A 41,083-nucleotide genomic window follows, 5' to 3' on the forward strand; every position below is an offset into this window, starting at 1 on the left:
TGGTCAGGGCGCACCGAGTTGAGCCACCCGGTACGGGTGCCGCTGATACCGAATTTGGCTTTGTAGAAGTTCACCTATACCGGGTTTATGGTCAAGACATCCCGGTAGGCGGGTGTCAGCAGAGACGACCATATTGGTTTTACCGCAGAAGGTTTCACCGATCATGGCGCCACGTTTCCTTGCAGGGGAGGGCATCATGCCCGATTCTTCGCATGTCACTTGGGACTATGCCGTCGGACCCAATCCCGCTGACCATCATCTAAAACTCGACCTGGCCGCCGCCGGAATCTCGGTGGGGGTCGGCGTGGTCTCCTCGGTGTTGGCGAGCACCTTGATTCTCGTCATTTCCTCTGTCCTGGAATCTCACTCGAGGCCAGCACGTAGGGCTGGCACTTCATGACCACTACTGCGGTACGGGTGCCCGTGGCAGAGCTGCGGGCCGGTGACGTCGTCGAGGTCGTAGAGAACACGGACTGCAAAGTCGCGGTCCGATTCGTCACATCGAAGCCGGAGACCTGCCAGGTGCGGATCGCCGGAACCATCTTGACCGGCGAACGCAAAGGTGAGGCCGTCTGTTTCACGTGCATGGATCAGGAGACAGCCTTGACGGAGCGCAACGGGCTCCCGCTGACGCGCGGTTGGGCAGAACGAATGCGGAAGCACAACAACAACGCTCGGGGGAGACTTTCATGAGCCAGTGGGTCCACGCGGTGGAGCTTACGCAGATGCGTTTTGCTGAGGCGGCGCTGGAAGCTGCGATCGGTAGCGCTGCACAAGAACATGCCTATTTCAACGAAGTTGTCGCAGTGGCACTTAGAGCCACCGAGAACATCGCCCAACCGGAGGCCGAAGCGGCGGTCCTTGATCCGCGAGCGGTGCTGCTTAGCAGGATTCAGCGGGCCCGGCAGGCCAAGGAGATCGAACCGAACGGTGGCCAGATCATTCAGGCGGTCGCCGCCTGGTTGGTGCTACGGCGAGTGCGGCGCGAAGCGGCGGCAATGAGTCGGCGGCCTGTTCCGCCCAGCCCGGAAGGCTTCGTCACCGAGCTGCGCACAAGAACCCATCAGGGTCCGCTGACGGCGCTACTGCGCTCGACGAGCCGATAGATCACACGCTCCACAAATGATCAGAGAGGAAATATCCATGCACATCACTGTCACCCCGAACGAGGTGTACGCCCTTGTGACGGCAGTCGGGCTCATCGCCGCGATTGCGTTGGTCCTGTTCGACGTCTTTCGGCAGATCAAGCGCACGGTGCGTGAAAGCTACTTATTGGCAACAACATCGGAACCCAGATCACATTGGATTCTGGTGCGGGTCATGGCGCGGCTGGCCGCGCCGGCGGTGCTGATCAACGTAGCCGTGGGTGAACGGTGGCTGTGGCGCGCGGTGGCGCCGAGCCCCGAAGGCCTCTGGTTCGACAAGCCGATCGCCACTGTGCGTGACGTCGTCGACACGATCTTGGTGGGTACGCGTGGCGTCCTTTGGTCTGCGGCTCAACTGGAGGTCGTTGTGTCGGTCGGAGCAATTCTCATGGCTGCGGTGTTCCTGGTGGTGCACACAGACCTGCCCACCACTGCCGCCGAAGCTTTCGGCCGCGCACGCGATTCGGTACGACGTGCCCTCGCATCACTGCGCGACCCAGCTCCGGTGAGCGTGGCCGCCATGGACTCTGGCTCGCGGCCGGAGTGATTGTGGCGGGAATTCAGGTTGTTAGAGGAACGCCGCTGACGGCCGCCGCACAGCAGGCTGTCAATCGGCATCCGCTCGGGGTGGCAGCGCGCGTGTTGCGGGCCAAAGGATTAGCGCTGATGTGGGCGGGACTACTGGTCTTCGGCGCGGGGGCTGCACTGTATATGTTGGCCGCTCCGATTCCTTTTGTGGTGGTCCTCGTGGCCTATGGCGCGGCGATGGGTGGGGCGATCCTCGTGCAGCAGGCCACAAACCTCGGGTTCGCGGCTGTTAAAGCCGCCGATGAGCGGTTGAGTTCGCCCGATTCGCGGCGGTACCTGCTGGCCTATGAGTGGTATGCGCAGTATGTCGATCGCGACGATTTCATCGCTGGTCTGCAGCAGATCACTGCTAGTCGGCGGTTTCTGAACCAGCCGCAGGGGCAGCTGCCGACGGTATGGGCCAGTACCGAAGGTGGCGGGTTTGTGAAGTTGTCTCTTTCATGCGAGTCGCATTGCGATGCAACGGGAACAACGGACGCGTGGACGCTGACCGACACCATCACGAATGAAGTCGTAGAGCAGTTAAGCACCGAAGAGCCGACCAACAAAGCACCTGCACAACAGTTTTGAGCAGGATCGCCAAAGGCGGCGTGATCGCATACCGGACACAGAAAAGGAACGGAACATGGCTACAGGCAACAAGATTCTGGCGATCATAACGGCATGCGTGGTCGCAGCAGGATGCTCAGCCAATGACCATCGCGAACCGGAGATCTCAGGTGGTGATCCGCCGATGCCGTCGCGACCCGACCCAATCGCCAAGACCGAGTCGCCTCCACCGCTTCCAGCGGATGTCGCTCAAGAGCGGGCCTGCGGGGCCTTCATAGTCGTCGAGAGAGTGTCTGCGGAAGTGGCCTCGCCGACACCGGTTCCGGTCAGTCAGGCGAACCCGGGGAGAGGTGCCCTCATCGGGCTGGCCAATGCACTCAATCAGGTCGATCGCCGCGGGCTTTCCCGGCAGATGAATGCGGCCTTGAACGCGCATTCGGTGGCGCTGACCAATCTTGGCGCTCTGATCAATCACGGCGCATCGCGCGATGACATCGCCTCGATGGCGGCGGTGACCAAGGCGACAGGCGGCACGGTGACCGTGCTGTGCGACCCGTAGCGCCAGCGGGGTTCAGGCATGTCTGAGACGGCGTTCGAGGAGTTCATGACGGCGGGGGGGTACCCGGAGCCGTCGGTGCAGTCAGGGGAGAGGAAGATATGGTCCGCAAGCACGAGAACGATCCTGATCAGCAGGATTTGTTCAGCCTCTTTGACGGGGAAGGCGGCCACGGGGGTGACCAGTCCGGAGATCCGGCAGATCGTAGAGAAGTACCTCGAGTACCTCGGTCTGCCAGCGGACTCGACGAAACAGCAGCAGGAGGCGTTCCTGGAGGACCAGGCCTCCCGGATCAGCCGCCAGGTGGCGGAGCTGGCCGACCAGTTGGGTCAGAGCGCGGTGACCGACTGGGTGAGCAGGAACGGTCAGCCGCCCGATTACGAGACGCACCGCGGGCTGCTGAACAGCGCGCGGGCCTCGGCGATGGAGATCGTGCTCAGCCAGGAGCTTTACGAACAGATACCGGAGCCGGAGAACTCCGCGCCGACGGAATCGACGACGGAACAGCTCGACCGCGGGCTGGTGCCGTGGGAGCAGCGCTGGATTCACAGCGAGCTGCGCAGCGAGCCGTCCGAGACGTTGGAGGACCTGGCCGAGACGGTGTGGCCGGATCCGGAGTTCTCGGTGATGTTCCGCATCAAGGCCGGGTACCTGCTGGCGGTCCTGGCCGAGGAAGGCCTGCCGCTGCCGCACCAGGTGGGCGATCAGCGCGCGATACAGCTGGCGCTGTTGGTGTACGACGATCTGGAGCGCGACGGTCTGCCCCGCCGGTAGACCAACAACCCTCACTGTTTGACGCTGAACCGGAGCCCACTGATCCTCGGGTGATTGATCCCGGCGGTGCGCCGCTGCCTGCGCCGGTCAAGTCTGCGGCGGTGGTGCCGCATGTGGACGTAGAGCAGCCCACAGCGGCCCTTGAGGTTCCTCAGGCGGCATTCACGTCGGTCAGTGAGGTATTCGGGTCGCCGACCGATTTCCCGGCTTCTACCGATGTTCTCGTTCCGTCCGGTGCGAAGTCGCGGGCCCGAGCGAACATCGCTGCGCTCGAGGCGTTGGCGGTGCTGCGGGAGGCGCGGCGGCCGGCGACGTTGGCCGAGCAGAGGATCCTGGCGGCGTGGTCAGGTTGGGGAGCGATCCCTGGGGTGTTCGACACCCGGGACGACTCGTTTAGGGCGGAGCGTACGCGCCTGCAAGAGCTGCTCACCGATACCGAGTACCGGCGTGCTGAGGCATCGATCTTGAACGCGCACTACACCGATCCGGCGTTGGCGGCAGTGATCTGGCAGGCCGTCCAAAATGCTGGGTTCAGTGGCGGCCGGGTTCTGGAACCGGGTTGTGGCAGTGGAACATTCATCGCGCACGCCCCGCAGTCAGCGGTGATGGTGGGGGTGGAGAACGACCCCATGACAGCGGCTATCGCGGCCGCGTTGTACCCGTCGGCGCAGATCCGCAGCGAGGGTTTCGAGGCCACTCGTGTTCCGCAGGATTCGTTCTCAGCGGTGATCGGCAATGTGCCGTTCGGTGATTTCGCGGTCTACGACCCCGCGCACAACCCCGACCGGCACTCGATTCACAACCACTTCATCATCAAGTCGCTGGCATTGACCGCCCCGGGCGGCTATGTCGCGGTCTTGACCAGCCGCTACACGCTGGATGCGGGGTCACCGAAGGCCCGCAGCGCGATGCGCGAGCTGGGCGATCTGGTCGGCGCGGTGCGGTTGCCCAGCCGCGCGTTCTCGCGGGTCGCCGGTACGGAGGTAGTCACCGATCTGCTGGTGCTGCGCCGCCGCGAGGAGGGCCAGGCCCCGAGATCATCGGGGTGGCTGGTCACCGATGATCTGGAGTTCATGGACTCCGAGAGCGGAGACCTGCACAAGCTGCCGATCAACAAGTACTTCCTTGATCACCCCGAGAACGTGCTGGGCACGATGCGCCTGGGTCACGGAATTCATGGATCGCAGACGCTGCAGGTCGACGGCGCCAGCGGCACCGAGCTTGCCGGGCAGCTCGCGACGGCGCTGACCGCGATCGTGGATGCGGCCAAGACGAACGGTCTGGGTTTGGCCGCCCAGGCGCAGGATCTGACGGTTATCGACGAGTCGGCTTTCGATGCCGGGTTGGTCACCGAGCTGGATCGTCGGGACGAAATCCCGCCGTACACACTGCGTTACAACCCGCAGACCAAGAGCATCGACTATTGGGACCGCAAGCGGGGCTGGCTGCCGAATAAGACGCCGAAGTCTCGGATCGTGGAGACTCGCCAGCTCATCGAGCTGCGAGATGTCGCTGATTCGTTGATGAAGGCGCAGCGCGACGGCCGTACCCCGGCTGAACGCGAGCAGCTGCGCGGACATTTGAACCACCTGTACGACACCTATGTCGCCAAGTACGGCCCGGTGAACCGATTCACCTGGGTTTACCCCAAGGAGCCCGATCAGGTCGCCCACGATAAGAAGGTCGCGGCCGCCGAGGCGCGGTGGCGCAAATCCGTGGGGACAGCCGAGCTGCCGTACCGCGGTCCGGTGCCTGAGGAGCTGGCCGAGCAGTGGGACCACGACGGCTGGGAGGCCGCCGCCCCGCACAAGCGGCGCAGCCACCTCGACGGCGGTATGCGCTCAGATCCGGGCTGGACCACCATCGCGGCGTTGGAGTACTTCGACGAAGACGCCGGCACAGCCACCAAAGCCACGATCTTCTCTACCGATCAGATACTTACCCGCACAGAGCAATTGAGTGCCGACACGCCCGAAGAGGCCCTGGCGATCAGCATGGACCGGGTCCAGCGCGTCGACATGGACGTGATCGCCCAACTGCTCAACGTCCCCGCAGATGATGCGCGGGAGCTGCTCGAGGGTCTGGTGTATCCGAGCCTAGAAGATCCGGACATGTTGATCCCGGCGGTGACCGCGCTGTCAGGCAATGTGCGCGAAAAGTACGAAGCCGCAGTGCGAGCGGCAGACGACAACGAGATCTACCGGCCCTACGCGGCCGCGCTGCGCGGAGTCATCCCCTCCGATCGCACAGCCGGGGAGATCAAGGTACGTCCGGGCGCAGCCTGGGTGAGCCCACAGATCCACGCCCAATTCGCGAGAGAGACCTTCGGGATCGACCGGATGACCGTCGAGCATGTGGCTGGCCGCTGGGTCGTCGATCTCCCCAAGTTCCAACGGGACAACGCGTTGTTGACTGAGACGTGGGGCTTGGCACGCGAGGGCGCTGACGGCGCGAGTCTGTTTGAGGATGCCTGCAATTCGCGCAGCACCGTCTTCTATGACGACAAAGGTGAGCTGCAAACCGAAGCAACTTTCGCCGCGCAAGGCAAGACGGACAAGATCGTCGCGGAGTTCGCGCGCTGGGTGTTCGCCGATGAGAACCGGCAAGCCGAGCTGGTCGCGGAGTACAACCGTCGCTTCAACTCTCATGTGGCGCCGACCTACGACGGCAGCCATCTGCCGCTGCCAGGGCTATCAAATCATTACGTTCCGCACTACTATCAACGTAACGCTGTAGCCCGCATCGTCAACGAGCCAACTACTTTGCTAGATCATGTGGTCGGGGCTGGTAAGAGTGGCTCAATGTTCATGGCGGCCATGGAATTACGGCGTTTAGGGCTTGTTCGGCAGCCCTGGCTGGTGGTTCCTGGACATATCTTAGACCAAGTTGGGATTGAAGCCAAGCAGTGGTATCCGGCAGCTAACATTCTGCTGGGTTCGGCCGCGACCAACGCCGAAGGCCGGCGCAGGTTGATTGCGCAGTCGGCCGCCTCGGACTGGGATTTAGTCATCATCTCGCAGTCGGCGTTCACGAGCATTTCGGTGGACCCGTCGGTGCGGCAGGCCCATATCGAAAGCCAGCTCGACAATTTGAAGGAGCAGCTGGAAACCTGCGAATCGGTGCGCTCCAAGAAAGCCATTGAGCGGGCCCTCAAGCGGGCCAATGAGCAGCTGGACAAGCTCTCCGACCAAACCGGCAAAGATGTGGGCCTGCGCTTCGAGGACACCGGTTGTGACTACTTGCTGATGGACGAGGCCCACTCATACAAGAACAAGCACCGCATCTGCAATATTGACGAATTATCTTGCACCACAGCGGCAGAACGTGCCGAAGATCTTTCGATGAAGATGTCTGTTTTGCGGCGGATGCGCCGCGACGAGGCCCGCGCCGCAGGTATCCCCGAACACAAGATTGTGGAGCGTGTAGCAACGTTCGCGACTGGGACGCCGATCGCCAACTCCCTGGGGGAGCTGTGGGTGATGCAAACCTACATGCGCGAGTCGCTGCTGCGGGCGGCCGGAGTGGCCGATCTGTCGGACTGGGGTGCCACGTTCACCGATACCCACAGCACGATCGAAGTGAACGCCACCGGAACCAAGCTGCGGTCGGTGACGCGGGTGGGCAAGTACACCAACCTGCTTGAACTGCTGGCGTTGACCAACGCCTACACCGATGTCGTCACCCGCGATCAGGTACCGGTGCCACTGCCGAAGCTGATCGGTGGGCGCCGGCGGGTCATCAGCATCAAGCCCAGCACCGAAACTGTGGACTTCATTGCCGATTTGGGCTGGCGTGCAGATCATCTGGACCCCAAAGCGCCCGAGATGGACAACGTCCTCAAGATTGCCAACGACGGGCGCAATGTATCCCTTGATCCTCGTCTGGCCGGGCTCGGTGAACCGGAAGTCACCCGGGCTGCGGTGGTCGCCGACGAGGTAATGCGGATCCACGTCGCGCACGAGGACCGCCAGTACCGCGACCCGAACACTGGGGCGCCGACCGCGCGAACCGGGGCATTGCAGATCGTGTTCTGCGACCGGGGTACGCCGTCGAAGAACCCGCGCCAATTCACCATCTATCAGGCGATCAAGGATGAGCTGATCGCGCGCGGTATGGCGCCTGAGCAGGTCCGTTTCATTCACGAAGCTCGCAACCCTGCCGAAGTGACTCAGCTGCGCAACCAGTGCAACCGGGGCGAAATCTCGGTCCTGTTGGGCAGCACCGAGAAAATGGGAACCGGCACCAACGTTCAATTCCGTTGCGCTGCCCTACATCACGTAGATGTTCCGTGGCGACCCGCCGACTTGGAGCAGCGCGAAGGCAGGATCATTCGGCAAGGCAACCAGAACGAGAACGTCGAAATACTCTGCTACGTCACAGAATCGAGCTATGACACGGTTATGTGGCAGAAGGTGGAGGCCAAAGCACTGTTCATCGACCAGATGCGCCGTAACGTTGTGCGCGACACCGAAATCGAGGATCTTTCCGGCGGCGATATTGGCGCGGCGGCGGCCGAAACGAAGGCCATCGCTACCGGTGATCCGCGTTATCTGCGGCAAGTGCAGCTCGACGACGAAGTCAGACGCCTGGCTGCCCTAGAACGCGCCTTTTACGACGCCGCCCGCAACCGCGACATCAAAGTGCGCTCACTGGAAACTCGGATACCTCAGTGGCTCAGCGCCATGGAGCAGCTCGCGCCCGTGGCCCAGCGGGCCGCCGACATGCAGGCAGCCGAGAAGGCACCTGAGGTCCGTGTCGGCGGTGCCCGCCACGAGAGCGCCGTCGACACCGCGGTGGCCGTGGTCACCGAACTCGACCGCATCTACCACGCGGCGCGCGATGAGATGTCGACCAAGTACAAACCGACACAGATCACCATCGCCGGGCAGACGGTGATGGCCGCCCGCAGTTTCGGCGACGGGTCGCTGCAGGTGAAGCTGGACGTGGCATCCGAGGTCAAAGACATCGAGTACTCCAAACTGATGGCGGCCCGCTACGAGAAGGAAGCAGGGAACCCGAAATCGCGGGGTATTGCACGTCAGTTGGAGAACATCTTCACCGGCCTGCCCGAGCATGCCCGCACGATGCAGGCGACGCACGAACACTCGCAGCGCGAATTGGACGACATGCTCAACAACCCGCCCGGCGTGTTCGAGCACGCCGAAGAACTCGCCGAGAAGCAGGCCGAGCTTTCAGCGCTCACACTCGATCTGCGGTTGGCCGCCGAGAGCGCCGAAGCCAAAGCCAAGGCAGCCGCCGCTGAGGAACGCTTGGCCGCCCGGGGCCGCCAACCCGGCTGGACCCTGCTACTGAACCCGTCACCAGCTGTTGTGCGCGAGCACGGATTCGAGTCGGCCGACGAAATGAGGAAGGCGGTGCGCGCGATGGAACACTCAGCGGCGCTGGAATACCAGGTGGCACAAACCCAAGCGGAAGAAGAATCAGCGCAGGCGGCGGCCACGGAGAGCTTTGATCCGGTGACGCGGTTGCGCCTGGAGTACACGCTTCTGGAGGACGCGGCCGCACGGCCGGCGGGCACTCCCCGGCTCAACATCGGTCGAGCAGGCCTCGACGACGCACAAGCCGGTGCAGCAGCCGTGGTGGGACGCTCCCCGTACACGCTGAACGTGGTAACCGGCCAGACGAGCACCACGTGGCCAGTGCTGCGGGCGATCAATGCCGCTGCACGGGACGGAAAGCAAGCACCTGGGGTGTTCGTCGTGTGCCGTGACAGCGAACGTCTCAGCGAAGCCCTCAAGGCGGGTGTATCAGATCGGGGTTACGTCTTCGACGAACTCCAGGGGGTCACGGACGGGGCGTGGATTCTTGTCCCGGACGCCGAACGCTGGCCGCTGCTGCAGACGCATGAACTCGCTGATACCGCCCGAGTCCTTAACGCCAAGCTGGTGCTGGCCGGCGACCGCGATCATCGAGTACCTGGGGTGTTCCACGCCCTGGCCGCTGAGCTGCCCTGGGCCCAGGAAGTGAGCCCGCCCCGCGACCATGAGGCGGCCGCTGGTGCGGCGCTGTTCCTCGATGAGCACCTGAGCGTGGTCAACGACAAGCTCGAGCGTGGTGAAGAACTCGACACCACCGACGAACTCGTACGCAGGCTCGACGTCAAACGCGGCGAACTACGCCAAGCCCGCGCCGGCGAGTACGAACGCTGGCGAGCCATGGAACGGCGTATCGCCGAGGTCCGTGAACGCCGCAGCACCGACCGCGGCAACGATGGACCCGACATGTCGATGTAACTCGATTTCGGGGCATGTGGAATATCGGCAAATCCAGGCTTACGTTCGGTACAGCCACCGGGCGCCACACCGTCGTCGCAGGTGATTGAAACCGGAACCATCGCAGGGAGATACGGATGCCTGAGTCGGACAAGAACATCGGCCTCTACTCGAAGTACCGCGTGGAGCGCGTAGATGGCAAGGACAAAGGACCGTACTTCGTCCTCGGTTACACCACCGACCCCCATGCCCGGACAGCCCTGGCGGCGTACGCGGCATCGTGCCGCGAAGAATGCCCGGCGCTCGCTGCTGATCTACGCGAGGCACTGATGAAATCTGAGCCACCAGAGGGCACGACCGGCGCCGCGGCGGCCGCGCGGACTGCCGACGAGAAGGAACGGCAGTTCGTGCAGGGGCTGGATTTGCGATTGGAGAGCTTCTTCGATTACCTGGCCGCCGGGTACGGCTTCCCGCTCAGCACCGAAGCGAAGCTGTCGATATACCACTTTTTCGTCGATGAGTTGAACAACAACCCCTCATCGAGGTATCTGATCGCAGGAGCTCTCGCGGCGGCCACGATCCGTCTGACAGCCGACAAAACCGACGGGTAGCGGTGGACGCGATGACAGCTGCCAGGCCGACGTCCAGCTTCGTAGAACGACGACTGCGCGGAGATGCCGGAGTCATAACTCGCCGGAATACACCGGCCGGTGTCTGTGAACGCGACATGCTGGATCTTCTCCTTGCCCGGTACACGAGCATCAGGCGGGGCACTATCGCGGATCGGTGGACCCGCGCCGAGCATGTCGCATCCGATCTCGGCCACCGCCGTAAAGGCATCACGAAGGTCGCCGATTTTATCGCCGCCGACAAGTACCCCGGATTCCCTTACGGCTCCGCGCTGGCGCTTCACGGCCACGAGGTGAAAGTCTCTCGCTCTGACTGGCTTTCAGAGCTACGCGATCTCACCAAAGCGCAAGCTTGCAAGCGATACATGCACTACTGGTGGCTGGTAGTGCCGTCATCCGACATCGTGAAATCCGAAGAACTGCCAGCTGATTGGGGCCTGCTGGTGAGATCCAGCGACAAGCTGCGGGCAAAGATCAGTGCTCCTCGGCTGACCCCTGAGCCGATGCCTATGGATTTCGCAATCTCGCTGATGGCGGCGGCCGCGAGAACGGCCTACCGCGACCCATTACGTCGCGATGCCCCGACGGTGTTCGACATGGGCCAGGATCCACCTCGTTGCGCATTCTGCGGCGGGGCGAGCCCATGCCAGCTACATCAACCCCGAAGAAGCAGCAGAGACGAACATCGGCACCACGAATGGCGATAGGAGACAAGGAATTATGAAACGGATCCAGTGGAGCGCAGCAATTGTTGGTGCCGCCGCAACCGGCCTGCTGGCTGCGGCCAGCGGTCAGAGCTGCATCGCGTGGGCCGACCAGGACGAGAGCGCGGGCGTGATCACCTCATCGGCCACCGTCTACGAGGCGCTACCACCTGGACATCCAACAGCCATCTCGGAAGGGACACCGGTCACGGTCCTGTGCCTGACCGGATGGGACGGGCCCAACGACGGGCGGCCGGCGTCGTCCTCCAGTGATAGCCCGTTCGGCGCGTATCTGAAAGTGAACTATGCGCAAGGTTCCGGGTACATCAGAAGCGACAAAGTCGCCATCCGGCGAGGCGCGGGCGATGACGGTCTGCGGTCTTGCCCTGGCCGCGATTGAACTGATATCGAAGGGAGACAGCGAATATGCAGACCATGATCAGACCTCGCCTCATTGAATTCGCCACCGAGTGCGAGCTACAGGACCATGCCGAGCGGCTGAATCAAATCGGTGTCGACCCTGATGTTCCGATCATCGACGTCAACGGTCACGCCGTTCTGGCCTGCCGGACGGCACCTGGTGGTGACGGGTGGGGTTTCGAGTACTACTCACCCGGCGAGGACGGATTCATGCCGTGCATCCACCCTGCCGGAGCGGACTGCTGCGGCGGCGGCAGCGACCGAACCGGCATGTGGAAGCCAACATTTCCAGTGACCGGGCTGGTCTGCTATGACCTGTCCGGTACCGAAGGGCTGCGGGGAGAATAGCGATGGCCACCACGCACAGTTGCCCCGGCGGGTGTGGCCGGATAGTTCCAAACCGGCTATTCGCGTGCCGACAATGCTGGGGCATCCTTCCACGCGACCTGCAACGGCCGATCGTGGCAACCGCCCGGCTCTCGTTACTAACTCAGGCACGGGCGGCGGCGGTCTCAGACGCCAAGCGGTTCTACAGCGAGTTGGCTTAGGTGCACTGGTCAGATGACCTTGGGAGACAACGTGAGCGAAGTTCACGAGCACGCCAGCGGTGCCACGATCACCGCGCCCGACATACGGCGCGCAATCGAGGATCAGTGCACCGTACAGGACGGCTCGGTCGCTGGCTACGTCTCCATCGAGGGCGTGCTGGACCTCGTCGAACTGGCCAACTCGCTCAACTACGCAATCAGGAAGCCACAGAACCTGCCGCTTGATATTACGTCCCTACATACCAAGGAGATTCCCGCATGGCGCGATTGATGAGCGTCGCACTCACCACCGATCAGGTCCGCCGACGAGAGAAGACGGTCACACGCCGGGTCGGGTGGACAATGATCAAGCCGGGCGACCAACTGACCCTGTGCCCGAAGGTGCGTGGTCGACGCCGCGGCGAACCCCTGGAGCGGATCGTCACAGTCGAAGTGGTTTCCGTGCGCCGCGAACCACTCGCCGCCATCACGGTCGAGGACACCGAAGCTGAGGGCTTCCCACACATGACCCCGGGCGAATTCGTGGACTTCTTCTGCGCCACACATAAGGGCGTGTTTGCCGACACGGAAGTGGCCCGCATCGAATGGGCATACCCCTCCACAACCGCTGGCACCCAACCGCAGGCACATCCGGCATAGCCAGAAGTGTTCCACCAAGGCAAGGAGACTCGTTGTGGCGAAAGGCATGTGGGAAAGCCCCTTGGCCGTTCAGATCGACTCTGATGGGCTGCGGTGGATGTTCGGCCCCTTCCCGGGGATGCCCTCGGCCATGGGTTTCGTCTCTGATCATGTGTGGAACACGGACAGGTACCAGCACAGGTACGTGTGTCTGATCGAGCCGGAGGAAGCCACCGAGCGGTTGAACCGCAGATACGAAACCAGCGGTGGTGATGCCCCCACCCTTTTCGAGGCGGCCTGCCGCGAACGACGTGAGCCGCTGGAGGCGGCATTACGGGACGCCATTGAACGCGAGCACGGAGCGGTAGGCGACGGCCCGCACGGAGACGGTCTGTATGCCCATCTCGACGTTCACCGGCCGTGGCGAGTGCGTCTGAAATCGCGGGACTGCTGGGAGGGAGATTGCGAGCACGACCGCGACGAGGATGGGGGCTGCATGGCCCCAGTTCGGTTCGCGGTGTGGTGCAGGTCCTGCACACCGGTCTATGTCTCTGGCGGCGAGTTTGACGGCGAGCCGTACGACGAATGCCAAGTTGATTGGCCGTGCAGCCCGGTACTGGCCCTGTGCGCTTCGTTCGGTGTTGGCATCACCGGCAAGGCGTTACCAACCGACCGCCCGTAGTGGTGAAACCCTTGGGAGATAACGTGAACAGCGCTCGGGTAATAGAGCAGCGTACCGCCGAAGCGCTGCGAATCGGCGGCGAGCTCGAGGCGCGCGGCTGGCAGTTTATGGGCTGGAGCAGTGGTGGGCTGTACGCCAGTTGGCAGTTTGGCGATGCGCTGAGCGACCGCTTCACAATACCCGCAGTTTCAATCGTGGTGCTGAGAACGCCAGATACCGATGGCAGCTACGTCGCTGAGATCTGTTGGGACATACCGTATACCGACACCGACGACTGCCAGGTACTGGAGGGATACGTGACGAACTGGGAAGAGTTCGTGAGGCGGTTGCCGCAGATCGAGTCACAGCAAGGAACCGACCCGCATCCGTTCCCGGACATCCCTCACTACAGCTTCACACCAGCAGGCCATAGCAACTGAGGGTGCCGGATTGGGGCATGTGGAAGTTCGGTAGAACCGGGCTTACGTTCAAGGTGACCCTCCTGTGATGGCACCGAAAGGAACGTTTCATGGCCAATCTGATCGATGAGGTAGCTACCGTTCGCGCAGGTCTGAACTTGCTTGAAGCCGATGTACCCCGCATTGATGACGTCGGAGCTCAAGGCGATGTCCTGGTGTCGAAGGCAAGTTCTCGACGCGCGAGGACTCCTTTGCTTGCGCCGGTCGCGGTGGTCGACGGCGAGTACGGCGGCCATGCCCACACGCTGCATCCGGCGGGCGATTGCTTCTGGGAACAGCACGACCTTGGCGAGGCGGGGCTGAAGTTGGGTGTCCTCACTGTCTCGCGTGGAGCGCGGGCATTCCTTTTCCATGAGGAGCATGGCGGATTGGAGATCCTGCCAGGCACGTATCGTATTGGGCGGCAACGTGAATATGAGCGCGGCGGCTGGCGTCAGGTTGCCGACTGATGACTGAAACGGCCGCTTACCCCTTAAGCCCGGCGCTGCGCGCAACCATCGAGAGTCGTCTCGTCGCGTGGGACCGTCGCTTGCGTTCCACGAGCCGGGCTGATCGTCGCGAAGTAGAGGCGGCCGTGTGCCGCATGTACGAACGCTGCGGGATGCTGGCCCCTAAGAATTTCGTGTGGATGGGCTCCCCGATTGGCGCACAGTTCGCCGCCGATCTGCTGAGCGGCGACCCGGTGGCCGCACGCATGTTTCAGCACATGAGCGATGAGCAGTCCTGTACCTACCGTCGTGAGATAGAGGCGCAGATTGACCCGGAATACTGGTCGAAGCCAAGGCTTAACGACCCCAAGCTTACCGATCGGACTACCGGGCCGTCGCGCGCTGCCGATGCGCACGGCGACAGCCACCCCTACATTGACGGCCTCATAAAGCTGTGGACGTTCTATATTGCCCCTTTCGGGGGTGATGACGCTCTCTCGTCCCCGGGTCTGGTTGAGGTTTCCCGTATCTACGCATCACAGGGTCAGGAACAAACCCTCAGCGTTTGGATCTCGCTGCTCGCGCAGCGCCGCGTGGCACAAAGCGGACGGCGATTCTTCAATTCCAACCTTTGCAGTCGGTTCGGCAGGAACCTCGCCGCGAGGAGAGATCCCCGGTTTGAAAGACGCCACCACGACCACGGAGACGCGGATCTACGGCGCTGGACGACATACGAGTTGTTCGGTACCGCCGCAACGATCGCGCACGCTGCCGACATCGCCACCGTCGTCGAGTACACGAGCTACATTGAGGCGCTGCCGGGGGTTGCTGTCCTGGCTGAGAACCCGGTTCTGTACACGACCGACAAAGACGGCATGCTGCACAACGCCGCCGGGCCGGCCGTGCGATTCTCTGATGGCGTCGAGGTCTATTCATGGCGGGGCCGGTGGGTAGATCGCGATGTGATCGAGCAGCCGGTATCGCTGGAAGCGATTGTGACGGAACGTAATGCCGAGGTGAGGCGCTGTCTGATCGAGCGATGGGGGTGGGATACCTTCGTCCGTAAAGCCCACCTGCAACCGGTTGGTACCGAAGTCGAAGACCCCGGAAACGCACCACACACATTGCAGCTCTACGACATTCCAGGGCGGTTACAGCTCTCGCGCCGGAATCCCGCTCGCCTGTTGATGTGCACAAACGGATCCAGTGAGCGTGATGGCACCAGACGTCGCTACGGCCTTCTCGTTCGCGCGGCTCACACGGACCCTGTGGATGCGGCCGCTGAGCTATACGGGGTATCGCCGAAGACATACCGCCGAATGCAGGTGAGAACCTAGATGATTAGCGAACTGAGTTCAGACCACGAATTAGTCCGGGGCAGAGTGGAATTAGAGATCCGTGATGTGGCCGAGCTTGAGCGAATCGTGTTGTGCGGCGACGAGTTGGTTTCGTGGAGCGGCGGTAGGCATCGCCCTGAGTGCCCGCCGGCATACGTCGAGCCGGGAATCGTTGACGAGGACGAGAGCACAGGAAGACTTCACCTGCGTGTCTGTGATCAACGGGATGGACCGGAAAGCTCCATTGACCTCGATCTCAGAAGCCAAGTCTTTCCGCTGACGATCCGACGATCGGCCGATACGCATCAGCGGCAGCAAGAGACTGACAAGCCTTGGGCGCCTGTCCAGTTAGCCGATGAAAAAGGAGACGTTGTGATGAAACCACCTGGTGATGTCAGCCGATACCATTTTCTCGTTGATGATGAGGTGCAATTCGGCTACGACGCCGCTAGTCCGACCGCGGCAGTTCTTGTTGCGCAGCCTGATTCCGACAACTGCCTACGATTGGCGGACATTTCGGGGAGTTTCGGCGGCGGCGAGTACCGAACCCGTGTGAGCAGTCTGCTTCATGTGAGCGGTTGCACTGAGTGTGCGGCATTCAAGGCTGATTGGGAAGCGAAGGAGCAGGCAGCTTGGGATGCGGAGCGGGCGGCGTTCACACCGGAGGCGCTCGCGGTGGCAGATCACCTAGTTTGTTGCGGTTTGACGCTGACCACATCGAGTGGTCTGGCGTGCGGTCATGGCAACACGTACGTTCTGGCAGCCGATGCGCCCGTGGCGCTGTGGCTTCGTGAAGCGTTGGAAGGCGCCGTTTTTAGCGGCCCTGAGGGCCCGTGGCCGAATTGGGGTCGCACATGTCACGCGGTGGACTGGCCAGGTTTGATCGAGCAGCGGCCAGATGCGCTGGTTCCCGATCATGACATGTTGGCCAACAACTTCGGGGCGACGTGGGAGTCCATCGCCGAAGCATTCACCCTGCTGCGAACGGTTGATCCGGACGCGCATATGGATGTGAGTCTGTGGGTTGCCGAGGACGGCCGTATCACGGTCGATCCGTTCGGGTTCTACGCGACGCGCGAGGTGGACCGCGAGCTTGCGCAGCGCATCGACTCACTGCTGATCGCCGGCGGCCGGATGGCCGAGAACATCCATGACGATGGATACGCGCCAGGCCTTTCGGGGTGGCAGGTCGAGTGCTAGACCGCACAAACCGGCCAGCGCGGCGACCTAGCGGCTTGTCTCTATTGAAAGCCTTAATCCTGTTGTTGAAGAGAGGATTACATGATAGTGGGCGGGTGGGATTTGGCCACGTATGTCATCGCAGGCATCGCCTTCGCAGTGATCGGGGTGTTGTGGACCGCAGTGCGAACGCAAGGTTGGCGCTGGTGGACTCGCTTGGTCGCAGGGGTTTTGGTCGCAGCAGTGCTGGCGACGGTCGGCGTAGGCGCTGCGGTGCTGGTGCGTAACACTCCGGGTCAGTGTGCGTGTGCCATCAACCCGAGGCACGTATACGGCCAGTAGCAGTGTTACTGCTTGGGGTTGTCCCAGATGTCTTCGACGGCATGCGCCATGGCCGCGCCGTTTCTTGCCGCGGCGGCGGATGCCGCCAGGGATTCGGCAGTGGGCGGGTTTTGTTCCATGTGGTCGGCGAGTTTGTCCCTGATTGCTTTGAAGCGGTCGGCCGGGGATAGGTTGGGGTCGATGTCGTTGATGAGTTCGGCGACGGGGTCATGGCCGAGTTTCTTGATCTGGTCATCGACGCGTGCACGAAGGCCAGCAGCGGCGCCCAGTGCGCCGATCACGTCGGGCCGCTCTGTGTTGCTCATGCCTCGATGGTAGATCGGCGGGGGGTGATTGGGGCGGCTGTGCAGCCGATACCGTGTCGCCGCCGTTTTTCCGCTCTCCGACTTACTGTCGGGGTATGCAGATGGGTACGGCCCGTGATCCGGGCATTATCGAGCTCGATCGGTGGGTCACCGGCAAGTTTGGCGACGGTGCTCACCAGTTGGCTTTCAGCCGGAGTAATCCGTTTGATCCGCGCATGTCTGCGGCGGAGCGGCAAGTCTTGGTCGCCTTGATCGTGGAGCACGGCGGAGCCGAACAGTTGCGCGGAGAAGAGGGCGTTGAGGCAGCCGTCGAGGTCTTGATGGCCGATCGGGCTGCGGCGCTGCGAAGTCATCTCTGTTGGCAGATGAATCCTGCTGCACCTCGGCCGGACAGCCACATCTCGTTGAAGTATCAGAGCTGCTATTCCGGTTTGCGCGTGAGGATCACGGCGCCGATGGGTGTGAGGATTCCGGCCAACACCTTGTCGATGAAGCTTGAGGCGCTGCGCTTGCCGGATTGCCCTGAACGCCCGCTGTTTCCGAATGATCCGCCGGTCTGGCGGTACGCCGATCTGGGTATCGGTATGGAGCTGTATCGGGCGGCGATGGCCCGTTTGGACAGCGTCACAGGCGGTGATTGCCGCTGTTTGGACCACAGCACTAACGCACGTATCCATGCGGCGCGGTGGAAGCTGCATTGCGTGGATCCGTTCAAATGGCAGTCCAAGCGGTGCTGGGTGTGTCGTGATCACGGGATTGACTGGGGGAGCGCACGGCGCACCGATTTTGACGGTGTGCATCATGATCGGCGCCGCGATGAACCTGATGTGAGTGACGGCGCGATCGAGCCGTATCGGCGGTAGGTGGTAGCGCTTAACGGGAGAGGTCGGGGCCGCTGTTGTCGCGGTCGCGGCTGGTGGCGCGCTGACGGGCGGCGGCCAGGCGTTGTTGTTGGCGTAGCCAGTCTTGGTGGTCGACGGTGCGGGCGCGGCGCAGTTCGTCGCGTTTGTCGGCCAGTCGCAGCGCGAGTTGGTCGAGGTCGGTGACGGGCTGCTCGCGGGCGATGTTGTGTTGTGCGGCGGCCAGGTTGGTGTCCAGTCCGAATGCGGGCCGGGGGTCGTGTTCGGCGGCCTCGCTGATGGCGTCCTGGGCGGCCCGTGTATCAGGGGCGATGACATATAGGTGCGCCTGGCTGCGGGTCGCGGGTGCCAGTTGGGTTCGCTCGGTGGGGGTTTCGGCGAGTAGGTGGATGCGTTCTGCGCGCGGGTTGTCGCTGTATTGGTCTGTGGATTGGGCGTATCCGAGTTCGATCTGGGTGTGGGCGTCGATGGTGATGGTGATCGACGGGTCATCCAGGAGGGTGGCCGCTGCGGTGTGTGCGCTGTCGTCGAGTGCGGTGATGCGCCAACGTCCGCCGGAGGCGATGGGGGAGCCGTCGGCGGCGGCGATGGGCGCGGTGGTGGTGATGATGTCGCCGACGCCGAGCTGATGCCAGCCGACGGGGTGGCGCTGGCCCCCGCGTTGGTCGTGGATGCGGGTGTTGAGTTCTGCGGCCAGGGCGGGGGTGGTGACGATGACGGTGTCGAGCCCTTCGGCGAGATCGCGTTGGTGGGCGTCGATGGCCGCGCGCTGGGCGGTGGGCATGTCGGCGGCGGCGGTGAGGTTGCCGCGTTCGGCGAGCTGGCGGGCGGCGTCGCGGCGCAGTTGCGGGTCGGCGGCCAGCAGTCCGCTGGTGTCGGCTTCGGCGGTCTGGGTCCAGGGCAGCTCGGCAGCCAGGGTCTGGAATTGGGGTGTGGCGGCGGCTGTTTCGATGTCGCCGGCAAGGACGAGTTTGGCGTGTTCGCCGCGGGCGTCGGCGGCCAGGGCGTGAAGTTGGGGCAGGTCCCAGGTTGCGGCGTCGGGGACCAGGACGGTGGCGGCATCGAGGGTGCCCTGCGGGATCTGGTCGGCTCGGTATCCGGTGGGTGCCAGGCCGGCGGCCAGCGCGTCGGCGACGGCGGTGTCGGTGGCGGCCACCACGACCAGGGGCCGCTGCTGCTGTTGGGCGGCGGCCGACAGTGCCCGCAGCACTGGCTGGGTGGCGGCGCGGTCACCGGTCAGGACGTTGACGGTGTAGGGGGAGCGGCCGAGCATCGCGGCGGCCTCGGCGTGTGTTTCGGTGATGCCTTGGGCGGCCACCGAGAGCCGTGGTGTGCGGGCGGGGCGCGCGGCGGCGTCTTCCAGGAGCGTGTATTCGAGCCGGGTTCGGGTCAGTTCGTTGACGATGTGTTGTTCGTCGGCGGCACGCTGTGTCTGGGCGAAGGCCAGCGCGGCGGTGTGTTCGGCGGCCCGGATTTGGCTGCTGGTGCGCGCCAGCTTGTCGCGAGTGTCGGTGATCAGTTGGGTGTCGTCATCGGCGGCTTGCTGCACGAGTTGGTTGAGCAGATCGTCGGTGACGGGGCGCGCGCCATCCAGGAAGGTCTCTAGGTCGGCGCGCGCTTCGTCGAGCAGTTGACGGGTGCGCTGCTCGGTGGTGATGGCTGTCTGCAGCTCGCGTTGGGCGGGATGGTCAGCGTCGAGCTCGCCGCCTGCCGGGGTGGCGCGGGCGGCGTCATCGAGGCGGGCCTGTGCGGCGTGCAGGTCGCGGTCGGCGCCCAGCCAGTCTTGGTAGGCGGCGGTGATCGCCTCGTGGTGGGGGGCCTGGCGGCGCAGTTCGGCCAGCAGTGCCGCGTATTCGTCGCGCAGGGCCGCCAGGTGCGGTGTAGCCCAATGGCTGGGGTCGTTGTTGGCGGCGGTGAGTTCGTCGAGCTGCTGGTGCAGGGCGCGTTCGGATTCCCAGAGCGCCACCAGATCCGGTGCTGCAGGCTCGGGGCGGCGCGGGGACAGGTCGGCGAAGTCCAAGGATTCGTATTCGTCATCAGTCAGGTACGGCTCGGCCTGGTGCAGTTCGTCCTCGGGCGGGGCCAGGTCTTCGAGGCTGGACAGGTAGTCGTCGTCGGCGCTGTGGTGATGCGTCGGCTCGGGGGCGGCAGTGGGTGCGGCCTGCGGGTCGGGGAAGTGCGCGGCGGCTTGCTCGTGTTGTTCGGGTGTCAGCGGCGGCTCGATATCGCCGTGGTGCAGATCGACATCGGGGATCGGGCTCAGCAGCAGTTCCACACGCCAGGTCAAAGCTTGTGCCCATTCGTTGGGCCGCACATGGTTGCCGTTGGCGCCGGAGACGAGCAGATCGTGTGCGGCGTCGAGCAGTTCGGTGGGCCGCCACTGTTTGGGGTCGGCCGAGTCGACGGCGGCGACCAGGGCGGGCCATGCGGGGTCGGCGAGGGTGTATTCGGCGACGGCGGGGCCCAGGAGCCTATATAGGTGTGAGGTCCAGGCGGGGCGTTGATACGAGTGCGCGCTGGCCGCCGAGGCGGGGGCCAGTTCACGCGAGAGGCGCCACCACAGGGCGGCTGCGGGCATCTCGTCGGGCAGGGGCCGGTCGGCGACGGCGGCCAGAAGTTGGGGCACGTTCAGGCCTGCCCGGTCGGCGGCATCGAGGTGCTCGGCCAGGTCGGGCCAGTACGGATCGGTGAGGATGCGTGGCTCGATCCGTTTGATGGCATCGCGCCAGCCGTGCTCGTCGGTGACGACTTCGTGCAGTCTGCTTTCGACCGCGGCCTCAAGTCTTTGTTGGTAGCGGCGGGTGGCCACGGCGTACTGCTTGGGTCCGGTGATGCGCCGGTCGCTGTCTTCGACGCCGAGCGCGGCGCGCCAGACCGCGACGCGTGCGGTCAGCTCTGGGGCGACGGCGTGCAAGGCGCGTGCCCAGACCGGGACAGTGGCCGCCGTCCAGTTCATGGCCTGCTCTTGGACCTCTGCGGCCAGTTCGCGCACGCGGGCGTGCCGGGCGCCGAGGTAGTCGCGGATCGGCGCGGGCAGCTGCCTGGGGATGGTGATCATCCAGGGCAGCGGGCCGCCATCGAGGTTGCCTCGGATGCGCCAGTGCAGCACGGCCGCGACGTCGTCGGCGCTGTCGAGTTCGCGTTCGTCGATCGCGTCTTTGAGCTCGCGCAGGGTTTCGGCGGCCGATCCGTTCTCGATCGCGATGAGTGCGAGCTGCTTGCGCAGTGCGGGCCAGGCTTCCCATTGGGTCAGTCCGGGCAGCAGTTTTTCTGAGCCGCTGTCGATCTGGGCCATCACTTCGGGGCCGACGTGGTGCTCGGCGCTGGAGCCGACAGCATCGCTGTAGGCCGGTGCGGCGTGGGCCAGGCGCAGGAACGGGTTGCGGGCTTCGCGGGCGGCGGTGGTGGCGGACTGCTGGGCGCCGTCGTGCGCCAGGATCGACGACAGCACGTCCACGGCGGTGTCGGGGACGACGGCCTTGCGGCTGACGATTTTGTGCGGGTCGTGTTCGGCGGTGGAGAAGTAGATGTGGTTGTTGAGGCGGCCGCGGGTCATGGCCACGTACAGCAGTTGGCGTGTCAGGGTGGAGGCTCCGACGAGGTGGCAGCTCATCACGGTCATGCCTTGGGCGGCATGGACGGTGGCCGCGTAGCCGAGGCTGACGTGGGCGGCGGCGTAGTCGGCGGGCAGGTGCACGGTGCGGCCGGGTTTGTCGTCGTTGCCGAGCAGCTGCACGGTCAGGGCGCCGTCTTTGTGGACCTCGCGCACCAGCCAGCGGTACCGGTTGCGGACGTGGTCGGTGCGCGAGAGCGGCAGCCAGCGCGCGTTCTTGCGGGTGAACACGATGTCGCCGGCGTAGGCGGTGCTGCCGTCGCGCAGCGCGGCGGCGCGGCCGGTGATGCCATCACGGGCGATGCGGTCGGCTTGGGCGCGGTCGTTGAGTTCGGCGACAGTTTCGGTGGTGGGGGCGAGCATGATCGTGTTGATCCCGGCGGCCCGGTCGGCATGCCAAGCCTTGTAGGCCATGTCGGCGGCGGCCGCATCGGAGCCGATGTGTACCCGGTCGTGGTCGATGTAGAAGCCGATGCCCGCGGTGTCACCGTCGCGCAGCGCGAGGCCGGCGGCGCCTTCGGCTTGGTCTTTGAACCGCACGAGGGTGGTCAACGTGATGGCGCCGGTTTCGTGCGCGATGTCGCGCAGCACACCTCCGGCGCTGATGGAGGCGAGCTGCTGATCATCGCCAATGAGGACGACGGTGGCGCCGCGCGATTGCGCGTGGGCGACAAGCACATCGAGGTCCAAGGTTCCGGCCATGCCTGCTTCGTCGACCACGATGAGGGTGTCCCGGCCGACTTCGTCGAACCATTTGGGTGTGGGCTTGTCCGGGTTCTGCACGCAGAACACGTATTTGGCGAGGGTGTCGGCGACGGAGTGAATGTCGTCGCTGAGGACTTTGGCCGCCGAGGCGGTGGGCGCCAAACCGAGGACGGTACCGCCGCTGTCGGTCCAGGCGCGGCCGAGCACGTTCATGCTGGCGGTCTTGCCGGTGCCCGCCGGGGCCAGGCACAGCCGCACGCGGGCGTGTGAGGAGCCCAGCTGGCGGACCATGGCGGCCTGGCCCGCGTTGAGCGCGAAATCGTTGTTGGCGGCGTGTTCGAGCAAAGCCATCTCGATGGTGCGGTGATCGAGGCTGCGCGCTCCGCTGGATTTGGAGGCGGCCACGATGCGTTTTTCGGCGGCCATGATCTCGGCGGAGGTGTACATGTCGGTGCCGTGCGTGGTGTACACCGATTCGCCGTTGCGCCGGCGCAGGTAGTCCGGTTCGTTGAGGTCGCCGTCCAGCGAGCTGGAGGCGACACGCTCGGATTGGTTTAGGGCCGCGGTGGTGAGGCGTTCGGCGATGTCGCTTTGGTGGGCAACGCCTTCGGCGCGGGCGATGCGCCAGGCTTCGGCGTGCACGTGCGCCCACTGCCATTTGGCGCGGGTTTGGGCCAAGGTGTCCAGGATCGCGGCGCTATGTTCGGTGACCCATTCGTCGCTGACGCGCTCCAACAGCTGCTCGTGTTGGCGATCGAGGGTATTGGTCAGCATTTCGGCCAGCGCGTGTTCGGAGCCCAAGATGCGGACGGCTTCTTCATGCCAGGTGTGGCGCTGCTCGGCGAAGGAGCGCGGTGACTTCTTGGCTTGCCGTGTTTCCAGGGTGGCGCGCTGGGACAGGTCGTAGGCCTCGGCGGCGGTGGGTTCGCGTCCTACTTCTTGCTGGAATTTGACGGTCAGTTGGGCGAGGCGGTCGTCGATCATTTTGGCGCGTTTGGACCAGAACTCGATCAATTCGCGTGAGATACCGACGATCTCGCGGATGGGCCGCTTGCCGGGCTCGGTGGGCATCTCGGCGAACTCCACGCCCAGGAATTCGATCATGTAGGCCTCGAACCGCGAGTTGTACGTTTCGGACATCGCGACGATGGATTTGTAGAAGGGCCGCCCGTCCATGGCGAGCCATCGCGGGATGCCATCGGTGCCGGTTGCCAACACTTTGTTGCTCAGGGCGACGTGGGTGTGCAGGTTGGGATCCCCGGCGCGGGAGTCACGGTGAACGAACGCGGTGCCGATGAATCCATGGGTGTCGACCTGTTGGATTCCGCCTGACCCCATGCGCGAGAACAGGGCGTTTTCCTCCCCGGATCGCAGCGCGTCGCGCCAGGCCATCTCGTGGGCGAGTTCGATCTGTTCGCGCACCGGGGTGGGCGCCACTGCCCACAAACTGGCCGCCGATTTGACCGGGGTGAATGTGACATCGTTGCCCGCGACGGCGGTGGTGGCGGGCCGGGATTGCTTGGCGATGAATCCGGCGAGCTCGCGCTGATCGGGGGCGCGGCCGTACTGCTTGGTGAACATGTCGGTGGCCACATCGGTGCGGATGAGTGCACGCATGTCGGGTTCGACTGCGGCATCACGGGGTTGGCCGATGCTCTCGTTGTAGGTGCTGAACGCCTCGGCGCATGCCTTGCGGTATTCGGAGGATCCGGTGTAGATCGGGAACGGTCGGCCAAGGTTCCCGATAGTTTTCGCGACATCTGGATGTATGCCTGCGCCAACAGCTTTGGTGGCGATCTTCTCGGCATTGGGATGCTGTCCGAGGCCGAACAGTGCCTTCATTTGGTCGGCGGTGACTTCCGAGCCTTCTTCGACAATCCAGTCTTCGAGCTGCTCGTCGGTCAGTTCGCGCCCTACTGGTTGGTGCAGTGCGGCAAGCCCTGAGCCGATCCACTGGCCGGGCGATTCGCCTTTGGCGTGGTAGTAGTCCGCTAAGGCCATGCGGCCTTTCTCCGTGCTGTCGTGCACGGCGACTTGCCGGGTCAGGTATTCGTACCCGTCCCCGGCTGTCAGTTTGTGACAAGTCGCGGTCACAGAACGCATCGTAGCAGGCGTTATCATTTCGTGACCTAAGTGCAAGAGGTCTGTGGGTCTTGGTCTGGCTGGGGAGGGGTCGTCGGGGTCGGGGTTTGTAGAAGTTGGGGGTAGGCGATGTTGCGATGAATGGGAGAGGCCGTGGGGTCTGTCGAGGAGCAACGGTTAGGTCTGATGAGGAGGGCTAGGGAAATGGCAGGTGCAGAGATTTCGGCTCGCCGGCGCGCGAGCGACCGCGTGCTGGCCAAGACCGCGGAGCGTAGGAAGAAACAAGAGCGGATCGAATCGGCGATGCAGTCGTTTTTCCTTCTGGAAGACGAGGCGGCGTCCGATCGCGCCGAGTTGAAGGACGCGTTGGAGAAGCTTGCGGGGCTAGAGAAGCTGCGCGAGCGGGTCAGCGAGCTGCAAGAGCGCGAGTCGGGCCGGGTGCTTGAGCAGGCCGGTCAGGTGAAAGTGCTTCTGGAGGAAGGACAGACACAGGGCGACATGATCGAGCTGCTGGAGATCAGTCGCGGCGAGCTGCGCAAGCTGCTCGACGCGCTGCCACAGCAGGCGCCGGAGAGGAAGACCGAAGCACCACCGGCCCCGGCGCCAGCGCCGGTGGAACCGGAGGTAGTTGAGGTCGCGACGGAAGCGGCGCCGGTCGCGTCGTGACCGACCGCGCCGAGTTTGTCGTCGATCCCGTCGCGCATCGCCGGGAGATCGCTCGGTTTCGGGCCAAGGTAGTTCAAGGCCCGACACCGAGCGATTGCGATATCTGGACAGGGGCTATCGCTGATAGTGGTTACGGCCGGTTCTGGGTGAACCGGCCGAGCGGTCCTGTCGTTATCAGCGCGCACCGGTACGCGCTGGCGTTAGAGCTTGGCGTGATTCGGGCGGGCGACTGCGCCCGTCATGTCACGTGCGATAACCCGGTGTGTGTGCGGTCGCGGCGCAATGATGGCGCGCCTCACATTGTGATCGGCACCCAGTTGGACAACATGCTCGACATGGCCCGCAAGGGCCGGGGCGGTCGGCACCTTTTCATGTCGATGCAGGCGCGGGCGGCACGAGCACGCGCGCTACGCGCGGCCGTGTCGGGCGGCTGGAACGACGCCGCGGTGCGGGCCGCGTTGTTGGAGACCGGGGAGCCGACACTTTTCGATTGACCGAGCCTGGGTTAGGCGCTGGGCCACTTCTCGAGTAGCGATTCGAAGGGTGGCCCAGACTCGTTGGGGCTGCATGAAATGTGACAACGCCGAGAGCGGGCGGCCCAGGTCTCCGGGTGGAGGTGGGCCGCCCGCTGTGGGCTGATGGCTAGGCGGGGCTGGCGGTGATCCGGGCCATGATGGCGTCGTGCTCGGCTCGGGCCTGGGCGCGCTGGATCTCGTAGTTCTCCATGAGCTCGGCGTGCTCCTCGGCCCGTTGGATTACCCAGCCGCCGTGCTCGCCGTCGGCCTTGGCCAGATCGTTTCTGGCTGTGGCGAGTGCGTAGGCCAGGCTAGCTGTGAGTGCGCTGGCTGCGGTTGTGACGGCGATGTCGCGGATCTTGGCGAGGTTGGTCATGGTGGGGTCCTTTCGTTTTGGGCGCTGTCGGTCAGCGCTGGGTGCGGTGGACTCGGGCGAGGGTGGCCCGTCAACCCCGAAGAGTCCGGGTGCGGGCGTCGGCGGATTTGTGGCCCGCGAGCGGCAGCGAGTTGGTAGGGCCACAAATGTCCTCCGCCGCCGACACCGCACCCGGATGTGGGTTGACGGGCCGGGGTCCCCGGTCGAGTACGCTGCGCCACCCTGCTGACTGAATAAAGGTGAGCGGCTACGGATTGGGCGACGCGTCAGCGGCGACCGTGTCGGTCGCGCGGGGCGCGCCGACTCCCTCAGCGAACTGAGGTCACGTGCAGCGCAGTTCGGGATCGTGCACGCCCTAGTGACCGAACTGCTACTGGGCCGCGGGCCCGGTGTCTGAATCCAGCACGGCGCGAATGTCCTGGGACGAGACGGTGTCGTTCTCGGCGGCCATCGTGGTCAGGCGGGCAAGGGCGGCCAGGGCCATGTCGCGCTCTGACTCGGCCTTCTGGCGCAACTGGTGTGGAGTTTGGCCGGCGCGGTGCGCCACGGTGATCACGTACTCGCGCGAATCACGCTTGTCGTAGACGGCGTACTCGACGTAATTGGGGGCGTCGGGGTTCTCGGCGAATGAGGCGCGGGCTCCGGCCAGCAGCGTGTCAGCCATATACAGGGGTAGGTCAGCGCTCATCTGGTTGCCGGGCCCGAAGCTGCGCATCAGCACTTCGTGCTCGTCTTCCAGATAAGCCTTGGCGGCACGGATCTTGGCGGCCGCCGTCTTGGACCGGCAACGCGAATCATGGGGGATGTGCATCATGATTTGGTGCGGACGGGCTCCGGTGGCATCCATCATCGCCTCGGGATATAAGACGCCGATGGCGCTGGTGAGCGTCACGACAACATCCATAGGTAGCGGCAAATTGAATGCGATCGTCGTGGGCGCAACGGCAGGATCGGGTATCGGTGGCGTGCTCATGCAGCCACCTGCTCGGCGGCCGGTTCGGTTGGAGTGCTCAGGCCTGCGCGCTGGAGGATTCGGCGTAGCGCCTTGGGTGTGACGCCAAGTCGTGCGGCCATCTGGGGTGCGGTGAGTCCTTGGCGGTGCATGCGGCGGGCGGCTTCGGCGCGTTCGGGCTCGATGAGGTGCAGGTCTGCGCCGTCCTCGGTGACGTGGTCGACGGCCAGCCAGTCGACGGTGTCGGTATGCAGGTCACTGGTCCGCATGATGGGGTTCCTCAGGGCTGGAATCGGTTTCGGAGAGAAGGTCGAAGGCGTCTTCTTGGCCTTCGGGTGGTGACGGGATCTCGGGTAGGGGTTCGCCGCGTGTGATGCGGAGCAGCTCCAGTAGGTAGGGCTCGCTGTTTTCGACGCGCTCGACTGACCAGCCGCACTTGGTGAGGTAGTAGCGGCGTTTCGTGTCAGGCATGAATGAGCGGTAGGCGGCATCGGCGTTGGACCAGTGCTCGTCGGCGCGGTCGAGCCAGTGCCAGCCGCGCAGCCTGTGATCGGTGTCGCGCAGGACCCAGCCGGGCGTGCGCGGCCGGCTGTAGCGCAGTTGCACGACGCGTTCGTACTCGGGCGCGCTCAAGGGTGCGGTGAACATGCTCAGGCCTCCTGATTCCAGATCGGCTTGTACGGGTCGAGCATTTTGAGCACCCAGTCGGGTACCTGGTCGGCGCGGTTGGCCGTGCCGTCGATGGGCCGCCCGGGGACACCGGTCTTGAGGATTCGTGGTCCCCAGAACTGATAGACAGGTTCGGCTTTGCCCTGCGTCCATTCGCATTCGACGCGTACGGGCAGCAGCTCGACCTCGGGCCGGTAGGCCGTGGAGGACACGCGTTGCGTGTTCTCAGGGCAGTGCACGGTCACTTTCCATTTGTGCTCGATGACAACGTGAGTGGGCATCGGTCAGTCCTCCTTCGTGGTCGCGTGGTTGGTGTCGGCTTCCTCGACGACGACTACGCCGATGGGCTTCTTGTCGATGAGTCCGCCGGTTGTGGCGTAGACGTGGTAGACGGCGTTCGGGAGGGTCTCGGTGAAGACGGCACGCGGTTCGGCGTTCTGGATCTCGACCAGCGCGGCGGCCAAGACGTTGCGTAGCGTCGCTGGTCGCAGCCATTCCCATGCGGGTTCACTGTCGGGGCGGCCGGGGTCGTAGATGGCGGCGGTGTAACGCTTCTCGTCGGGATCTTCGACAAGGACCTCGGCATCCGGGTCGTAGTCGGCCGCGGTAACTGTTACGTCGCTGCGGTCGATGACACGTCGGGTGCCGTGGTCGTCAAGCTCGTCTACTTGCTCGTGGACCTTCCACGCCGGGGCGGGCTGGTAGTTGTCCGGGACGAGTACACGCTTGGTTCGTTCGGCGAGCTCGGTCCATTTGAATTCGAGAGTCTTCATGAGGCGGCCTGCTCTTTGGGCGCGGCGGTGACGGCGGCGAGGACTTGGGCGGCGCGGTCGCGGCCAACGAAATGCGTCCAGGCTCCGGCGGCGTTGGCCGCCGCTGTCGGCACGAGCACGGCGTGGGTGACGCGGCCGCTAGGAGAGTAGGTGATTACCAGGCGCTGCCCGGGACGTTCGTAGATCGTCGTCGTTTCGCGCTGACCGCTGCGGTAGTGCCGCCAATGATGTTCTTGCGACACCTCGTTGATCCGCGCCCAGTCGCTGGTGTCGGGGTCGACTTCGTGATCGGTGGTGCATTGGAAGGCCGTCAGGTTCACGGCAGCTGTTGATTCGTCGTCTTCTTCTACGACGATGTCGGCGCCTTCGGTGCCGTTAATTCCGATGACGAGGCGGCCGGTTCCGTCCTCGTACATCTGCACGATGACACGTTCACCGTCGCTGCGTTCGTATTCGATGGCAGGGAAGTGGCCATACATGTCGTCGATGAGGTTGTCGAGCTTCGGCGCGGGCCAATGGGCTTGGAAATCGTCGGTGGCAGTCACAGCTGGTGCTCCTTCTGTAGCGGGGTTGTCGGTCACAGACCGGGGCGGTTGATCGCTTCTAGAACTTCGTTGGCGGCGTTGGTGACGTCGGTCAGGTAGCGCATCGCTTGGTCGAAGACACCGGCTTCGAGGTCCGCGAATTCGAAGGCGGTCCACACGCCGATGAGCCCGAACCTCTGTGCGGGGCACTGCCGGTTGAGGATCCGCACGTGGTATCCGAGGCCGTCGATGGAGTCGGCGACGAACATGTCGAGCGTGAGGCGCGGATCGGCGATGAGCACGCGCTCGGCATACGCATCCGCGATGAACTCAGCGAGTTCGGCGGTCGGGGTTGTGCTGTGCGGAAGCAGCGGGTGTCCGTAGACGGGCAGCTTGTCCATGACGGTGTCGGCACCGATGGCGAAGATCCATTGCCGGAGAGCTTCGGCGTCGATGTCGAAGGGTTGGATGTTGCAGGCCCGTGCGGCGAATGCTGCTCCCGCGGGCACGAGATCGGTCAGGCTGGCGGTGGTGCCGAGGTAGGAGCGGACGGTGTCGCGCTCCCTGCGTAGTTGCGCCAGCTCGCGATCGGCGGTGACGACGATCGTTTGTACAGATGCGCCGACGGTGGCCAGGACTCGGAGCAGCTCGTCTATGTGGACTGTGTCGGTTTCGAGGATGTCCTGGATGTCAGCCCACTGCGCGTGGCTGCCAGGAATGCTGCGCAGGATTTCCCTCAACAGGTAGCGCGCGTTGGCAGACAGTGTGGTGGTCTGGGGAGCGCTCATCGTGCACGGCCTTTCGTGGCTCGGTAGGTGTCGATGGAGTAGCCAATTGACCAGCGCAGACCTCGGTAGGCCCAGCGCTTGCCTGGGTGCTTGCGCAGCTCGCGCAGGCTGTGACGCAGGTTGTCGCGGGCCTCCGCGCGGCGCAGCGGGTCATGGAAGGCGCGTACGACGTCCCGGTTCGGTGGTGCATCGTCTGCCCAGATGGCCAGGTTGACAGGGCAGTTATCGATGTCTGGGCAGTTGCACCAGTCGGGGCTGTCGTCGGGGTAGTGCGGGCTTTCGGGGCACTCTCCGCCGCCGTTGGCGCCCTGGCAGTTGTACTCGCGGCAGTATCCGCATGGGGCGCCGAGGTATTCGAGGTCGTCGTAGTAGCGGTCGCCGGTGTATCCGTCGTTGGTGGTGCTCATCGGGCGCCTGCTTTCGTGTCGAGCAGGTGCGGGTTGCAGCGCCAGCACTGCTCGCTGGTTTGCCTTGGTGCGGGCAGGGCGTCGGAACCGAAGTAGTGATAGGTCAGGTGCCACAGCTCGGTGGCGGTGGTGATGCCCTCGATGTAGCGGGCCACGTCGGCGTAGGCCACGGCTTGCTTCTCGCATTCGGCGGCCTGCTCCTGGTGGTCGTCGGCGGCCGCGGCGTGGTCGGCGGCCAGGCGGTCGCGGTGACGCTCACGTGCTTCGTCGGCGCGGCGGCGCCAGTAGTTGGCGCTGGAGGTATGTTGTTCGGCCTCTTGGTTTTTCCTGGCTTCGGTGGTGCGATAGTGCAGGGCTAGCTCGTCGGCGCTGGCGGCGAGTTGCTGGTAGTCGTGGCGGCTGCTGCGTTCTTCGGTGGTGAGGGTCAGGGTGATCACTGGTTGGTCTCCTTGGTGGTGTGGCGGTGTTTGATGAGTTGGTTGCGGCGGGTCCAGATGTCGCGCAGGTTGCCGCGGAAGTAGCCGGTGGCGTAGTCGGTGAGGTCTTCGACATCGGCCATGGCTTCGGCCATCTGCTGCATGCGGATGCCGTGCTCGAGGAAGGCGCGGCGGTAGGAGTCGTCGAGTACTTCGCCGGCGTGGAAGCAGGCGGTGGTGCCGTAGCCAACGACGTTGGTGTAGGCGTTGGCGACGTGCAGGGTCAGCCGGTGGTAGCGGCTGCCTTGGCCGCCGACTGTCCATTCGCGGGGCATGCCGGGGAAGCTCTCTCCTGCTGGGGGCTGCTTCTTGGCGGCCGCGGCGATGATGGTGGGGTTGGGGTCTTGTCCGTCGGCGGTGACGGCGCGGATGATCTCGATGGCCCAACGGGTTTGGGGGTTCCAGATGTCGTCGTCGTGGACGTAGGTGAGGATCTGTTGAACCTCGGCGGCGGTCAGCCACATGAGCGCTCCGAGCAGCTGCATTTCGGAGTTCCAGCGGTTGGTGATGATTTCAGCTTCGATGTCCTCGGGCAGGGAGGCGTCGGGGTTCCAGTCGTCAGCGGGGTTGGCGGCCGCGGCGGCGTTGATCGGGACCACGTTGTCGCGGGCGTGTGCGGCGCTCATGCGCGGCTCCTTTCGTCTCGGGCGGCCAGTTCGGCTTGGTGGTGCAGTTCGTAGATGGGCTGGTATCTCTTGAGCGGCTTGTAGATTCCGAAGTCGTAGATCGTCAGGAAGGCGGCGATGCCGACGATCAGTTCGAGTGCGGTGATCATTGCTCTGGCCTTCTACGCGGCGAGGGCTTTGATGCGGTCGGGCCGGAATCCTGACCAGTGGTCGTCTCCGGCGACGACGACGGGGGCTTGCTGGTAACCCAGAGCCATGACGTAGTCGCGGGCTTCGGGAACCTCGGTGATGTCCACGACGGCGTACTCGATGCCCTGGCGGTCGAGGGCTTTGTACGTTGCGTTGCACTGGACACATGCGGGCTTGGTGTAGACGGTCACCGGGTTATTCATGGCCTTTTCCTTTTCGTGTGCGGTTGTTTTACGCTGTGCCTCAATTTTATTACCAGCAAATTCGATGCTCAACATTTTTAACCTCTTTATTTCTGTGAATTTGTTAAGGTCTCGGCGTGTCGTTTGCAAAGTCTCTTTGTTGAATTCTTGCCGGTTGGTGCTAGGCTGCACGCCCCTGCTTGGTCTGGTTTGACACCCATTTCTTTTGCCTTCTGGCATTGGAGATAAAGACCGGCATTAGGGGCCCAGAGCACAACTTCTGATCGGAAAAGTTTTCCGCGTGAGCCGGCGCGGAGCGCCTTGGCGAACTTGGGAGAGCGGAAAAGTTTTTTGAGCCCTTGGGCCGAAGCGGCTTGCCGCTGAGTCAGTGGTTGTGCGTCGGGCACCGCCGGTCAAAATCGGAAGGCCAGAAGGCAAAAGAAGGGTTTGAGCCCGGGCGGCCCTGGCCGTCCGGTCCTTAGAATCGCCGAGCTTGCCTCGGCGATCAGAGAGCGCGAAGCACCATCAACGTAACCACCCTGGGTTGGGGGGGTCGGTGGGTGAACTGGTGCCCGGACCTGCTTGTCGGTAGCGTTTTTTACGGTGCCTATATCGTGAACGAATGTTGTTATTGGGAGGGTTGTTGAATTGTCGCAATATGCGTGCATTCAGCGTCGTTGGTAACGGCATTTGAGCGTCCTTTATCGGGGTTTAGATAGGTGCGGTTGTTTCCGGAAGATAGGTTTCGCGGATAGGCGTAGGGAATTGGTGACCGCCTGCTGGCCGGGCTATGGTGGGCTCCGGCCAGCAGGCGGGGTGCTGGGGGGTTAGGTGAGGTTTTGGAGGGCTAGCCCTGTGGCCTGGGCGGTGAGCTTGTGGGCCTGGTCGAGTAGGTGGCGGATCTCGGCGCGGGCGGTGTCGTTGGTGCTGATGGTCCGGCGGCGGCTGAGGTAGATCCGGGCGTTTTCCAGGGCCGTCTGGGTGTCGTAGAGGCTGTCGAAGAACTGGCGGGATGTGGTGACCTGGGGGTTGTGGGCGAGAGCGGTCATGGTCTTGTCCTTTCCGTTTGGGCGCTGTCGGTCAGCGCTTGGGTGCGGTGGACTCGGACGAGGGTGGGCTGTCAACCCATTAGAGGTTGGGGGCGTGTCGGCGGATTTGTGGCCCGCGAGCGGCAGCGAGTTGGTAGGGCCACAAATGTCCTCCGCCGCCGACACCGCGCCCGGGCTCGGGTTGACAGCTCGGGCCCCCGGCCGAGTACGCTGCGCCACCCTGCTGACTGAATAAAGGTGAGTAGCTACGGATTTGGACGCCGTCAGGCGGCCGGGCGTCGGACGTGCTTAGTGCGACGACGTGTTGTGATCTGGGGGTTGCTATTTCAGGTCGGGTACTTGGTGGGTCGTTGTCGAGCTGCGTGTGCGGCTGCCTCGTGCGCTGAGAGGTTGGCCGCACACGCAGCTCGGTGGTCAGATGAGGTTCTCGATCACCTGCTTGTAGGCGGCCTGGTTTGAGTTGGTGGCGTGGCGCAGGTGGTCGTGGATTGCGGTCACTGCCTGTGGGTTGGCGGCCGCGAGGCGATCTGCTGCTTTGTGGGCGCGCTGGATTGCGTCGTCGAGTGCCTCCAGGGTGTTGAAGAGTTTGGCGGCGGGGCTGGCTCTGAAGGAGCGGAGTGCGAATTTCATGGTGGCTTCTTTCGGTTGGTTGGTATTGCGCGATCTACGATTCGGCCGCCGTGAGGTGGCCGTCCGCCGGTCGCGCGGGATTGCGCCCGCGCGACTCGACGATCGAGGGTGGGCGGTCAGAGGGTGTGGTGCCAGCACTCGATTGCGGTGTGGGCAGCGGCCACGGGGTCGGTGAGGTCAATGTCGGCGGAGGCTTGGACGGCGGGGATCTTCTGCTTGCCGTCATGGCCGACGAGCACGGTGTGGCGGCCCTGCTTGTCGCGGATTACGCGTAACACGGGGCTAAATCCGGGGCAGTCGTTACTGAGCCGGATCGTCTTGGGGTCCTGCAGGCCGATGTCGAGCGGGTACTCGTCTTGCTCGGGGTTGTGCGATTCGGCTTCAGCGATGAAGGCGGCCACGAACTTCGACGGGAGCGGGATGCATTTGCCGACAATGGGTCTGGCTTCTGGCTGGAGTTTCTCGGCGGCGGCGATGATGCGTTCGGCGAGTTCGATGGTTTCCCTGAGTTCGCCGATCAGTTGTCGCCAGGTTCGCCGGGGCTCGTGGTTGGTGACGACATGGGCGACGTGTTCGTCGTGGATGGGCCAGAACCAATTCCCGGGGGTTTCGGCGTAGGCGATCAGGTTTCCGATCGGTCGGGTGCGTGAGGTATCGGTATGCAGGAAATTCATGGTGTCCTCCTTGTGGACTATTTCTTGGTGAGGGGTCGGGGTAGCGCGGCGCGGGTAGGTCAGTGGCGGGGACCTCCTGTGGCGGCGGCTGTCTGGGCGCCGAGATAGTCGGCGATGGCGGCGCGGGGCAGGTGGTAGTTGACGGTGCCGCCATCCCAGTTGAAAAGTTCGTGGGGCACGCGGCTGACGGCGCCGACGAGCTGCTCGTCGGTTTCGTGCCCTGCCGGGATCACCCGGTCTGTGCCGGTCTGCAGATCCTGCAGATCGTGCTGGGTCATGAAGTCGTAAACGACTCGGGCAGCTTGCTTGGTGATGGCTTCCTGGATCTGGATTTCCTGGGCCAGCAGGTCGGTGAGGATGGGGTCGGGCTGCATTGTCATCGGGGGTGTTCTTTCAGGGCGTTAGAGCGGGAATCAGCGGGCGGAAACGAGGTGGTGGGCGGGGGTGTGGTGCGGGCCGCTGGTCGGTCCGCACCAGCCCGCTCACTTAGGCGGCCGCTCCGTGGAGGGTTTCGACTACGGCGCCCACGAGGTCGCGGGCGGCCGGTGGGGTGACGGCGTTTCCGGCCAGGCGAACCTGCTCGCGGCGGTTGCCGAGCATGGTGTAGCCGTCGGGGAAGTCCATCGCCGCCACGATTTCTCGGGGTTCGAGCATCCGGAAGTAGACGTCGTTGACGTCGATGGTGGGACGCCCTGCTGTGAGCAGCGATTGGTGTCCGGAGGTGGTGACGGTGCGGATGTACTCGCTGACGGGCGTGCTCATTTGGCCCTGATCGCCGCGAGCGGTGTTGTTGCGCATGAGCAGCGCGTGCTTTTCCATCGCGGTGACGGTCGGCAGGGCGTCGTCGCTGGTGCGGGTGCCGCCCTTGCCGTAGTACGAGGTGACCAGGCCGTGGTGGTTACCGGAGGCGGCGACGGTGGACAGCGGGTCTGCGACGGCGCGGGCGTCGCAGCTGCCGCCGCGTAGCTCGGCGATGAACGGCGCGAACGCCACACCGTCGGTTTCGCGGGTGGTGCGGGTGCTCATGGCTTCGGCGAGGCTGGCGGCTTCGTCGCGCCATGTTCCGCCGCAGGGGACCAGCAGGCCGGTTTCGTTGCGGGTGGTCATCGTGCGCAGCGCTTCGGACATTGGTGTTGCACCCTTGCCTTCGCGTCCTTCCACGGGGATCGCCAGGGCCTTGGACATCGTGGTGTGCACGGTGCGCAGCGGGTCGCCGGTGGGCCATGCCCGCATGTAGCCGTCGGGGCGGCCGTAGGCGGGGTGGCGCGGATCGGCGGCGTCGTAGGTGTTTCCGGCGGCCTCGACCAGGACCGGTCCCCAGTAGCGTTCGATCCCTGCGCGGATCCGGGTCATGGTTTTGTCGGCCAGCGGACGCTTGCGGTCCCCGAGGCGGGTACCGACCAGGCTCCAGTCGATGATGTCAGCGGCCGGACGGTAGAGCGGCTCAACGATCTGGTTGCGGCACTTCACGTTCGGGCACCGGTAGACGTATTGACTGCGGTACTTGCCCCACGGTGCCCGGTCCAGTCGCTTCCAGGACTGCAGGGCCCGGATCGGGCCGCATTCGGAGCACACGGCGTTGGGGGAGACGACGCGTGCCAGGTCGGGACGCTTGTTTTTGGCCTTGGTCCACACGATGTAGATCCGGTCGCGGGACTGGGGTGCACCTGTTCCGAACAGCTGGGCGTGCATCGAGTTCAGGTAGACGATCTGATCGACGTAGCCCAGCGACCGCATGGCCATCAGCCAGCTTTGGAACGGCGGCCAGAGGTAGACCTCGACGACGTTCTCGACGATGACGGCCGCGTAGTCGTGGTACTCGGCGAATCGTACGACGTCCCACATGGTGGCGCGCGAACGTTCGGCGGCCTCGTCGGGCAGGGTTTCGCCGAACAGGTCTGGTTGCGCGTCTTGACGGCGTTTGCCCTGGGCCACAGAGTGTTTGGTGCATGAGGGGCTGGCCCACAACAGATCGGTGTTGCGGAAGACGCGGGGGTCTATTTGGCTCAGGTCCGCGCAGATATGGTCGGCGTCGGGGTGGTTGGTGTTGTGGGTCTCGATCGCTAGCTGCCAGTGATTGCTGGCGACGGCGACCTCCACACCTGGAACGCTGATCGCGCCGGTACTTGAGCCGCCTGCGCCGCAGAACAGGTCTGTGAGGGTCAGTGTCATGGTCCGCTCCCGAATGTCGTTGGTGCCCATTTCTTTTGCCTTCTGGCATTGGAGATAAAGACCGGCATTAGGGGCCCAGAGCACAACTTCTGATCGGAAAAGTTTTCCGCGTGAGCCGGCGCGGAGCGCCTTGGCGAACTTGGGAGAGCGGAAAAGTTTTTTGAGCCCTTGGGCCGAAGCGGCTTGCCGCTGAGTCAGTGGTTGTGCGCCGGGCACCGCCGGTCAAAATCGGAAGGCCAGAAGGCAAAAGAAGGGTTTGAGCCCGGGCGGCCCTGGCCGCCCGGTCCTTAGAATCGCCGAGCTTGCCTCGGCGCACAGAGAGCGCGAAGCACCATCAACGTAACCATCACGCCAAGTCTCGGCGCCGGATTACTGGAGCCAACTCGTTGATCGCGCTACAGGGTGTGATCCCGGCGTCGAGCAAGTCAATCCCGCGAATGTCGCCGGCGCAGCTCCTCCAGTAGCTCGGCTGTGGAGAACTCTGAAATGCGGCGCAGTGGGTCTGCCTCGATCCCCGCGGCCGCGAGAACGCGGGACACCTTAGAGGTGAAATCGACATAGGCATGGGCAGCATCGCCGATATAGGGGCGGGGCTGTCTCAGCTCAACAACCAGGTCCTTATTCATCGACTCCAGTACCTTGGCCAGGTATTCGGGGCATTCGGCTCTGGGGCGCATACCGGCTCCATCGGTAGTTCCATGAGAGGGCAAACCAAGATCAGCTGGCATCGGTGCACGGCGCAGAAAGGTGCTGGCGAAGTGACGCCCAGGTGTCGATCTGCGGGTTGGCGTTGAGTAACTGACGCAAGTTGCTTAGCGTCGCCTCATTCACGTTCCAATCGGCGAGCATCGAGAAGATATGAGGGAAACGAACCTGGGCGTCGGCGTTCAAGTCCAGATGCGCCGGCCTCTGCAGCGGATCCAGAGCGTGACGTGGGAATCCCCAGCCGAGTCGACGTGACTCAGAGACGGATTGCGCCAGCGACTCCCAGGTAATCATGTAGGGAACCTCGTCACGCGGCAGCTCGATAGCAAGGCCCTCTCTGATTGCCGCGCACACGGTGTCGGCATCCGGTTCGGTTGGTCCGGGCATCCCAGGCTCCTTCATCGTCATCGGCTCGCCAGGACTACGCCGGGCCGGGGCCCCAATTTGGGTGCCAAGTGATTCGGTGAACGTCAGCTATAGGATCTACGACCCCCGCATAGGCATCCAGCACGCCCAGGACGACACGGCTATCGGTCCCTTTGCTTTGATGCAGCAGGCACACCACCGGGCGGGGCTCCTTGGTTTCGAGATCCGAGCCGCTGTCTACGAAGATTCCTGGAGCTAAGGGCGCGACGTTGATCGTCGTCCAATCGGCATCAGTCATACGTGAATTCTGCACCACCAAACCGACAGATTCACATGTGCCAACAGCAGCGAGATCGACTATCGGGCTGAGGATTAATACCCACCAGCCCAGCGGGGCTTCTTATCGTTAGGCCATTTGACGTCGAAGCAGAGTTTGCCTTGGAAGTTGCGCTCGGTTTTGGACACGGTGGGATGGGCCGCTACTGAGGGCATGGATGGGATCATGCTGTACGGCTTGTCGAGCCCTGCAATGGTGTCGTCGATGCGATATTCGAGGTCGGCGTTGTCGGCCGCAGTGAAGATCCTCAGTTGCGCAGCGGAGGCCGCTGCTCCGCTGTCGTAGCAATGAGTGCCAGCGTCAAGGAGTTGCATCAACGGCTCATAGGACACGGATGCCTCATCGAGCTGGCGCTGGAGGTCATCTATCCGATTTTCAACGTGGGCACCGCCGAGAGCGATGCTCACGATGACGATGAAAAACCCTACGAAGAGCAATATTTGCAGACCGCGGACATCGGTTTGGACTTGACCTTTGAGGCGCTCAAATTGCGAGCTGTCGATTGGTGGTGGGGTCGTACCGATTTGCTCGGGGGTTTGGGTTCCGGTATCGCTCACCTGTGTTTCCTATCTGGTTGACGTGCGCTGGTCTTGCCGTGCTCGTAGTGTGCGCTCAAAAGTGCCGTCGCCACTACTGGCACATCGGCGATGAGTAGCCGCGAGGGAATCCCGACGATGGCGACTGTGTGGGCGGTCATGTCGATTCGGATTTCGCCGTCGGCCCACGGTTGGGCAACAAGCGGTACGCGGACACACCGGCCGCCGAAGCCGTCCGGTTCGACCCGCGGCAGCTCAACGATGGCGTAGCCCCGTTGGCGAAGCGCATCAGGCAGTACGGCCGCGATCCTGGCGGCAACCTCGGCGGGGGTAAAGATGACGGGCCGCTCGTGGAGGGTGAACTTCTCGATGACGACGGTGCCGAGAAGGTTTGGGATGCTGCCCACGAGGTCCCCAACCGTGTGCTGGATGCGGAGAGCCTGCTTTGTTCTCACGCACCCAGTGTATCGAACAACCGTTCGATACACTGGGTGGAAATGGCTCTATTTGTGCCGTGACCTAATGGGGGTCAGAACATCTGGACGGGCTGCCACGAGGCGCTCTCGGTGTGGATTAACGCCAGGTCAGGGTCACTGGGGAAGGGGAACCATCGCGCGACTTGGTATTGATGATCGGACCTGTGGCCGACTAGCGCGTCAGGGTTCATCTGTATGACCCGGTGTCCTTGGTCATCGAGTACTGCGGCGAGGGAAGCTGGGCCCCCGTGGAGCAGCAGGTCCCCAGGTTGAGGAACGATCGGGATGTCGGAGTCGTCGGCCTCGTCCGGCAGACCGGACCACTGGATGCCATCCTCGCTACCGGTGAATTCGATGTCACCCCACTGGTCACTTTCGTGCCGGATCCGGTATGGGGGAAAGTACTGCTCGGCGACGGCCACGACCTGCGGGCCGGTCGGCATTTCAGCGGCTTGCTTCGTGGGCAGCTTGGCGGCGATCCGGCCCAGCTCGGTGTCGATACGTCGGAGGTCAGTATCAATCCATGCAACAAAAGGTGGGGAAGCATCTTGTAGGCCAATGGCATTGGCTAGCAAGATCGCCCACGCCAGGTGGAAGCGATGGTCTGAGAGGGCACCAAGGGTCTCGGCGCGGCGGAGGGCGTGACGGAAGTTCCACACGCCTTCGAGCGGGTCGATGCGTGATTCCGCGTTGTGATAGATCTTGCGGTCGCTTGCATGTCGGGACCATTCTGCGGTAGCTCGGCGAGAGTCAGGGCCTTCTTGCATGAGCAGGAGGGCCATGTGCTCGCGTGCGAGCCGCGTAGCGGCGACAGGGAAATCGCAGCCCGGTGGCGGCACGGATGCCCTTCTGCCCCAGTATGTTTCGGGTGATGTAAGCGCGGAGTTCTCAGCTAGCGACTTTTGTGGGGGGACCTTCGCGAACGGTAGCGCGAGTACGTCGGCGTACACGGGCTCGCCGGTATCGAGGGTGACGCCGATGACGAGATGCTCGCTTGCGCGCGGATTGACCGGTGCCCGAAGGGCTTCGAGCTGGCGACTGTTGAGCAGCTTGGAAGCGAGCAGGGCGATATGCGCGTGGAACATGTGCACACCTGCAAGGGCCCGCAGAAAATCTCCCGTCCAGCCCGTGGGAAACAACGCACTGTTGGCCTTGGCGAAGGCGGTGTCATATTTGCCCAGCAGGTCTGCCGTGATTTCTGTGTCGGCACCATTCTCGATTTCACCCTGCCGCGACGCCGACGGGCCGCCCCACCCCGCGAGTACGTCCATGGACGTACTACTCGTTCCCAACCACTGTTCTCGAACAACTCGGAGGTCGTGGCCGAACGCCAGGGTGTTGCGAATCTCAGTTGCCATACGCCGACTGTAGACCCAACGACGCCATCCGGCAATGCCCGGTGATATCCGCTTACCAGGTAGAGACATATTCATATCCCCGGTGACGCCCGGTCTGGTTTCGTGGCCGCGTCAACCTGCTGCGCTGCTGGAGTTGCTAAACCCGGCATCTTGGACACAGGACCTCGGGCCGGTTCCCTAATTCTCATTGAATCTGGGGTAACCCGACACGCATAACTGCAGCCCGGCACGTCGCGGACCAGCACTGATCGTGAATCTGCCTCAGACCAAATGAGAATTCGGTGCGGTTGCCTCAGATTGAATGACAATGCCCCGGGTCGTTTTTGACAACGGACAGCCAAAATCGGTACGACGTTCCGAGCCCTGCGGCAATGCCGCTTCGTCGAGATGATGCGCACGAACTGATACGTGCGCGAATACACTTGTCCCCCAAGCCCACATCTAAACGTCACAGTGACGTTTAGATGTGGGCTTGGGGCTGACGGCGGGGCGGGCCGACGCGCACTCAATTCACCATTAGCGGCCGGTGGCGCGCCAACATCCGAGTGAGCACGCGGGACTATGCGCGCGGGCTGGGCGCGGTGACAATGTCGCGCGGCCCATACCGCAATACCTCAGTCTGTGAATCACGTTGTATTACAACCGATTACGGCATCAATCGCCTGTTCAGCTAATTGCCGATATGTCGTATTATGTCCGATAATTTGTTGATACGCTCTCTACCAACAGGTTTAGACCGCGTGATAACGCCGCAAATATGTCCGGCTAATTCTAGCATAGCTCGGTCAGGATCATCTTCGGATATCCGTGGCCCCTCTACCCCCGTTGCCCCACCCCGCGCGGCCCGCCGGTGGCCCCGGAATCCGGCAGCGGGGGGGGGGG

49 protein-coding genes (1 of these 49 running past the window's edge) are annotated in these 41,083 nt (G+C 63.8%); 23 read left to right on the top strand and 26 right to left on the bottom strand.

The features are described 5' to 3' along the window. The 20 genes from B4383_RS26805 to B4383_RS22310 all read left to right on the top strand — a co-directional run. A protein-coding gene (locus B4383_RS26805; RefSeq protein WP_176138420.1) for a hypothetical protein crosses the window boundary here: on the top strand, positions 1–66 show its final stretch. Its footprint begins 84 nt before the window's first position; 66 of the gene's 150 nt are visible here — the last part of the coding sequence; its start codon lies beyond the left edge, outside the window; the stop codon is at positions 64–66. Between the two features lie 330 nt (positions 67–396). Then, the gene (locus tag B4383_RS22215; RefSeq protein WP_139360978.1) at positions 397–693 is read left to right on the top strand and encodes a hypothetical protein; all 297 of its coding nucleotides are present in this window, start codon (positions 397–399) and stop codon (positions 691–693) included. Beyond that, complete coding sequence (locus B4383_RS22220; protein WP_078293488.1) at positions 690–1,106, top strand: hypothetical protein; 417 nt, start codon at positions 690–692, stop codon at positions 1,104–1,106. Before B4383_RS22215 ends, B4383_RS22220 begins: the two co-directional genes overlap by 4 nt. 37 nt (positions 1,107–1,143) lie before the next feature. Next, entirely contained in the window at positions 1,144–1,692 is a 549-nt protein-coding gene (locus B4383_RS22225; RefSeq protein WP_078321095.1) for a hypothetical protein, read from the top strand. A 2-nt stretch (positions 1,693–1,694) separates the two neighbouring features. Next, the gene (locus B4383_RS22230) at positions 1,695–2,303 is read left to right on the top strand and encodes a hypothetical protein (protein WP_078293492.1); all 609 of its coding nucleotides are present in this window, start codon (positions 1,695–1,697) and stop codon (positions 2,301–2,303) included. 55 nt (positions 2,304–2,358) lie between these two features. Continuing rightward, positions 2,359–2,841: a hypothetical protein gene (locus B4383_RS27280; protein WP_286150719.1), complete on the top strand. Its 483-nt coding sequence runs from the start codon at positions 2,359–2,361 to the stop codon at positions 2,839–2,841. 174 nt (positions 2,842–3,015) lie between these two features. After that, a complete protein-coding gene (locus B4383_RS22240) occupies positions 3,016–3,612 on the top strand; it encodes a hypothetical protein (protein WP_078293588.1) in 597 nt (198 codons plus the stop codon). 50 nt (positions 3,613–3,662) lie between these two features. Then, complete coding sequence (locus B4383_RS22245) at positions 3,663–9,866, top strand: helicase-related protein (RefSeq protein ID WP_176138421.1); 6,204 nt, start codon at positions 3,663–3,665, stop codon at positions 9,864–9,866. Positions 9,867–9,982: 116 nt separating this feature from the next. Then, the gene (locus tag B4383_RS27285) at positions 9,983–10,456 is read left to right on the top strand and encodes a hypothetical protein (RefSeq protein WP_286150720.1); all 474 of its coding nucleotides are present in this window, start codon (positions 9,983–9,985) and stop codon (positions 10,454–10,456) included. An 11-nt stretch (positions 10,457–10,467) separates the two neighbouring features. After that, positions 10,468–11,181 (top strand): hypothetical protein, encoded by a 714-nt coding sequence (locus B4383_RS22255; protein ID WP_217697794.1) that lies wholly within the window; start codon positions 10,468–10,470, stop codon positions 11,179–11,181. Between the two features lie 13 nt (positions 11,182–11,194). Beyond that, complete coding sequence (locus tag B4383_RS22260; RefSeq protein ID WP_078293498.1) at positions 11,195–11,578, top strand: hypothetical protein; 384 nt, start codon at positions 11,195–11,197, stop codon at positions 11,576–11,578. 35 nt (positions 11,579–11,613) lie between these two features. After that, on the top strand, positions 11,614–11,946 hold the full coding sequence (locus B4383_RS22265) for a hypothetical protein (RefSeq protein ID WP_217697795.1): 333 nt from the start codon (positions 11,614–11,616) through the stop codon (positions 11,944–11,946). Between the two features lie 231 nt (positions 11,947–12,177). Continuing rightward, positions 12,178–12,417 carry a hypothetical protein gene (locus B4383_RS22270; protein WP_139360979.1) on the top strand — a complete coding sequence of 80 codons (240 nt, stop codon included), beginning with the start codon at positions 12,178–12,180 and terminating at the stop codon, positions 12,415–12,417. Further along, positions 12,405–12,785, top strand: coding sequence for a hypothetical protein (locus tag B4383_RS22275; protein ID WP_286150722.1), 381 nt, complete (start codon positions 12,405–12,407; stop codon positions 12,783–12,785). Before B4383_RS22270 ends, B4383_RS22275 begins: the two co-directional genes overlap by 13 nt. Before the next feature lie 34 nt (positions 12,786–12,819). Next, positions 12,820–13,446 (top strand): hypothetical protein, encoded by a 627-nt coding sequence (locus B4383_RS22280; protein ID WP_286150723.1) that lies wholly within the window; start codon positions 12,820–12,822, stop codon positions 13,444–13,446. Positions 13,447–13,469: 23 nt separating this feature from the next. Continuing rightward, complete coding sequence (locus B4383_RS22285; RefSeq protein WP_139360980.1) at positions 13,470–13,865, top strand: hypothetical protein; 396 nt, start codon at positions 13,470–13,472, stop codon at positions 13,863–13,865. An 89-nt stretch (positions 13,866–13,954) separates the two neighbouring features. Then, on the top strand, positions 13,955–14,353 hold the full coding sequence (locus B4383_RS22290) for a hypothetical protein (RefSeq protein ID WP_078293506.1): 399 nt from the start codon (positions 13,955–13,957) through the stop codon (positions 14,351–14,353). Further along, positions 14,353–15,669 carry a DUF6745 domain-containing protein gene (locus B4383_RS22295; protein ID WP_139360981.1) on the top strand — a complete coding sequence of 439 codons (1,317 nt, stop codon included), beginning with the start codon at positions 14,353–14,355 and terminating at the stop codon, positions 15,667–15,669. The genes B4383_RS22290 and B4383_RS22295 overlap by 1 nt, the downstream gene beginning before the upstream one ends. Positions 15,670–16,044: 375 nt before the next feature. Next, positions 16,045–16,869: a hypothetical protein gene (locus tag B4383_RS22305; protein ID WP_078293512.1), complete on the top strand. Its 825-nt coding sequence runs from the start codon at positions 16,045–16,047 to the stop codon at positions 16,867–16,869. 87 nt (positions 16,870–16,956) lie between these two features. Then, positions 16,957–17,190 (top strand): hypothetical protein, encoded by a 234-nt coding sequence (locus tag B4383_RS22310; protein ID WP_139360983.1) that lies wholly within the window; start codon positions 16,957–16,959, stop codon positions 17,188–17,190. 5 nt (positions 17,191–17,195) lie between these two features. Here the strand turns inward: B4383_RS22310 and B4383_RS22315 are convergent, their stop codons facing one another. Beyond that, on the bottom strand, positions 17,196–17,495 hold the full coding sequence (locus B4383_RS22315) for a hypothetical protein (protein ID WP_078293516.1): 300 nt from the start codon (positions 17,493–17,495) through the stop codon (positions 17,196–17,198). A gap of 95 nt (positions 17,496–17,590) precedes the next feature. On the opposite strand from B4383_RS22315, the gene B4383_RS22320 reads away from it, so the two are divergent. Further along, a complete protein-coding gene (locus tag B4383_RS22320) occupies positions 17,591–18,358 on the top strand; it encodes a hypothetical protein (RefSeq protein WP_078293518.1) in 768 nt (255 codons plus the stop codon). Positions 18,359–18,368: 10 nt separating this feature from the next. Here B4383_RS22320 and mobF read toward each other — a convergent pair whose 3' ends face one another. Continuing rightward, the gene (gene mobF / locus B4383_RS22325; RefSeq protein ID WP_176138422.1) at positions 18,369–24,767 is read right to left on the bottom strand and encodes a MobF family relaxase; all 6,399 of its coding nucleotides are present in this window, start codon (positions 24,765–24,767) and stop codon (positions 18,369–18,371) included. Positions 24,768–24,959: 192 nt separating this feature from the next. Here mobF and B4383_RS22330 point away from each other — a divergent pair, with 192 nt between their 5' ends. Next, the gene (locus tag B4383_RS22330; RefSeq protein WP_078293522.1) at positions 24,960–25,421 is read left to right on the top strand and encodes a hypothetical protein; all 462 of its coding nucleotides are present in this window, start codon (positions 24,960–24,962) and stop codon (positions 25,419–25,421) included. After that, a complete protein-coding gene (locus tag B4383_RS22335; protein ID WP_078293524.1) occupies positions 25,418–25,915 on the top strand; it encodes a hypothetical protein in 498 nt (165 codons plus the stop codon). Before B4383_RS22330 ends, B4383_RS22335 begins: the two co-directional genes overlap by 4 nt. A 148-nt stretch (positions 25,916–26,063) precedes the next feature. Here B4383_RS22335 and B4383_RS22340 read toward each other — a convergent pair whose 3' ends face one another. The 24 genes from B4383_RS22340 to B4383_RS22445 all read right to left on the bottom strand — a co-directional run bounded on the left by B4383_RS22340 (position 26,064) and on the right by B4383_RS22445 (position 40,201). Next, positions 26,064–26,312, bottom strand: coding sequence for a hypothetical protein (locus tag B4383_RS22340; RefSeq protein WP_078293526.1), 249 nt, complete (start codon positions 26,310–26,312; stop codon positions 26,064–26,066). Positions 26,313–26,682: 370 nt separating this feature from the next. Next, positions 26,683–27,285, bottom strand: a complete 603-nt coding sequence (locus tag B4383_RS22345; protein ID WP_078293528.1) for a hypothetical protein — start codon at positions 27,283–27,285, stop codon at positions 26,683–26,685. Beyond that, positions 27,282–27,533, bottom strand: a complete 252-nt coding sequence (locus B4383_RS22350) for a hypothetical protein (RefSeq protein ID WP_078293531.1) — start codon at positions 27,531–27,533, stop codon at positions 27,282–27,284. The genes B4383_RS22345 and B4383_RS22350 overlap by 4 nt, the downstream gene beginning before the upstream one ends. Beyond that, complete coding sequence (locus B4383_RS22355) at positions 27,520–27,912, bottom strand: hypothetical protein (protein WP_078293534.1); 393 nt, start codon at positions 27,910–27,912, stop codon at positions 27,520–27,522. Before B4383_RS22355 ends, B4383_RS22350 begins: the two co-directional genes overlap by 14 nt. A 2-nt stretch (positions 27,913–27,914) precedes the next feature. After that, positions 27,915–28,214, bottom strand: a complete 300-nt coding sequence (locus B4383_RS22360; protein ID WP_078293536.1) for a hypothetical protein — start codon at positions 28,212–28,214, stop codon at positions 27,915–27,917. 3 nt (positions 28,215–28,217) lie between these two features. Further along, positions 28,218–28,706, bottom strand: coding sequence for a hypothetical protein (locus tag B4383_RS22365; protein WP_078293539.1), 489 nt, complete (start codon positions 28,704–28,706; stop codon positions 28,218–28,220). After that, the gene (locus tag B4383_RS22370; protein WP_078293543.1) at positions 28,703–29,251 is read right to left on the bottom strand and encodes a hypothetical protein; all 549 of its coding nucleotides are present in this window, start codon (positions 29,249–29,251) and stop codon (positions 28,703–28,705) included. The genes B4383_RS22365 and B4383_RS22370 overlap by 4 nt, the downstream gene beginning before the upstream one ends. A gap of 32 nt (positions 29,252–29,283) precedes the next feature. Next, entirely contained in the window at positions 29,284–30,018 is a 735-nt protein-coding gene (locus B4383_RS22375; protein WP_078293545.1) for a hypothetical protein, read from the bottom strand. Further along, positions 30,015–30,425 (bottom strand): hypothetical protein, encoded by a 411-nt coding sequence (locus B4383_RS22380; RefSeq protein ID WP_078293547.1) that lies wholly within the window; start codon positions 30,423–30,425, stop codon positions 30,015–30,017. Before B4383_RS22380 ends, B4383_RS22375 begins: the two co-directional genes overlap by 4 nt. After that, entirely contained in the window at positions 30,422–30,862 is a 441-nt protein-coding gene (locus B4383_RS22385; RefSeq protein WP_078293550.1) for a hypothetical protein, read from the bottom strand. The genes B4383_RS22380 and B4383_RS22385 overlap by 4 nt, the downstream gene beginning before the upstream one ends. Then, a complete protein-coding gene (locus B4383_RS22390) occupies positions 30,859–31,527 on the bottom strand; it encodes a hypothetical protein (protein ID WP_078293553.1) in 669 nt (222 codons plus the stop codon). The genes B4383_RS22385 and B4383_RS22390 overlap by 4 nt, the downstream gene beginning before the upstream one ends. Next, positions 31,524–31,676: a hypothetical protein gene (locus B4383_RS26810; RefSeq protein WP_176138423.1), complete on the bottom strand. Its 153-nt coding sequence runs from the start codon at positions 31,674–31,676 to the stop codon at positions 31,524–31,526. The genes B4383_RS22390 and B4383_RS26810 overlap by 4 nt, the downstream gene beginning before the upstream one ends. A 12-nt stretch (positions 31,677–31,688) precedes the next feature. Continuing rightward, positions 31,689–31,919, bottom strand: coding sequence for a redoxin NrdH (locus B4383_RS22395; protein ID WP_078293555.1), 231 nt, complete (start codon positions 31,917–31,919; stop codon positions 31,689–31,691). An 806-nt stretch (positions 31,920–32,725) separates the two neighbouring features. Then, positions 32,726–32,947, bottom strand: coding sequence for a hypothetical protein (locus B4383_RS22400; RefSeq protein WP_078293557.1), 222 nt, complete (start codon positions 32,945–32,947; stop codon positions 32,726–32,728). Between the two features lie 414 nt (positions 32,948–33,361). Continuing rightward, on the bottom strand, positions 33,362–33,577 hold the full coding sequence (locus B4383_RS22405; RefSeq protein ID WP_078293559.1) for a hypothetical protein: 216 nt from the start codon (positions 33,575–33,577) through the stop codon (positions 33,362–33,364). Between the two features lie 116 nt (positions 33,578–33,693). Continuing rightward, entirely contained in the window at positions 33,694–34,251 is a 558-nt protein-coding gene (locus B4383_RS22410; protein WP_078293561.1) for a hypothetical protein, read from the bottom strand. A 59-nt stretch (positions 34,252–34,310) separates the two neighbouring features. Then, a complete protein-coding gene (locus tag B4383_RS22415) occupies positions 34,311–34,631 on the bottom strand; it encodes a hypothetical protein (protein ID WP_078293564.1) in 321 nt (106 codons plus the stop codon). Between the two features lie 106 nt (positions 34,632–34,737). Next, a complete protein-coding gene (locus B4383_RS22420; RefSeq protein WP_078293566.1) occupies positions 34,738–36,453 on the bottom strand; it encodes a DNA cytosine methyltransferase in 1,716 nt (571 codons plus the stop codon). A 395-nt stretch (positions 36,454–36,848) separates the two neighbouring features. Then, positions 36,849–37,100: a hypothetical protein gene (locus B4383_RS22425; protein ID WP_078293568.1), complete on the bottom strand. Its 252-nt coding sequence runs from the start codon at positions 37,098–37,100 to the stop codon at positions 36,849–36,851. A gap of 40 nt (positions 37,101–37,140) precedes the next feature. Next, positions 37,141–37,515 carry a hypothetical protein gene (locus B4383_RS22430; RefSeq protein ID WP_078293570.1) on the bottom strand — a complete coding sequence of 125 codons (375 nt, stop codon included), beginning with the start codon at positions 37,513–37,515 and terminating at the stop codon, positions 37,141–37,143. Positions 37,516–37,549: 34 nt separating this feature from the next. Then, positions 37,550–37,792, bottom strand: a complete 243-nt coding sequence (locus B4383_RS26470; RefSeq protein WP_139360984.1) for a hypothetical protein — start codon at positions 37,790–37,792, stop codon at positions 37,550–37,552. 74 nt (positions 37,793–37,866) lie between these two features. Further along, positions 37,867–38,388, bottom strand: a complete 522-nt coding sequence (locus B4383_RS22435) for a hypothetical protein (protein WP_078293572.1) — start codon at positions 38,386–38,388, stop codon at positions 37,867–37,869. Continuing rightward, the gene (locus B4383_RS22440; RefSeq protein ID WP_286150724.1) at positions 38,385–38,822 is read right to left on the bottom strand and encodes a hypothetical protein; all 438 of its coding nucleotides are present in this window, start codon (positions 38,820–38,822) and stop codon (positions 38,385–38,387) included. The genes B4383_RS22435 and B4383_RS22440 overlap by 4 nt, the downstream gene beginning before the upstream one ends. Before the next feature lie 74 nt (positions 38,823–38,896). Continuing rightward, a complete protein-coding gene (locus B4383_RS22445; RefSeq protein WP_139360985.1) occupies positions 38,897–40,201 on the bottom strand; it encodes a hypothetical protein in 1,305 nt (434 codons plus the stop codon). Positions 40,202–41,083: the final 882 nt, after the last annotated feature.

Origin of the sequence: Mycobacterium sp. D16R24, from assembly GCF_002013385.1 — a bacterium.
Lineage (GTDB): Bacteria > Actinomycetota > Actinomycetes > Mycobacteriales > Mycobacteriaceae > Mycobacterium.

Excerpts from the sequence above, each read along its gene's own strand:
- B4383_RS22225 (WP_078321095.1), top strand. The coding sequence starts at position 1,144 with ATGCACATCACTGTCACCCCGAACGAGGTGTACGCCCTTGTGACGGCA.
- B4383_RS22375 (WP_078293545.1), bottom strand. The coding sequence starts at position 30,018 with ATGAGCGCTCCCCAGACCACCACACTGTCTGCCAACGCGCGCTACCTG.
- B4383_RS22265 (WP_217697795.1), top strand. The coding sequence starts at position 11,614 with ATGATCAGACCTCGCCTCATTGAATTCGCCACCGAGTGCGAGCTACAG.
- B4383_RS26470 (WP_139360984.1), bottom strand. The coding sequence starts at position 37,792 with ATGACTGATGCCGATTGGACGACGATCAACGTCGCGCCCTTAGCTCCA.
- B4383_RS22345 (WP_078293528.1), bottom strand. The coding sequence starts at position 27,285 with ATGAGCACGCCACCGATACCCGATCCTGCCGTTGCGCCCACGACGATC.
- B4383_RS26810 (WP_176138423.1), bottom strand. The coding sequence starts at position 31,676 with ATGATCACCGCACTCGAACTGATCGTCGGCATCGCCGCCTTCCTGACG.
- B4383_RS22395 (WP_078293555.1), bottom strand. The coding sequence starts at position 31,919 with ATGAATAACCCGGTGACCGTCTACACCAAGCCCGCATGTGTCCAGTGC.
- B4383_RS22320 (WP_078293518.1), top strand. The coding sequence starts at position 17,591 with ATGCAGATGGGTACGGCCCGTGATCCGGGCATTATCGAGCTCGATCGG.
- B4383_RS22400 (WP_078293557.1), bottom strand. The coding sequence starts at position 32,947 with ATGACCGCTCTCGCCCACAACCCCCAGGTCACCACATCCCGCCAGTTC.
- B4383_RS22380 (WP_078293547.1), bottom strand. The coding sequence starts at position 30,425 with ATGAGCACCACCAACGACGGATACACCGGCGACCGCTACTACGACGAC.
- B4383_RS27285 (WP_286150720.1), top strand. The coding sequence starts at position 9,983 with ATGCCTGAGTCGGACAAGAACATCGGCCTCTACTCGAAGTACCGCGTG.
- B4383_RS22220 (WP_078293488.1), top strand. The coding sequence starts at position 690 with ATGAGCCAGTGGGTCCACGCGGTGGAGCTTACGCAGATGCGTTTTGCT.
- B4383_RS22405 (WP_078293559.1), bottom strand. The coding sequence starts at position 33,577 with ATGAAATTCGCACTCCGCTCCTTCAGAGCCAGCCCCGCCGCCAAACTC.
- B4383_RS22340 (WP_078293526.1), bottom strand. The coding sequence starts at position 26,312 with ATGACCAACCTCGCCAAGATCCGCGACATCGCCGTCACAACCGCAGCC.
- B4383_RS22275 (WP_286150722.1), top strand. The coding sequence starts at position 12,405 with ATGGCGCGATTGATGAGCGTCGCACTCACCACCGATCAGGTCCGCCGA.
- B4383_RS22330 (WP_078293522.1), top strand. The coding sequence starts at position 24,960 with ATGGCAGGTGCAGAGATTTCGGCTCGCCGGCGCGCGAGCGACCGCGTG.
- B4383_RS22430 (WP_078293570.1), bottom strand. The coding sequence starts at position 37,515 with ATGCCCGGACCAACCGAACCGGATGCCGACACCGTGTGCGCGGCAATC.
- B4383_RS22260 (WP_078293498.1), top strand. The coding sequence starts at position 11,195 with ATGAAACGGATCCAGTGGAGCGCAGCAATTGTTGGTGCCGCCGCAACC.
- B4383_RS22355 (WP_078293534.1), bottom strand. The coding sequence starts at position 27,912 with ATGTTCACCGCACCCTTGAGCGCGCCCGAGTACGAACGCGTCGTGCAA.
- B4383_RS22315 (WP_078293516.1), bottom strand. The coding sequence starts at position 17,495 with ATGAGCAACACAGAGCGGCCCGACGTGATCGGCGCACTGGGCGCCGCT.
- B4383_RS22255 (WP_217697794.1), top strand. The coding sequence starts at position 10,468 with ATGACAGCTGCCAGGCCGACGTCCAGCTTCGTAGAACGACGACTGCGC.
- B4383_RS22415 (WP_078293564.1), bottom strand. The coding sequence starts at position 34,631 with ATGACAATGCAGCCCGACCCCATCCTCACCGACCTGCTGGCCCAGGAA.
- B4383_RS22390 (WP_078293553.1), bottom strand. The coding sequence starts at position 31,527 with ATGAGCGCCGCACACGCCCGCGACAACGTGGTCCCGATCAACGCCGCC.
- B4383_RS22305 (WP_078293512.1), top strand. The coding sequence starts at position 16,045 with ATGAAACCACCTGGTGATGTCAGCCGATACCATTTTCTCGTTGATGAT.
- B4383_RS22420 (WP_078293566.1), bottom strand. The coding sequence starts at position 36,453 with ATGGGCACCAACGACATTCGGGAGCGGACCATGACACTGACCCTCACA.
- B4383_RS22425 (WP_078293568.1), bottom strand. The coding sequence starts at position 37,100 with ATGCGCCCCAGAGCCGAATGCCCCGAATACCTGGCCAAGGTACTGGAG.
- B4383_RS22410 (WP_078293561.1), bottom strand. The coding sequence starts at position 34,251 with ATGAATTTCCTGCATACCGATACCTCACGCACCCGACCGATCGGAAAC.
- B4383_RS22445 (WP_139360985.1), bottom strand. The coding sequence starts at position 40,201 with ATGGCAACTGAGATTCGCAACACCCTGGCGTTCGGCCACGACCTCCGA.
- B4383_RS22215 (WP_139360978.1), top strand. The coding sequence starts at position 397 with ATGACCACTACTGCGGTACGGGTGCCCGTGGCAGAGCTGCGGGCCGGT.
- B4383_RS22290 (WP_078293506.1), top strand. The coding sequence starts at position 13,955 with ATGGCCAATCTGATCGATGAGGTAGCTACCGTTCGCGCAGGTCTGAAC.
- B4383_RS22295 (WP_139360981.1), top strand. The coding sequence starts at position 14,353 with ATGACTGAAACGGCCGCTTACCCCTTAAGCCCGGCGCTGCGCGCAACC.
- B4383_RS22350 (WP_078293531.1), bottom strand. The coding sequence starts at position 27,533 with ATGCGGACCAGTGACCTGCATACCGACACCGTCGACTGGCTGGCCGTC.
- B4383_RS22365 (WP_078293539.1), bottom strand. The coding sequence starts at position 28,706 with ATGAAGACTCTCGAATTCAAATGGACCGAGCTCGCCGAACGAACCAAG.
- B4383_RS27280 (WP_286150719.1), top strand. The coding sequence starts at position 2,359 with ATGGCTACAGGCAACAAGATTCTGGCGATCATAACGGCATGCGTGGTC.
- B4383_RS22360 (WP_078293536.1), bottom strand. The coding sequence starts at position 28,214 with ATGCCCACTCACGTTGTCATCGAGCACAAATGGAAAGTGACCGTGCAC.